Origin of the sequence: Micromonospora sp. HM5-17 (assembly GCF_003762835.1) — a bacterium.
Taxonomy (GTDB): domain Bacteria; phylum Actinomycetota; class Actinomycetes; order Mycobacteriales; family Micromonosporaceae; genus Plantactinospora.
Genome location: NZ_RJWA01000001.1, coordinates 806,114 through 862,117, shown reverse-complemented (window position 1 = coordinate 862,117; position 56,004 = coordinate 806,114). Strand labels below are relative to the sequence as shown.

Annotated in this window: 54 protein-coding genes, 1 tRNA gene and 2 pseudogenes (1 of these 57 running past the window's edge); 30 read left to right on the top strand and 27 right to left on the bottom strand. The window is 73.3% G+C overall.

What is annotated here, in order from left to right; genetic code table 11:
* The first annotated feature begins 126 nt into the window (after positions 1-126).
* The 4 genes from sepH (at position 127) to EF879_RS03915 (ending at position 3,857) form a co-directional block, all read left to right on the top strand.
* Positions 127-1,188, top strand: a complete 1,062-nt coding sequence (gene sepH, locus EF879_RS03930; protein WP_123554668.1) for a septation protein SepH — start codon at positions 127-129, stop codon at positions 1,186-1,188.
* Positions 1,189-1,628: 440 nt separating this feature from the next.
* Positions 1,629-1,916 carry a type VII secretion target gene (locus EF879_RS28715; RefSeq protein ID WP_123554666.1) on the top strand — a complete coding sequence of 96 codons (288 nt, stop codon included), beginning with the start codon at positions 1,629-1,631 and terminating at the stop codon, positions 1,914-1,916.
* The gene (locus EF879_RS03920) at positions 1,838-3,316 is read left to right on the top strand and encodes a WXG100 family type VII secretion target (protein WP_199736159.1); all 1,479 of its coding nucleotides are present in this window, start codon (positions 1,838-1,840) and stop codon (positions 3,314-3,316) included. Before EF879_RS28715 ends, EF879_RS03920 begins: the two co-directional genes overlap by 79 nt.
* Positions 3,291-3,857, top strand: coding sequence for a hypothetical protein (locus EF879_RS03915; protein ID WP_199736114.1), 567 nt, complete (start codon positions 3,291-3,293; stop codon positions 3,855-3,857). The genes EF879_RS03920 and EF879_RS03915 overlap by 26 nt, the downstream gene beginning before the upstream one ends.
* Positions 3,858-3,954: 97 nt before the next feature.
* On the opposite strand, the gene EF879_RS03910 is transcribed toward EF879_RS03915, so the two are convergent.
* The 5 genes from EF879_RS03910 to EF879_RS03890 form a co-directional block, all read right to left on the bottom strand.
* Complete coding sequence (locus EF879_RS03910) at positions 3,955-4,623, bottom strand: 2'-5' RNA ligase family protein (protein ID WP_123554662.1); 669 nt, start codon at positions 4,621-4,623, stop codon at positions 3,955-3,957.
* Positions 4,624-4,644: 21 nt separating this feature from the next.
* Positions 4,645-5,145 carry a hypothetical protein gene (locus EF879_RS03905; protein WP_233604201.1) on the bottom strand — a complete coding sequence of 167 codons (501 nt, stop codon included), beginning with the start codon at positions 5,143-5,145 and terminating at the stop codon, positions 4,645-4,647.
* 376 nt (positions 5,146-5,521) lie between these two features.
* Positions 5,522-6,808, bottom strand: a complete 1,287-nt coding sequence (locus EF879_RS03900; protein ID WP_123554658.1) for an MFS transporter — start codon at positions 6,806-6,808, stop codon at positions 5,522-5,524.
* 95 nt (positions 6,809-6,903) lie between these two features.
* Complete coding sequence (locus EF879_RS03895; protein WP_370375450.1) at positions 6,904-7,323, bottom strand: MarR family winged helix-turn-helix transcriptional regulator; 420 nt, start codon at positions 7,321-7,323, stop codon at positions 6,904-6,906.
* Positions 7,324-7,517: 194 nt separating this feature from the next.
* Positions 7,518-7,967, bottom strand: coding sequence for a MarR family winged helix-turn-helix transcriptional regulator (locus EF879_RS03890; RefSeq protein WP_123554656.1), 450 nt, complete (start codon positions 7,965-7,967; stop codon positions 7,518-7,520).
* 64 nt (positions 7,968-8,031) lie between these two features.
* Here EF879_RS03890 and EF879_RS03885 point away from each other — a divergent pair, with 64 nt between their 5' ends.
* Positions 8,032-8,403, top strand: coding sequence for a VOC family protein (locus EF879_RS03885; RefSeq protein WP_123554654.1), 372 nt, complete (start codon positions 8,032-8,034; stop codon positions 8,401-8,403).
* A gap of 12 nt (positions 8,404-8,415) precedes the next feature.
* Entirely contained in the window at positions 8,416-9,261 is an 846-nt protein-coding gene (locus EF879_RS03880) for a DNA-3-methyladenine glycosylase (RefSeq protein WP_123554652.1), read from the top strand.
* A gap of 100 nt (positions 9,262-9,361) precedes the next feature.
* On the opposite strand, the gene EF879_RS03875 is transcribed toward EF879_RS03880, so the two are convergent.
* Entirely contained in the window at positions 9,362-10,891 is a 1,530-nt protein-coding gene (locus EF879_RS03875) for an NCS2 family permease (RefSeq protein ID WP_123554651.1), read from the bottom strand.
* Between the two features lie 257 nt (positions 10,892-11,148).
* On the opposite strand from EF879_RS03875, the gene EF879_RS03870 reads away from it, so the two are divergent.
* Positions 11,149-11,352, top strand: a complete 204-nt coding sequence (locus tag EF879_RS03870) for a DUF2530 domain-containing protein (protein ID WP_123555368.1) — start codon at positions 11,149-11,151, stop codon at positions 11,350-11,352.
* Between the two features lie 101 nt (positions 11,353-11,453).
* Here EF879_RS03870 and EF879_RS03865 read toward each other — a convergent pair whose 3' ends face one another.
* Positions 11,454-12,290 carry a DUF3027 domain-containing protein gene (locus EF879_RS03865; protein WP_123555364.1) on the bottom strand — a complete coding sequence of 279 codons (837 nt, stop codon included), beginning with the start codon at positions 12,288-12,290 and terminating at the stop codon, positions 11,454-11,456.
* Between the two features lie 99 nt (positions 12,291-12,389).
* Between EF879_RS03865 and EF879_RS03860 the strand changes: the two genes are divergently transcribed.
* Together EF879_RS03860 and EF879_RS03855 are read left to right on the top strand one after the other, a co-directional pair.
* A complete protein-coding gene (locus EF879_RS03860; protein ID WP_123555366.1) occupies positions 12,390-14,165 on the top strand; it encodes an MFS transporter in 1,776 nt (591 codons plus the stop codon).
* Entirely contained in the window at positions 14,165-14,815 is a 651-nt protein-coding gene (locus tag EF879_RS03855; protein ID WP_233604200.1) for a futalosine hydrolase, read from the top strand. The genes EF879_RS03860 and EF879_RS03855 overlap by 1 nt, the downstream gene beginning before the upstream one ends.
* A gap of 149 nt (positions 14,816-14,964) precedes the next feature.
* On the opposite strand, the gene EF879_RS03850 is transcribed toward EF879_RS03855, so the two are convergent.
* The gene (locus EF879_RS03850; protein ID WP_233604199.1) at positions 14,965-15,639 is read right to left on the bottom strand and encodes a hypothetical protein; all 675 of its coding nucleotides are present in this window, start codon (positions 15,637-15,639) and stop codon (positions 14,965-14,967) included.
* A gap of 33 nt (positions 15,640-15,672) precedes the next feature.
* Positions 15,673-15,741, bottom strand: a pseudogene (locus EF879_RS28710) (DUF2510 domain-containing protein); the annotation flags it as partial.
* Positions 15,742-16,106: 365 nt separating this feature from the next.
* Between EF879_RS28710 and EF879_RS03845 the strand changes: the two are divergent.
* From EF879_RS03845 to EF879_RS03820, 6 genes are all read left to right on the top strand, one after another.
* A complete protein-coding gene (locus tag EF879_RS03845; RefSeq protein ID WP_123554647.1) occupies positions 16,107-16,412 on the top strand; it encodes a hypothetical protein in 306 nt (101 codons plus the stop codon).
* Positions 16,413-16,455: 43 nt separating this feature from the next.
* On the top strand, positions 16,456-17,289 hold the full coding sequence (locus tag EF879_RS03840) for a hypothetical protein (protein ID WP_123554645.1): 834 nt from the start codon (positions 16,456-16,458) through the stop codon (positions 17,287-17,289).
* On the top strand, positions 17,249-17,788 hold the full coding sequence (locus EF879_RS28475; protein ID WP_123554643.1) for an alpha/beta hydrolase: 540 nt from the start codon (positions 17,249-17,251) through the stop codon (positions 17,786-17,788). The genes EF879_RS03840 and EF879_RS28475 overlap by 41 nt, the downstream gene beginning before the upstream one ends.
* Entirely contained in the window at positions 17,785-18,132 is a 348-nt protein-coding gene (locus tag EF879_RS28470) for an alpha/beta hydrolase (RefSeq protein ID WP_123554641.1), read from the top strand. Before EF879_RS28475 ends, EF879_RS28470 begins: the two co-directional genes overlap by 4 nt.
* Complete coding sequence (locus tag EF879_RS03825; RefSeq protein ID WP_123554639.1) at positions 18,132-18,641, top strand: hypothetical protein; 510 nt, start codon at positions 18,132-18,134, stop codon at positions 18,639-18,641. The genes EF879_RS28470 and EF879_RS03825 overlap by 1 nt, the downstream gene beginning before the upstream one ends.
* 398 nt (positions 18,642-19,039) lie before the next feature.
* Positions 19,040-19,864: a 1,4-dihydroxy-6-naphthoate synthase gene (locus EF879_RS03820; protein WP_123554637.1), complete on the top strand. Its 825-nt coding sequence runs from the start codon at positions 19,040-19,042 to the stop codon at positions 19,862-19,864.
* 168 nt (positions 19,865-20,032) lie between these two features.
* Here EF879_RS03820 and EF879_RS03815 read toward each other — a convergent pair whose 3' ends face one another.
* A complete protein-coding gene (locus EF879_RS03815; protein WP_123554635.1) occupies positions 20,033-20,419 on the bottom strand; it encodes a cold-shock protein in 387 nt (128 codons plus the stop codon).
* Between the two features lie 32 nt (positions 20,420-20,451).
* Entirely contained in the window at positions 20,452-21,036 is a 585-nt protein-coding gene (locus EF879_RS03810; RefSeq protein ID WP_123555360.1) for an HAD family hydrolase, read from the bottom strand.
* A gap of 197 nt (positions 21,037-21,233) precedes the next feature.
* Between EF879_RS03810 and EF879_RS03805 the strand changes: the two genes are divergently transcribed.
* The gene (locus tag EF879_RS03805; protein ID WP_123554633.1) at positions 21,234-23,720 is read left to right on the top strand and encodes a helicase-associated domain-containing protein; all 2,487 of its coding nucleotides are present in this window, start codon (positions 21,234-21,236) and stop codon (positions 23,718-23,720) included.
* A 132-nt stretch (positions 23,721-23,852) separates the two neighbouring features.
* Here EF879_RS03805 and EF879_RS03800 read toward each other — a convergent pair whose 3' ends face one another.
* Together EF879_RS03800 and EF879_RS03795 are read right to left on the bottom strand one after the other, a co-directional pair.
* Positions 23,853-24,155 (bottom strand): hypothetical protein, encoded by a 303-nt coding sequence (locus tag EF879_RS03800; protein WP_123554631.1) that lies wholly within the window; start codon positions 24,153-24,155, stop codon positions 23,853-23,855.
* A gap of 200 nt (positions 24,156-24,355) precedes the next feature.
* Positions 24,356-25,240, bottom strand: a complete 885-nt coding sequence (locus EF879_RS03795; RefSeq protein ID WP_123554629.1) for a L,D-transpeptidase family protein — start codon at positions 25,238-25,240, stop codon at positions 24,356-24,358.
* 150 nt (positions 25,241-25,390) lie between these two features.
* On the opposite strand from EF879_RS03795, the gene EF879_RS03790 reads away from it, so the two are divergent.
* A complete protein-coding gene (locus EF879_RS03790; protein WP_123554627.1) occupies positions 25,391-27,070 on the top strand; it encodes a DNA repair helicase XPB in 1,680 nt (559 codons plus the stop codon).
* Between the two features lie 49 nt (positions 27,071-27,119).
* Here EF879_RS03790 and ligD (EF879_RS03785) read toward each other — a convergent pair whose 3' ends face one another.
* Together ligD (EF879_RS03785) and ligD (EF879_RS03780) are read right to left on the bottom strand one after the other, a co-directional pair.
* On the bottom strand, positions 27,120-28,040 hold the full coding sequence (gene ligD, locus EF879_RS03785) for a non-homologous end-joining DNA ligase (RefSeq protein WP_123554625.1): 921 nt from the start codon (positions 28,038-28,040) through the stop codon (positions 27,120-27,122).
* Between the two features lie 211 nt (positions 28,041-28,251).
* Positions 28,252-29,214 carry a non-homologous end-joining DNA ligase gene (gene ligD / locus EF879_RS03780; protein WP_123554623.1) on the bottom strand — a complete coding sequence of 321 codons (963 nt, stop codon included), beginning with the start codon at positions 29,212-29,214 and terminating at the stop codon, positions 28,252-28,254.
* A 169-nt stretch (positions 29,215-29,383) separates the two neighbouring features.
* Between ligD (EF879_RS03780) and EF879_RS03775 the strand changes: the two genes are divergently transcribed.
* Positions 29,384-30,424 carry a Ku protein gene (locus tag EF879_RS03775; RefSeq protein ID WP_123555358.1) on the top strand — a complete coding sequence of 347 codons (1,041 nt, stop codon included), beginning with the start codon at positions 29,384-29,386 and terminating at the stop codon, positions 30,422-30,424.
* Between the two features lie 70 nt (positions 30,425-30,494).
* Here EF879_RS03775 and EF879_RS03770 read toward each other — a convergent pair whose 3' ends face one another.
* The 3 genes from EF879_RS03770 to EF879_RS03760 form a co-directional block, all read right to left on the bottom strand.
* Positions 30,495-31,508 (bottom strand): DUF5995 family protein, encoded by a 1,014-nt coding sequence (locus EF879_RS03770; RefSeq protein ID WP_148086347.1) that lies wholly within the window; start codon positions 31,506-31,508, stop codon positions 30,495-30,497.
* A 238-nt stretch (positions 31,509-31,746) separates the two neighbouring features.
* Positions 31,747-34,041, bottom strand: coding sequence for a hypothetical protein (locus EF879_RS03765; RefSeq protein ID WP_123554619.1), 2,295 nt, complete (start codon positions 34,039-34,041; stop codon positions 31,747-31,749).
* 356 nt (positions 34,042-34,397) lie between these two features.
* Positions 34,398-34,808, bottom strand: a complete 411-nt coding sequence (locus tag EF879_RS03760; RefSeq protein ID WP_123554617.1) for an RICIN domain-containing protein — start codon at positions 34,806-34,808, stop codon at positions 34,398-34,400.
* A 190-nt stretch (positions 34,809-34,998) separates the two neighbouring features.
* Here EF879_RS03760 and EF879_RS03755 point away from each other — a divergent pair, with 190 nt between their 5' ends.
* From EF879_RS03755 to EF879_RS27915, 4 genes and pseudogenes are all read left to right on the top strand, one after another.
* On the top strand, positions 34,999-35,421 hold the full coding sequence (locus EF879_RS03755; protein WP_123554615.1) for a hypothetical protein: 423 nt from the start codon (positions 34,999-35,001) through the stop codon (positions 35,419-35,421).
* Between the two features lie 3 nt (positions 35,422-35,424).
* Positions 35,425-35,841 carry a hypothetical protein gene (locus tag EF879_RS03750; protein WP_123554613.1) on the top strand — a complete coding sequence of 139 codons (417 nt, stop codon included), beginning with the start codon at positions 35,425-35,427 and terminating at the stop codon, positions 35,839-35,841.
* Between the two features lie 516 nt (positions 35,842-36,357).
* Positions 36,358-36,996 (top strand): annotated as a pseudogene (locus tag EF879_RS27480) (HAD family hydrolase); the annotation flags it as partial.
* Positions 36,994-37,365: an Mth938-like domain-containing protein gene (locus tag EF879_RS27915; RefSeq protein ID WP_255420900.1), complete on the top strand. Its 372-nt coding sequence runs from the start codon at positions 36,994-36,996 to the stop codon at positions 37,363-37,365. The pseudogene EF879_RS27480 and the gene EF879_RS27915, both read left to right, overlap by 3 nt.
* Positions 37,366-37,416: 51 nt before the next feature.
* Here EF879_RS27915 and EF879_RS03740 read toward each other — a convergent pair whose 3' ends face one another.
* Positions 37,417-38,388: a quinone oxidoreductase gene (locus EF879_RS03740; protein ID WP_123554610.1), complete on the bottom strand. Its 972-nt coding sequence runs from the start codon at positions 38,386-38,388 to the stop codon at positions 37,417-37,419.
* A 488-nt stretch (positions 38,389-38,876) separates the two neighbouring features.
* Here EF879_RS03740 and EF879_RS03735 point away from each other — a divergent pair, with 488 nt between their 5' ends.
* On the top strand, positions 38,877-39,704 hold the full coding sequence (locus EF879_RS03735; protein ID WP_123554608.1) for an FkbM family methyltransferase: 828 nt from the start codon (positions 38,877-38,879) through the stop codon (positions 39,702-39,704).
* A 130-nt stretch (positions 39,705-39,834) separates the two neighbouring features.
* On the opposite strand, the gene EF879_RS03730 is transcribed toward EF879_RS03735, so the two are convergent.
* Complete coding sequence (locus tag EF879_RS03730) at positions 39,835-41,613, bottom strand: acyltransferase family protein (protein ID WP_123554606.1); 1,779 nt, start codon at positions 41,611-41,613, stop codon at positions 39,835-39,837.
* Between the two features lie 237 nt (positions 41,614-41,850).
* Here EF879_RS03730 and EF879_RS03725 point away from each other — a divergent pair, with 237 nt between their 5' ends.
* Positions 41,851-42,876, top strand: coding sequence for an NADPH:quinone reductase (locus tag EF879_RS03725; protein ID WP_123554604.1), 1,026 nt, complete (start codon positions 41,851-41,853; stop codon positions 42,874-42,876).
* Positions 42,877-42,989: 113 nt separating this feature from the next.
* Here the strand turns inward: EF879_RS03725 and EF879_RS03720 are convergent, their stop codons facing one another.
* Complete coding sequence (locus tag EF879_RS03720; RefSeq protein ID WP_233604198.1) at positions 42,990-43,892, bottom strand: NADP-dependent oxidoreductase; 903 nt, start codon at positions 43,890-43,892, stop codon at positions 42,990-42,992.
* Positions 43,893-44,236: 344 nt separating this feature from the next.
* Between EF879_RS03720 and EF879_RS03715 the strand changes: the two genes are divergently transcribed.
* A complete protein-coding gene (locus tag EF879_RS03715; protein WP_123555357.1) occupies positions 44,237-44,731 on the top strand; it encodes an NUDIX domain-containing protein in 495 nt (164 codons plus the stop codon).
* Positions 44,732-44,748: 17 nt separating this feature from the next.
* Here EF879_RS03715 and EF879_RS03710 read toward each other — a convergent pair whose 3' ends face one another.
* Positions 44,749-46,377 (bottom strand): MDR family MFS transporter, encoded by a 1,629-nt coding sequence (locus tag EF879_RS03710; protein WP_123554600.1) that lies wholly within the window; start codon positions 46,375-46,377, stop codon positions 44,749-44,751.
* Between the two features lie 212 nt (positions 46,378-46,589).
* Here EF879_RS03710 and EF879_RS03705 point away from each other — a divergent pair, with 212 nt between their 5' ends.
* From EF879_RS03705 to EF879_RS03695, 3 genes are all read left to right on the top strand, one after another.
* Entirely contained in the window at positions 46,590-46,991 is a 402-nt protein-coding gene (locus tag EF879_RS03705) for a hypothetical protein (RefSeq protein WP_123554598.1), read from the top strand.
* Positions 46,992-47,108: 117 nt separating this feature from the next.
* Entirely contained in the window at positions 47,109-49,007 is a 1,899-nt protein-coding gene (gene rfaE2, locus EF879_RS03700; RefSeq protein ID WP_123554596.1) for a D-glycero-beta-D-manno-heptose 1-phosphate adenylyltransferase, read from the top strand.
* Complete coding sequence (locus tag EF879_RS03695; RefSeq protein WP_123554594.1) at positions 49,004-49,972, top strand: glycosyltransferase family 2 protein; 969 nt, start codon at positions 49,004-49,006, stop codon at positions 49,970-49,972. Before rfaE2 ends, EF879_RS03695 begins: the two co-directional genes overlap by 4 nt.
* On the opposite strand, the gene EF879_RS03690 is transcribed toward EF879_RS03695, so the two are convergent.
* From EF879_RS03690 to EF879_RS03680, 3 genes are read right to left on the bottom strand one after another with little or no spacing between them, the layout of a single operon-like run.
* Positions 49,947-51,077, bottom strand: coding sequence for a glycosyltransferase family 9 protein (locus EF879_RS03690; protein WP_123554592.1), 1,131 nt, complete (start codon positions 51,075-51,077; stop codon positions 49,947-49,949). The two genes, EF879_RS03695 and EF879_RS03690, sit on opposite strands and share 26 nt — an antisense overlap.
* A 21-nt stretch (positions 51,078-51,098) precedes the next feature.
* Positions 51,099-51,686 (bottom strand): Hsp20/alpha crystallin family protein, encoded by a 588-nt coding sequence (locus tag EF879_RS03685; RefSeq protein WP_123554590.1) that lies wholly within the window; start codon positions 51,684-51,686, stop codon positions 51,099-51,101.
* A gap of 58 nt (positions 51,687-51,744) precedes the next feature.
* Positions 51,745-52,251 carry a DUF2231 domain-containing protein gene (locus EF879_RS03680; RefSeq protein ID WP_123555355.1) on the bottom strand — a complete coding sequence of 169 codons (507 nt, stop codon included), beginning with the start codon at positions 52,249-52,251 and terminating at the stop codon, positions 51,745-51,747.
* 223 nt (positions 52,252-52,474) lie between these two features.
* On the opposite strand from EF879_RS03680, the gene EF879_RS03675 reads away from it, so the two are divergent.
* Positions 52,475-53,011 carry an alpha/beta hydrolase gene (locus EF879_RS03675; RefSeq protein ID WP_123554588.1) on the top strand — a complete coding sequence of 179 codons (537 nt, stop codon included), beginning with the start codon at positions 52,475-52,477 and terminating at the stop codon, positions 53,009-53,011.
* A gap of 203 nt (positions 53,012-53,214) precedes the next feature.
* Here the strand turns inward: EF879_RS03675 and EF879_RS03670 are convergent.
* Positions 53,215-53,288: transfer RNA gene (locus tag EF879_RS03670), tRNA-Thr, on the bottom strand.
* A 116-nt stretch (positions 53,289-53,404) separates the two neighbouring features.
* Between EF879_RS03670 and EF879_RS03665 the strand changes: the two genes are divergently transcribed.
* Entirely contained in the window at positions 53,405-55,180 is a 1,776-nt protein-coding gene (locus EF879_RS03665) for a metallophosphoesterase (protein ID WP_123554586.1), read from the top strand.
* A 141-nt stretch (positions 55,181-55,321) separates the two neighbouring features.
* Here EF879_RS03665 and EF879_RS03660 read toward each other — a convergent pair whose 3' ends face one another.
* Positions 55,322-56,004, bottom strand: partial view of a trypsin-like serine protease gene (locus EF879_RS03660; protein WP_199736111.1) — the 3' portion only. 505 nt of this gene lie beyond the right edge of the window; 683 of the gene's 1,188 nt are visible here — the last part of the coding sequence; its start codon lies off the right edge, out of view; it ends in the stop codon at positions 55,322-55,324.

Genomic DNA, 56,004 nt, shown 5'->3' with positions numbered 1-56,004 from the left:
CCAGCTCACCCGCGACATGCGGGCGTGGCTCCCCCCACCGGGTGACGGACCGGCGTACCGTGTCACAAGGACGCCCGGGTGGCTGACCTGTGGCGTGGGCCAGCGAGGCGGGACGGAGGCAACGCGATGCGGCCAGTACGCTTCGTCGCCCTCTCCGAGGACGGCCAAGCTATGGTGCTCACCGACGAGGTGGGGCGGCTTCTTGCCCTGCCGATCGACGAGCGGGTGACGACGGCGCTGCAGCGGGAACCGAACAGCCCGACCCTGACGGCGGTCGGCAGCGGCACCGAGCCGGTGCCGTCACTCTCGCCCCGGGACATCCAGGCTCGGATTCGGGCTGGCGAGTCGGCCGAGGACGTGGCGCGGATCGCCGGCGTGCCGGTCGACCGGGTGCTGCGGTACGCGGGGCCGGTGCTCCAGGAGCGGGCGATGCTCGCCCAGCACGCCCGGCGGACCCGGCTGAAGAACGCGGAGAACCCTGCCCCGCTCGCCGAGATCGTGGACGGCCGGCTCTCCCAGCACGGCATCGACACCGAGAAGATCTCCTGGGACGCCTACCGGCGGGACGACGGGACGTGGCGGATCGTCGCGACCTGGCCCTCCGGCAAGGCGACCGCCCACGCGGTCTGGGATCTCGACAAGACCCGCCAGGCGGTGACGCCGCACGACGACATGGCGCAGTACCTCTGCGCCGAGCGGCCCGCGCCGCTGCTCGGTCAGGAGCCGCCGGAGCGGGGCGGGCACGGCCTGCCCAGCCCGTCCCGGCTGGGTCCGAGCCGGGGTGGCCACGGCCTGCCGACCCCCAGCGACCTTCCCCGCCCCAGCCGGGACCCGATCCGCGCCGGTCGCGACGCGCTGCTCGCCTCGCTCGACCGGCCGCTCGGCTCCGGCACCGGTCGGGGTCTCGACGCGTCCGCCACGGCCACCTCCGAGACGCCCCGGCAGCGGCCGGTGGTGGGCGGCGCCACCGCACTGCTCGGTGGCGGCCCGGGCTCGGCGTTCGACGACGACTCGGACGCACCGAAGGAGGTCCCCGCCGTGCCGTCGCTGGCGGTGTTGCGGCCCCGGCGCACCTCCGGCCAGGGGGGCGCGGAGGGCGGCGAGACGGCGGGCAAGCCGCGCAAGCGGCTGCCGAGCTGGGACGACGTGCTCTTCGGCAGCGGGCCGGCGGCGCGGGAGAGTTCCTGAGCCATCCATGACGGGGGCGGCCTGCCCCACTCCCGCTCTGCGCGCCTGTCCCGCTCTGCGCGGTCAGGCGTGATCCTCCTCGCGTAACAGTTTTCCTCGGACGCGGCATCTCCGGTCTCGCCGACTGGTCCGGCGGCGAGCCACCAACCGCCGCGGGCCGTCCCCCACGAGGAGCCGCCGCCTCCGGTCGTGGGGCCGCATCGTCCGCCTTCCCGCCAGGCTGTGGGGCGCGCGCGTGGATCGGCGGTTCGACCAGGCCGGCTCGCCGGCAGCCACATCGCCCACGTCCCACCACGCCGCGGCTCACCCACGTCGTGCTCCGCGGCGGACGAGCCCGCCCTGCACTCCTGAGCCCGACGGAGATCAAGGTCGGCCCATGCTTGCGATCGCTGGATACCGTGTCGGTTGCTGACCGACTCAGAGGGCGGTGATCACGGACTGTGAGCGGATTCGAGGTCCAGATCAATCAGCTGAGGCAGGCGGCCAAGGCAGCGGGATCGGCTGCGGACCAGGCCAGGGCGGTGCAACCGGGCGCCGGCCTGGATGCGGTCGCCACAGCATTGCCAGGTGGAGTCGCGGCATCCCGCGCACCCACGCTGGCGTCGACGCTCAATGCGCGTGTGAAGGAATGGGCAGACGAGATCGACCGATGGAGCGAATCGGTCGCCTCGGCCGCGAAACGATACTCCGAAAGCGACGAGGCCGCCAAGAGGGCTTTTGGGTCATGACTGTCAGCTACGACGACGTCCGCAGATGGGACGCCAAGGCACTCGATGCCTCCGCCACCGACCTGCACCAGCGGAAGGACAAAATCATCGGGCTGCAGGACGAGCTCGACAACGCCAGGAAACTGCCCGCCTGGCACGGCACCGCGGGCGCGAATGCACGCAATTCGCTGGGCACCACGCGGAACAACGCCGAAATCCTGGTCGCGGAGCTGGCCGCCGTCGAGCGAGCCCTGCACAACGCCGCGGACGACGTACACGCCCTGAGGAACCGGGTCGCCAACAACGACTCTCTCGCCGAGACCTACCAGTTCCGCATCGCCGCCGACGGCTCGATCGTGGACACCAAGCCCCCGGATCCTCCGCCGAGGTCGCGGTTCGAGGCCGAAGACCGGGCCGAGACCGAACGGCACCGCGAAACCATCAGGCAGCGGCTGGTGCAGGAAACCAAGGCGATCCTCACCACGGCGAACAACATCGACGCAACCCTCGCCCGGGTGATGCAACTCGCGCAGGACCGCAAGATCAGCGACCGGGGCGCGACCACCCTGGCCGACGCCAGCAAGGGCGGGGATATCGAAGCCCGGGTGGTCGACATGGAGCAGGCGCTACGCGACGCCGGGCTGCTGACCGGGCCGCCCGTCTCCGGCTACTACCGACAGTGGCTGGAGAACGCCGTACGTCGAGGCGTCTCGATCGAGACCATCAAGAAGATCATCGCCGAGCACCACATCACCCCGGAGGACTTCAAGATCCTCGAGAGATTGGAAGAGATCCGCGAGGACGAAGACGGCGACGGGATCTACAAGTCGTACTTCCTGTTGCCGACCGACATCAGCGGGGAGGACGCGGCCAAGGCCGTGCGGATGACCTACCTCCTGAACGCGGGGACCGACTACGGCACCGAGGGCGAGAAGACCGACTTCAAACCGACTCCGTACGGGTCCGATGAACTGCGGCGAATTGCCGAACGGCAACAGGCGAATTCCTGGAGCTACGACCAGGACGTGGGATTCGTACACCGCAACGGTGGACGATTGGTGACCACCCCGAACGGCATGATGATGGGCCTGGGCGGGAACCTCATCCAGGACCAGTTCAGCCAGCGCGGCGGAACGACCTGGGGCGACACGTTCATGCTGAACATCGACGACCCGGATGATGCGGCGCAACAGCTGCGGCAGGTGGTGAGGTCGGGCCACGCGTGGTATGAAGGCGACAACGGCCCGTACCAGGGTGCTCTCGACGCCGACCGGCTGCTGCACCACGAGGAGCGCCACTCCCAGCAATGGGCGCGGGAAGGCTACACGGGCTTCATCGCCTCCTACCTGTGGGAACAGGTCACCGGCAGCAACGAGACCGAGAAGGACGCTGGGCTTGCCGATGGTGGATATGACAAGTAGACGCCTGAGCGTGGCCTGCGCTGGCCTACTGGCGGCGGCGACGATCGCCGCGTGTGACACCAGGTCGCAGTTCGAGCCGTCGCTGCCGCCAGCGGCCGGGTTCCGCGTCACCGACGGCGTACTGAAGTTGTGGACGGGCACCCCGTGCTCCGGCGTCATCCGCCTGACGTTGATCTTCGACGTCGGCACCCAGGAGAGTGCCGAGCAGGTGTGGACCGCACCGCAGCCAGGCGTGACGCTGGAACACATGGACCTGCTCACCACCTCCGGGGGATCCGCCCCGGACACCGGCGGGCCTCTGCACGTCCAGAAGCCGCTGCCCCCGGACTACGACTGGACAACGGCGCGTTGGATCAACTTTTCCGTTGACGGCCCGAAGGCGTTTGGCGCCAGGGTCGACGTCGCCCGGGTGCTGCGCGAATCGGCCGAGCACCCGTCCGGAAGCTACCTGTTCGGCGAGCGCGGCTGGATGGACGCATCGGACGTGCAACGCGAGAACCAGAAGTCCTTCCTGACGGTCTGCACTCCCGACCCGGGGTGATGCCGGCGCGATCGTGGAGCCAGACATGGACACGCCGAACGGCCCTTCCCGCAGCGGTTTCCCACGAGCAGCGCCCGTCGCGCACGGGTCGGCGCGGTTACCGGTCGGGGATCTGCTCCTCCGGCGTCTCCTCGGCGAGCGGCCAGGTCGCCAGCCGATCGTAGGTCGGCCGGGGACCGAGGTGGCTACGGACCAACACCAGCTCGGTCGCCGACCAGGACGGGCCGAGATAACCGTCGAGGGTACGCAGGTCCTCGTCGACGCTCTCCCGGTCGATCCGGTCACCGGGTCGGGCCAGGGTGAGGTGCGGCCGCAGCGGTCGGGAGTCGTACGGCAACCGAGCCCGGCGCAGTTCCCTCCGGCTGGCGTCGGCCAGTCGCCGCAGCGCCGCGACGTCCCCGAGCACACCAACCCAGAGCACGGTGAACCGGCCCCGACCGAACCGGCCACCGCCACCGAGCCGCAACCGGAGCGCGGTCGGCTCGGCAACGGTGGGCGACCCGAGATGCCGGGTCGGCCGGTCCCGACGGCGGGTGGGCCCACGGCGCCAGGTTCGTACGGCCCGGCCGAGCGCCGCTGTCACCTCCGGTGACCGGTCGTCCGGCACCTCGCCGAGGAAGGCGACCGTGACGTGCAGGTTCGCCCGGGCGGCCAGCCGTACGTTGACCCCGGCGTCGGCTGCCGCGCCGATCCGGAGCCGAGGCACCTGCGCCATCACGTCGTCCAGCGCCTCGGCGGGCGGGTAGATGGCGACAAACAGCCGCACGGGAGGCTGCTCCGGGACCGGTCAGCCGGCCGGTCGACGGGGATCGGCGTGCGGGGTCCGAAGGACCAGGCCGGCAGCCTCCAGCGCGCCCTCGACCCGTACCCGTTCGATCTCTCGGTCGAGGCCCTCCAGGTCGGCCAGATACTCCGCCACCCCGAGGCGCCGGCTGGCCAGCCGCAGCCGGTCGTCGTACGCCGCCAGTAGCGCGTCCCGCCCCGGGTGTGGCCGGCCGGCGAGCTGGCGCCGTCGTTCGCCCAGACGCCGCAGCTCGGCGGCGAGCTGCTCGATGCTCGGGCCGTCGCGGCGCCCCGGCCACGCGGCCTGGTCCACGAGTCGCGTCGGGCCGAGTCGGAGCGCCCGGTCGAGCTGCCGGAGCTGACGCCACCGCCCCTTGCCCGCGCGGCGGGTCACGATCCGGCGCCGCAGGCGGGCGGGCGGTTCGTCGGCGCAGATCAGCGCGGCCACCACGACCGGCAGGCAGACGGTGACGAGTAGTGCCAGCGGCAGCGCGAGAGCATGCACGGCGGACACATCCTTCGACGCTAGGTGGCGGCACCCCGTCCCGCCACCGGTTTGTAATCATCGACGGCTCAGCGTCGCCACGCCGAGCGCCGGCCGGGGCGCTCGACGGCCTTGCGGTCACCGCTCCACGTTACGTCGCCGTCGCCCGACCGTCGCCAGAGCCAGCACGGCAGCCGCTCCGGGTTCCCGGACCGCCGTGGCCGGCTCGGACGCGGCCAGGACCGGACGCGGCCGGACCGGGCGCGGCGTCCGGACCACCCGCGACCTCCACCCCACCGGCCCCAGCCGGACGAGCCAGTCCCGGCCGTGAGCCGAAGCGGGACCGGCGAGGTGGGCAGGACCTGGCGGTACGACAGGCACCGGCCCGTTGGTTGGTTCACAGGTCGGCGGAGTTGACCACGTAGAACCGGGGCAGGGGCAGGAGTCGCAGGCGGAGTCGGGCGCCGTCGCGGTGCAGCTGCCAGACCAGCGCGATCCCGGCGGCGGCCACCGAGATGAGCCCGCCGATCCAGATGCTCGCCCCGGCGCCGAAACGCTCGGCGATCCAGCCGACGATCGGCGCGCCGACCGGGTTGCTGCCGAGGAAGACCAGCACCCAGAGCGCCATGACCCGGCCCCGGAAGGCCGCGTCGACCCCGAGCTGCACCCGCTGGTTGGCGGCCTGGGCGAAGAAGACCATGAAGAACCCGGTCAGCGGCAGCAGCGCCACCACCAGCCAGTACGTCGGGGCCAACCCGACGAGGGTGCCGAAGATCCCGGTCCCGATCGCGGCGCCGAGCACCAGCCAGACCGACGGCCGGCTGCGCCGGCCGCTGCCGGCCAGCGCCCCGAAGAGCGCGCCGAGCGCGAGCGCGGTCGTGAAGAGGCCGAACGAGGCGGCCCCGGTGTTGAAGGTGGTCTTGGCCAGCGCGGAGAGGGTGAGCTGGAAGTTGAACAGCGCCAGCCCCATCACCGACATCAACACCATCGGCAGCAGCAGGTCGGAGCGGCGGGCGACGTACCGGAGCCCGTCGACGACCCGGGCCGCATCCCGCTCGGAGACCGGCGGCAGGTCGTCGCGGTGCAGCTCGCCGGCGCGCATCAACAGCACGCAGACCACCGGCGCGATCGAGCTGAACGCGCTGAACAGGAAGACCGGGCCGACGTCGAAGAGCGCGATCGCCACGCCGGCCACCGCCGGGCCGATGATCCGGGCCGAGTTGAACGTGGCGGCGGAGAGGGAGAGCGCGTTCGGCAGCAGCGTCGTGCCGACGAGTTCGGAGACGAATGACTGCCGTACCGGGGTCTCGACCGCGTTCGCCACCCCGAGCAGGGCGGCGAAGACGAAGACGTGCCAGAGCTGCACCAGGCCGGTGATGACCAGGACGCTCATCGCGAGCGAGAGGGCGCTCCACGCGCTGTTGGCGATGGCCAGCAGGATGCGCTTGTCGTACCGGTCGGCGAGGCGGCCGGAGAAGAGGGTGAGCAGGAGTACGGGGGTGAACTGCGCCGCGACCACGATGCCGAGCGCGGTGGCGTTGTTGTCCGAGAGGTTCAGGACGAGCCAGTCCTGGGTGGTGAACATGATCCACACCCCGATCAGCTTGATCAGCTGACCGATGGCGAAGAGCCGGTAGTTGCGAACCGTCAGGGACTGGAAGGTGGTGCTCAGCTTTGCCCGCACTCGGGGTGCGCCTCCTCGGGTCGTACGCGTCATCCGGGTACCCGGCAATCACGCCGGGTCACCTAACGGACGGAGCGGACCCGATGCCGCGCTACTCAGTCGCGAGCCACCTTCTGCAGGATCTCGGCGGCCCGTCGCAACACGTCGCGTTCCTCCGGGGTCAGCTCGGCGAGCCGACCGGCCAGCCACTCGTTGCGGGCCCGTTCGAACTGGGCGAGCATCCTGCGGCCGGGATCGGTCACGGCGAGGATGACCTGCCGACCGTCGGTCGGATGCGGGGTGCGCTGTACGAGGCCGCGCTCCTCCAGCTTCGCGACGATCTTGGTCATCGTCGGCGGCTGGACCCGTTCGGTGTCGGCCAGCTCCCGAGGGGTCAGCGCGCCGGCCAGTTCGAGGCTGGTCAGTGCGGAAAGCTGCGTCCCGGTGAGATCACCCACCGGGCGGGTCTGCCGTACCCGTCGGTTGAGTCGGGTGATCGCGTCACGCAGCACCGTGGCGAGCTGCGTCGCCGGCATCTGCCTCGCCATCACCGCCCACTCCGTCACGTTAGTTAGCCTAACTAATGAGCTTGGCTAACGACCACTCGTATGACCGATGTCACCGGCCCGCGGTGACTGGCCCCGAACTTTACCCGCGGTCCCGACATGGTGACCCACCGACGGTCTGGTGGCGGCCCACCAGGGGCTGGAGGCGGGCGAGCCCGGGCCGGTCAGCGGGGCGTCGTGTCGCCCAGTGCCGCGGCGCAGGCGGCGAGGTCCGCACGGAGCCGCTGCTGTTCCGCGACGCTCAGCGAACGGATCATGCGCCGTTCGATCTCGGCGACGACCGCGCTGGCCTCGGCGAGGACCCGGTGCCCCGCCTCGGTGAGTTCGGTTGGCAGGGCGCGCCCCCGGGTGGCGGTGGACGCCCTGGTCAGCAGCCCGCGTTCCTCGAGCCCGAGCAGCACGGCGTGCATCGACTGCCGGGTGACGAAGGCGCCGCGGGCGAGTTCGGCCGCCGACAGCCCGGGTCGCTGACGGAGCAGTTCGAGGCAGGCGTACTGCGGCACGGTCAGTCCCAGCGGCCGGAGCCCGGCGTCCATCGCCGTACGCAGCGCCGCCGCCGCCTGCTTCAGCGCGTACCCCACTGACAGGTTGAGATCTCCCACGCCTTGCGCCATGTCAACATCCTGACATACTCTCGGACATGTCAGGACTTTGACATACCCGTCGAAGGAGCCAGCCATGACCGTGACCGGGCCCGACTTCATCGCGCTACAGGTGCGGGACGTCGACGCCGCCGCCGAGTTCTACGAGACCCGCCTCGGGATGCGCCGCGCCCCGGCCAGCCCGCCCGGCGCGGTGGTGTTCGCGACGAGCCCGGTGCCGTTCGCCGTACGGACCCCGCTCCCCGGCCTCGACCTCGACACGGCCACCCCGCACCCCGGTGCCGGAGTGGCGCTGTGGTTGCGAGCCGACGACGCGCAGGCACTGCACGACGAGCTGGCGGCCGCCGGCGTGCCGATCCTCACCCCACCGGTCGACGGCCCCTTCGGCCGCACCTTCACCTTCCGCGATCCCGACGGCTACGCCGTCACCGTGCACGACCAGGGCTGAGGCGAGCCGACCATGCGCGAGCACACGACCGTGCGGACGGTGGCCGGCCCCTGGTCACTGGCCACCAGCCGCACCTTCTGGGAGGGCTTCGCCCCGGCGGCCCTCCCCACCCGACGCGACACGACCGACCTGCGGACCGTCTTCCTGGTGGACCGCGACTGGTCCCGCGCGAAGGCGACCGTGCACCAGGACGGCGCCACGGCCCGCATCACGGTGACCGGCGAGGGCGACCTCGACGCCGCCGCCACGCAGGCCGCCCGGTTTCTCGCGCTCGACGTCGACGGCCGGGGATGGCCCGCCGTCGGCGACCGCGACCCGGTCATCGGTGCGGCGCAGCGAAGCCTGCCGGGCCTCCGCCCGTGCGGCTTCCACTCGCCGTACGAGGCGGCCGCCTGGGCAGTGCTGTCGCAACGCGTCCGCATCGCACAGGCCGCCCACCTGCGTCGTGACCTCATCCGGCGGCACGGTCACGCCGGCGCGTTCCCCGAACCCGAGCGGCTACGGGCACTCGACCTCGACCTGCCCGGCCGCAAGCCCGAGTACCTGCGCGCCGTCGCCGAAGCCGCCCTCGACGGCCTGCTCGACGGCGGCCGCCTGCGGGACATGGACGCCGAGACCGCCGTCGCACAGGTGCGCCAGGTGAAGGGGCTGGGCCCGTTCGCCGCCGAACTCGTCGTCCTCCGCGGCGCCAACCACCCCGACGGCCTGCCGCGCCACGAGTCCCGCCTCGACGCCGAGATCGTGGCGCGGTACGGCGCCGGCACCACCCTGGCCCACGTCGCCGAGGCGTGGCGCCCCTACCGCACCTGGGCCGCGTTCCACCTTCGCGCCCTCCGCGAGCGACGCAGCTGTGCGTAGCCGCCCGGGTGGGTGGCCGCCCGCGGGTGCTCGCCGCGGCTGCGGGGCGGTACGTCGTGGCGTTCCCGCCGCGCCTACCGCGTCGGGGAGACCAGGATCGCTAGAACACCAGGCTCTCGATCGGGCCGCGCAGGAAGTGGAGCACGAAGAGCGCCGCCACCACATACAGCAGCGGGTGCACCTCCCGGACCTTGCCCCGGGCGGCCTTGAGCACGACGTACGAGATGACCCCGGCCCCGATTCCGTTGGAGATCGAGTAGGTGAACGGCATCAGCACGATGGTGAGGAATGCGGGGATCCCGATCTCGTAGTCACGCCAGTCGATCTCCTTGACCGCGGTCATCATCAGGAACCCGACGATCACCAGCGCGGTGGTCGCCGCCTCGAACGGCACCACGACGACCAGTGGCGTGAAGAACATCGCCAGCAGGAACAGGCCGCCGGTGACCAGGTTGGCCGCACCGGTCCGGGCGCCCTCCGCGACCCCGGCCGCGCTCTCGATGTACGACGTGTTGCTGGACGTGCTCGCCGCGCCGCCGGCCGCCGCCGCGATCGAGTCGACCAGCAGGATCTCCCGGGTACGCGGCGGCATCCGCTGCTCGTCGAGCAGGCCGGCCTCCTGGCCGACCGCCACCATCGTCCCCATGGTGTCGAAGAAGTCGGTCACCAGCAGGGTGAAGACGAACATGATCGCGACCAGCCAGCCGGCCCGCTGCCACGACCCGAGCAGGTTGAAGTGACCCAGCAGGGAGAGGTCCGGCAGGTCCACCACCTTCTCCGGCAGCCGCGGCACGTTCAGCGACCAGCCGGACGGGTTCGGCTGGCCGTTCACCACCGACGGACCGACCTTGGCGATCGCCTCGACGATGATCGCCAGCACGGTCGCGGCGAGGATGCCGAGCAGGATCGCACCCTTGACCCGGCGTACCACCAGCACCAGGGTCAGCAGCAGACCCAGCACGAAGACCAGCGCCGGCCAGGTGACCAACTTGCCGCCGATGCCGAGCCCGACCGGCACCGTGGTGTTCGCCGCGTCCGGGATCCGCCGGACGAAGCCGGCGTCGACCAGGCCGATGATGGTCAGGAAGAGCCCGATCCCCACCCCGGTCGCGGTCTTGAGCTGCGTCGGGAACGACCGGAACACCGCGGTACGCAGCCCGGTCAGCACCAGGACCGCGATGATCACACCCTCGATCACCACCAGACCCATGGCGTCGGCCCAGGTCATCTGCGGGGCGATCTCGTACGCGATCAGCGCGTTCACCCCGAGGCCGGCGGCCAGGGCCAGCGGGAAGCGGCCCACCACCCCCATCAGGATCGTCATCACCCCGGCGACCAGGGCCGTGGCGGCGGCGATCGCCGGGATCGCGAGCTTCGCCCCGTCCCCGTCCACGGCGCTGCCGAGGATCAGCGGGTTCAGCACCACGATGTAGGCCATCGTGAAGAAGGTGACGAGGCCGCCGCGGACCTCGCGGCCCAGCGTCGAACCGCGGGCGGAGATCTCAAAGAACCGGTCGAAGCGGTTGCGGGGTGCCGGACCGCCAGCGAGAGCGGTCGTACCGCCCGGGGCGGGGTTGCCGGCGGCCGTGCCACCGGACTCGGCGGCGGGGGTGGCCGCGGGGTCGTCCATCAGATCCTCGCAGGTGAGGGGTCATGTGCCGAACCGCATGGTGCCAGATCGTCGGGCGCGCCGGCAAAGACTTCCCGGTTGCTGTGCCTGCTCAGGGTGGCCGTACCCTGGTTTGCGTGCCCGACGAGCCGCGCCCTGCGCCACCCGCCTCCGGGGACGCGGCGCGGGTCGACACCGGGGGCGCGGCCCGGCCCGGCCTCGGGGATGCGGCCCGGCGCGCCCCGGGCGGGGCACCGATCGAGCCACTCGACCCGCCGATGGTGCCGTTCGCGGTCGCCGGCATCGTGGTCTGGGCCGTCGTCGGTCTGGTGCTGCTGATCTTCTTCCGCGACTGGCTCGCCGCGCACGACCACGAGAACTGGCTCTGGATCTGTCTCTCCGGCTTCCTCTCCGGCTTCGTCGGGCTTGCCGTGATGCTCCGGCACGACGCCAACCGCCGACGCCGCCGTGCCGGCCGCTGACCCGGCCCGCCCGGGTACGGCTACCCCGCGACACCCGGGTCCCCGGGCCGGGTACGCGACGCGGCCGGCGCGGCTGTGCCCGCGGCCGTACCGGAACCGGCTCAGCCGTGCCCGTACGGCTCCGGCGGCTCGCCCGACTCGACCGACCCGGGCGCCCGGCTCACCGTGATCGCCTCGACCTCGCTGTCGTCGTAGACCGTCGGGAGCTCGTCCACCGGAGCCTCGGAGGTCTCCACCAGCGTCTCCGAGTGGGCCCCGCACCCGTGGTCGGCGCTGACCACCCGCCCGTCGTCGGGCGCGTACAGGTTGCCGCAGACCCCGAACGCCTGGCGGAGCGCCCCGGACAGCGGGAGATAGAAGCCGCAGGTCCCGCACCGGGCGGTACGCGGCGCGGCGACCGAGATCGGCGCGCCGGGGCCATGGTCGCCGTCGTACCACCGCTGGGCGGTTTCGGTGCGGCCCTCCCGGGACATCACCCGGACCCGGCCGAGCCCCAGCTCCCAGGCGGTCTCCTCGACCGCGGGGTCGTCGGAGAGGAGGTAGCCGGGGGCGAGTCGCTCGTCGTCCGGCGGGGTGGGGAGCAGGTCGCCGACCCCGAGGTCGCCCGGCTGCAGCCGTTCCTGCCAGGGCAGCCAGCTCGGTGCGAGCAGGGCGTCCGGCCCCGGCAGCAGGGTCGTCTCACAGATGGTGACGTGCCGGCTGCGTGGCACGCGGGTCACGGTCACGGCCCACCGCCAGCCCCGGTATCCGGCCAGCCGGCACTCGAAGAAGTGCGTCACCAGCCGGTCGCCCTCGGCGATGGCACCCAGGTGCTCGCCGACGTCGGCAGGCTCGACCTCGGTGATGCCGGCACGCGCCACGTCGACGGCGTTGGCGCAGACCTGGTCGAGCCGAGGTGCGCGAGTGCTGGTCCTGGTCACCCGCCTATTCTTGCCTATCCTTGACGTCGGGTCGGCGGCACTCCCCGGCACCGTTCAGGCAGAGATTTCTCGGCACGAAACCGACGGTCACCGACCGAATGGGCGAGGATGGTGCTCATGCCGCTGTTCACCCGGTCCGGGGGGTTCCTCCTACGTGCCGTCGGCACGATCGTGCGCGCCGTCCGGCTGCTGCTGCGGGCCGGGTTCGGCAGCGTGCGCTGGACCGGTCGGCGGGTCGCCCGGGTCCGAGAGAAGGGCGCGGGCGGCGAGGCGGGCATGATCCGCCTCTTCGACCTGCACGCCGCCTCCTGCGCCGGCGACACCCTGATCGCGATCGGCCTGGCCGGGACGATCTTCTTCAACGCCCCCCTGGGCGAGGCGCGCAGCAAGGTGGCGCTCTACCTGCTGATCACGATGGTGCCGTTCGCGCTGCTCGCGCCGGTGGTCGGCCCACTGCTCGACCACTTCCGGCACGGCCGCCGGTACGCCCTGGCCGCGACCATGCTCGGCCGGGCCTTCCTGGCCTGGTTGATCTCCGACTACATCCACGGCTTCGGGCTCTACCCGGCGGCGTTCGGGGTGCTGGCGCTCTCCCGGGCGTACGGGGTGGCCCGGTCGGCGGCGGTGCCCCGGCTGCTGCCGGAGGGGATCGGGCTCTCCCAGGCCGGCGCCCGGGCGAGTGTGTACGGCTCGATCGCCGGCGGGGTGGTCATCCCGATCGGACTGGCGGCGTTCTGGTTCGGTCCACAGTGGCCACTCCGGGTCGCCTCGGTGATCTTCCTGGTCGGCATGGTGATCGCCCTGCGCCTGCCGCCCCGGGCCGACTCCGACCCGCCGGAGACCGTGCCCCGGGCCTTCCAGGCGTTCCAGCTCCGCCGCGGCGGGCGGGAGCGGGCGCTCAGCCGGGGCGGCCCCTCCGGGCGGCTGGTGATCGCCGCCCTGGTCGGCAGCGCCACGCTCCGCGCCCTGTACGGCTTCCTCCTGCTCTTCCTCGCCTTCGCCATCAAGGCCGGCCACCTGGACAGCACCCTCTTCGGTCGGGAACTCGGCGACGAACTCGCCCTCGGGGTGGTCGGCGCCGCGCTGGGCGTCGGCGGGTTCCTTGCCACCGCCCTCGGGACGCGGCTGCGGATCCGCCGCCCGGTCGCCCTCCAGGCCACCGGCCTGGTGTTGGCAGCCGGGAGCGGGGTGGTGGCCACGCTCTGGTTCTCGCTGGCGCTCGTCGCCCTGCTCTGCCTCCTCACATCCGCGGTGAGCGGCATCGCCAAGCTGGCCGGCGACGCCACCATCCAGGAGCGGGTCCCGGAACGGCTCCGGGCCACCGCGTTCGCCCACTCCGAGACGATCCTGATGCTGGCCTTCGTGGCCGGCGGCGCGCTCGGGCTGATCCCGATCGACGGCCGGATCGGGGTCGGGGTGTTGGCCGGTCTCGCGGTCGTCGCGGCGGGCTGGGCGATCGTCACCGCCGCGCGGCTGCGCGGCAACCGGCTCTCCGGCCGGGCGCTCGCCGACGCCGAGCAGCCCGACGAGGAGCAGCCCGAGGGCGAGAAGGGGCCCGCCGACGTGCGGACCGGCTCCGTACCGACCGGCCGGGCGGAGCGCACCGCCTCGGCGGGACGGGTCACCGACGGACACGCCGACCGGAACGGGTCCGCCGTGACCGGGCGGCCGGCGAACCGGCGTCAGCCCGGAGGTCCCCGGACCGGGGGCCCGGCCTCCCCCGTCGCGGCGGTCACCCCGTCGGTACGGGGCCGGGCCAGCGAGCCCCCGGACGACCGCGGTGCCGAGGACGAGTCGCTGGCACCGCCCGGCTACCACATCTACCGACCCTCCTCCGCCGTATCCGACCGCGGCGACGAGGACTCCCGCCGGCCGACCCGGGGAGGCCCGTAGTGCGCGGTCGGGTGCTGCTCGTCACCGCGGTCGAGGCCGAGGCGGAGGCGGTCCGGGCCGGCCTGGTCACCGACGCGGTGACGGTCGCGTCGGTCGGAGTCGGTCCGGCCGCGGCCGCCGCCGGTACGGCCCGGCTGATCGCGCTGGCCGAGGCGGGCGGGGAGCCGTACCGGGCGGTGATCAGTGCCGGGATCGGCGGTGGCTTCACCGGTCGGGTGTCGGTCGGCGGGACGGTGCTCGCCACCCGTAGCGTCGCCGCCGATCTCGGCGCCGAGTCGCCCGACGGCTTCCTCACCCTCGACGAGCTGGGTTTCGGCGCCACCACCGTCTCGGCCGACCCGGAGCTGCTGGCCCGGTTGAGGAGCGGTCTGCCGTACGCGGTCACCGGCACCGTGCTCACCCTCGGCACCGTGACCGGGACCGCCCAGACGGCCGCGGCGTTGCTCGACCGCTACCCCGACGCGGTGGCCGAGGCGATGGAGGGGTACGGCGTCGCCGTCGCCGCGACCACCGCCGGGCTTCCCTTTGCCGAGCTGAGGACCATCTCCAACCCGATCGGGCCGCGCGACCGGGCCGCCTGGCGGATCGACACCGCCTTCGCCGCCCTGACCAGCGCCGCCGCCGCACTCGGCAAGGAGCTGTCTGGCTGAGCGCCGGGGGCGGCGGGTGACACGCGGCGGGTGACACCGGCCGGGACACCCGAGGCGGGGCGTCCGGTGGGCGCCGGATGACCCGCGGTCGGCGGAGCGGAGCGCCGTCAGCGGCCGGCGAGCCCCGCGGCGGGACACGGGGCCGGGGATCAGGAACGGGTCCGACTCGTCGTCGTCTTCGACCGGGGCTCACCACTCGTCCACATCAGGGCCAGGTGACTCGCGACGATCAGCATGGGGGCGGTCCCCTGCACCACCCCCGGCGGTCCGGTCCACGGCAGATCGTCGATGCCCCAGGTCGGGGCCCCGGCGATGCTGAGTGCCAACAGCACGGCCAACAACAACGGCACGGCGCAGCCGGACGTCCGGCCCCAGACGATCGTCGCCACCGCGGACAGGGTCGCCGCCACCAGGCCGACGCCCGCCAGTACCACCGCCAATCCCTCGGCGTACGCGGCGCACCAGACGCCGACATCGACGTTGTTGGCCCGGGCCCAGTCCGCGAACTCGAAGTAGCTGACTGCCACCCGACGGTCGCCGAATCTCAGTTCGATCCACGGCTGCATCAGGAACCCGATCACCATGAGGAGCGCGGCTCCGGCGACGACCAGCAGACGCCAGATCTGGGAGATCGCGGCGATCTTCGGCGTCTCCGGCGGCCGCCCCGCCGGCCTCGGCGGCGGAGCCGGCGCCGGGACCGCCGGGGACTCCGGGGATGCCGCCTGCCCCGGCACCACCGGCACCGTCCCGGCCGGCGGCGGGGCGGGGGCGGGCGAAGGTGCTCCGGAGCCGGCGTCGTCCATGGTGGGCAGTGGGTCCACCACCGGGAGCTGCCACCCGTCCAGGGCTTGTGGTGTCCACCGAGTGCCGTCGAACCAGCGCAACGGTTGGCGGCCCGTCGGATCGGGATACCAGCCCGGGCCCATGTCCGCCTCCCGTCGCAGATCGGCCCGCCGGTGGCGTCGGGAACATCGGACCACGCACCGGGGCGTCCTCGCTGGACCGCGAGCCGCCACGCCCAGCCTAGTACCGCAACGGCACCGTCAGGGGGTGGCCGTATCGTCGGTGGTGGCACGGGCGGGCTGGTGTTGACACCGTCGGCGCCATATCGGCAGGTCGTCGCCCACCATCGACATCCGTCACGCGACACACAACGAACACGCGCACCGCTCGACACGCTCAGTGCCCACTCGCTTGCAGTGCTGTTGGTATATTCGTCGATTGACAACGCTTGGCGGGTGGCGTTGTCCGGATCGGTCTCTGCGGCCTGGGTGCGGGCGAGGGAGACGAGATGAGCCAACCGGTGCGGGTGCACGTGCCCGGGTTGCGGTCGCTGGGCGGCGAGATTGTCGGGCATGGCGCCGAGCTGATGCGGAATGTCAGGTCGGTCGAGGGGCGGTTGGCGGCATGCGGTGCGGTCGGCGGCTGGGCGGCCGCGGAAGCGGCTCAGCGGGCGGCCGATGGCTGGCAGACGTATCTGCGCGGGCTCGCCGGTCGGATCGAGGCGGCGGGGCAGGCACTGATCGACGCCGCGAACAACTACCAGGGCTCGGACGAACGGGCGGGCCAGCGACACGACCGGGTCCGGGCACGGTGAGGCGGCTGTCGGCCCGCCACGGCGTGTCGCGAGGGAGGACGGCGTGGGCGGGATCACTTTCGAGATGCTGCTGAACGCCGATCCGGAGGTGTGGCGGCGGGCGGCGGCAGCGTGGGACCAGTTGGGCCGGTCGACGGACGACCGGGCGGACGCTGTCACGCTGTCGGTGCGGAAGGTTCCGGACGTGTGGGAGTCGGGGCCGGCGGCGACGAAGGCGCAGGAGTACTGCGACGGGTTGCGCAGGGAGCTGGACGCCGTGTTTCCGCCGGTTGTGACCATCGCGCAGACCCTGGCACAGCACGCCAACGACGTGTCGGAGCTGCGCGGCCGGGCGCGGGAGCTGGTGGAGCAGGGCAGGCAGGCCCACGTCACGATCAATCCGGACGGGTCGATGACGGTGGACCCGGCGCACTCCAACGAGTGGACGGCCCGGTCGGTGTCCCAACTGGTGTGGCAGCGCGACGCCCTGCTGAGGGAGGCCGCCGAACTGGACGCGCGGGCTGCCCGGACGATCGCGGAGAACACCGCCACCGTTTCCGGGACGCCGATGGCGAGGGTGGACCGGTCACGCGTTCCGGCCGCGGGGACCGATCCGGCCGTGGTGAAGCGGTGGTGGGACTCGTTGACTCCCGCGCAGCGGCGGTATGTGATCGCGGAGTATCCGGAGCTGATCGGAGCCTTGGACGGGGTGCCGGTGGCGAGCCGGGACGTCGCCAACCGTATCGTGCTGGACCGGGAGCGGGACCGCCTCACCGCCCGACGCGACGAACTGGACGCCGCACCGCGGCCACCCCGCCGGCCCCGAGTCCACCCGCCGGGAGGCGTACCTTCGGTCGATGGTCGAGCAGGGTCGGGGCGCCGAGTTGTACCCGGGTGAGTCGAACAAGGTCGGTGCCGCGCTCGCCGAGCTGGACCGGATCCGGGAGGAACGGGAGCGGATCGACCGCACCCTGCGCGGGCTGAACGCGATCGACAGCAGGTTGGACGACCCGAACAAGCCCCGGGCGTATCTGGTCGGGCTGTCCACGGAGGACGATGGCAGGGCGATCGTCTCGGTCGGGAACCCGGACACGGCGGACAACGTGGTGACGTACGTGCCGGGGACCGGGGCGGAGTTGTCGAAGGTCGGCGGCGACATCAACCGGGCCGACCGTATGGCCGCCGACGCGTTGGAGACCGACCCGTCGGCGGAGACGGCCGCGATCATGTGGCTCGGCTACGACGCGCCGGACTCGGTCGTCTGGAACGCACCGTTCGACGGCTCGGCCGAGGGCGGTGCCGGGGAGTTGGACCGGTTCCAGGACGGGCTGCGGGTGACCCACGACGGTGAGCCGTCCCGCAACGTGGTGTTGGGCACAGCTATGGGTCGACGGTGATCGGACACACCGCGCAGCAGGGAGACGGCATCAACGCCGACGCCGTGATCTTCGTCGGCTCGCCCGGGGTGGACACCAACTCGGCGAGTGACCTCAAGGGGGTGCCGACCTCGGAGGTCTGGGCCACCCGAGCCGAGCACGACATCATCAGACGGGTGCCGGACTGGGACATCGCACACGGCAACGATCCAACCCGGGAGGACTTTGGCGGGCGGGTGTTCAGCAGCGACCCGGGCGATCCGGACGACGAGGGCAAGACCCACTCGGCGTACTGGAACGAGGGCAACCGGGCCCGCCGGAACATCGCGCTGATCGTCACCGGCCAGACGGACAAGGTGGCTTGATGGGCGGCAGGGGCTGGCGGAACGTGCTACTGGCGGTGGTCGCCGGGCTCGCCCTCACGGGGTGTCAGGAGGAACGGGGCATGCAACCGACGATCACCGCAGAGCAGGCGGCCCAGCGGGTGGAGGAGCTTCTCCAGGAGGCGTACGGGCAGCTTCCTCCCGGGGCCGAACTGGAGACTTTCGACGAGGGCCCGCTGCCGTGCGACGACCCGACAGACGGCGGCCCGGCCGGCCGGGTCTACTACGAGAAGCGGTACCAGGTGATCTTCCCCGCGGGCTGGCCTGCGGACCAGGCGCTGCCGAGGCTGGCTGAGTACTGGGGTCAGCGCGGTTACCGGACCATCGACGACCTGCGGGACCACCCTGATCCGCGGTTGGTCGTCGAGCGCCCCGACGACGGGTTCCGGGCCATCATCTCGGTGTGGAATCGGGACTCCGGTGCCATCGACATCTACCTCACGGGCAGCTCGCCCTGCGTCTGGGAGCATGGCACCCCCGACCCGCAGTGACGTGCTGAGCTGGCCACAGCCCAACCGGTGCGGTCCGGGGCGGTGTACCGGGGATGTCGAGGCCCTGGCCGCGCGGACGGAGGAGAGCCAACACGCCCCACCGCAGGAGGCACCCGCCTCCTGGCTCCGACACCACCTCGACCTCGTCACCCCACGACGCGACGTGATCGGGGTCACGACGAACACGAGCACCGCTCAACGCACTCCGTGCCGCTGTCGTACCAGTAGCGCCACCACGACGAGCCCGGCCGGTCGTATCCACCGCCGTGACCGGTTCGCCGTAGCGGTGCTGGTCCGCGCCTCCGGCGTACGGACGTGACGCGTACGGACGTGACGTGGCCCACCGGCGACGGGGCGGCCCGCGACGGCCGGCGGGAGGCGGGGACTACGGTGGCCTCGTGGCGCTCACCCTGGCGATCTCGCCCTGTCCCAACGACACCTTCGTGTTCCACGCCCTGGTGCACGGGCTGGTGCCCGGCGCGCCGCCGGTCGAGGTGACCTACGCCGACGTGGACGTCACCAACACCGCCGCCGAACGCGGGGCGTACGACCTGGTGAAGGTGAGCTACGCCGCGCTGCCCTGGCTGCTCGACGACTACCACCTGCTGCCCTGCGGCGGGGCGCTGGGGCGCGGCTGCGGGCCGCTGGTGCTGGTCCGGGACGAGCGTGCCAAAGATCCCGACCTGACCGGCGCCACCGTCGCGGTGCCGGGCGACCGGACCACGGCGTACCTGCTGTTCCGGCTCTGGTCGGCGCGGCGTCCCCCGGCGCGGATCGAGGTGGTGCCGTTCCACGAGATCATGCCGGGCGTGGCGGCCGGCCGGTACGACGCCGGGCTGGTGATCCACGAGGCGCGGTTCACGTACCCCCGGCACGGGCTGACCGCCCTGGTCGACCTCGGCGAGTGGTGGGAGGGCGACACGGGGCTGCCGATCCCGCTCGGGGCCATCCTGGCCCGCAAGGGCGTGGTCGACCCGGAGGCGGCGGCCGGATGGATCCGCGACTCGGTCCGCCGTGCCTGGGCCGAGCCGGCGGCAACCCGTGACTACGTCCTGGCGCACGCGCAGGAGATGGAGCCCGACGTGGTGGACCGGCACATCGGGCTCTACGTCAACGAGTTCACCGCCGAGTTGGGCGCCGAGGGCCGGGCAGCGGTCAACGCCCTGCTCGGCCGTGCCGCCGCGGCCGGCCTGACCCCGCCGGTGGCGAGTCCGCTCGGCTGACCCGCCACCGGTCACGAGCCGCGCGGGCCGGCGACCGCCCGCCACGAGCCCGCTCCGCTGACCGCCCGCCACGAGCCCGCCCGGCTGCCCCGCGGCCGTACCGGCGGCGCCGGCCTCGCCAGGCGGATCCGGTCGCCACCGCCGACCGGCGTCGGTGGCGAGCCTGGCTCAGATCTCCAACTCGCGGGCGACCGCGTGGACCAGTTGAGCCACGGTCTGCGCGGTCTTCTTGTCCGGGAAGCGACCCCGGGACAGCACCGGCTGCACCTTCGCCTCCAGCACCTTGATCATGTCCTCGATCAGGCCGTGCAGCTCCTCCGCCGGGCGCCGGCGAAGCTCCGCGATGGACGGTGGCGCCGCCAGCAGCTTCACACCGAGGGCCTGCGCGCCCCGGCGACTGTCCACCACACCGAACTCGACCCGCTGGCCGCTCTTGAGGTCGGTGACACCAGCAGGCAGCGCGCCCTTCGGCAGGAACACGTCGCCACCCTCGTCGCTGGTGACGAACCCGTATCCCTTGGTCGCGTCGTACCACTTCACTCGACCCGTGGGCACCTGTAGACCTCGACTCCCCTGAGATTGCTTTCTCACAAGGCTAGCCGCATCACCCGCGGTAGCGCCTGTGGGAATCCCGTAAGGTCGCCCAGCACCAGCTCCGCGCCAGCCGAACGCAGCTCCTCCGCGTCGCACGGTCCCGTGGTCACCCCGATCCCGGGTATACCCGCGGTACGCGCCGCAATCATGTCGCCGACGTGGTCGCCGACATAGAGTCGTACGCCGTGCGCGGTCAACGCGGTCGCCTTGCCCTCGGCGAAGAGGTCGCCGGCCAGATCGTCGACCTCCAGCCCGACGTGCTCCAGGTGCAGCCGGGCGAGCCGGCCAAGCTTCGACGTCACCACCACCACCCGCAGCCCGCGCTTCCGGACCTCCGCGACCGCCTCGGCAGCGCCGGGCAGCAGACGCGAGGTGGTGACGGCATACTCGGGGTAGAGCGCCCGGTACGTCCGGACCGCCTCCTCGACCCGATCCGGCGGAAACCAGCGGCGGATCTCCTCCCGCAGCGGCGGGCCGAGCCGGCTCACCACCGCCTCGGTGTCGACGTACACGCCGGTCACCTCGGTGAGCTTCCGGAACGCGGCGGCGATCCCGGGGCGGGTGTCGAGCAGTGTCATGTCGAGGTCGAACCCGACGGCGGCAGGGGTGTTCACCGGGCCATGGTGCCACGGCGCGATTCGGCCGGATCGGTGGCGGGGAACCGGGCGGGACCGCGGGCGACCGACCCGGGCCGGCGGCGCGGGCCTGGAGGACGGCGTCCCGCCCGGCGACTGGCAGGCCGCATCGACACCGGGCCGGATAGCGTGGGAAGACGATGACCACACTCGCCGACCACCTGCGGGCGCTGCCCGACGAGGCGCTCGCCGCCCTGTTCCGGCTACGTCCGGATCTCGTCGTGCCGGTACCAACCGATTTGTCCGCTCTCGCGGTCCGGGCCCAGTCCCGGGTGTCGGTCGCCCGTGCCCTGGACGGACTCGACGAGTTCACCCTGCAGATCCTCGACGCGGCCCGGCTGACCCGCCGACCCGACACGTCGTCTCCCGACCCGGGCGGGGGCGAACCCCGCGCCGCGACGGGCGAGACCTCGGTCGAGGAGATCGTGGCCTTCGCCGTCGGGAACGCCACCGGCGAGCGGCGGCGGAGCGGGGTGGCTGCCGTCCGGGCCGCGGTCGACCGGCTCCGCGCGCTCTTCCTGCTCTACGGGCCGGAGGATGCGCTGCGGGTCGCGGCCGGCGTGGACGAGGTCTGCTCGCCGTACCCGGCGGGGTTGGGGCGACCCGCGGCCGAGCTGGACCCGGAGGCGGCGGCCCTGGTCGCGGACCCGGCCCGGCTGCGCCGCACCCTGCTGGCCGCGCCGCCACCGGCCCGCGCGATCCTGGACCGGCTCGCCGCCGGACCTCCGGTCGGCACCCGCCCCGCCCCCGACGCGGAGTCCGCGGGCCCGGTCGCCTGGCTGGTCGAGCAGAAGCTGTTGGTCCCCGTCCCGGGGGCCGGTGGCTCCGGGCGGCCGGCCACCGTCGAGCTGCCTCGGGAGATCGGGCTGCTGCTGCGCCGCGACGCCGGCCCGCTCGGGCCGATGCGGCCGCAGCCCCCGGCGGTGACCGGCCCGGAACGGGAGCTGACGGTCGTCGACTCGGCCGGGGCGGGCCAGGCGATGGAGGCGGTACGGCACACCGAAGCGCTGCTGGAGCTGCTCGCCGCCGAGCCCGCCCCGCTGCTGCGCTCCGGCGGACTCGGCGTCCGGGACCTACGCCGGCTCGCCAAGACCACCGGGCTGGACGAGTCGACCGCCGCCCTGCTGCTGGAGGTGGCGTACGCCGCCGGCCTCCTCGGCGAGCTGGACCTGCCCGGCGCCACCACCCGTGCCGGCGCCGACCAACAGATCCTCCCCACTGTCGGGTACGAGGGCTGGCGGGACGCCGCGCTGGCCCACCGCTGGGAGCAGCTGGCCCGGGCCTGGCTGACCATGACCCGCCAGGTGGGCTTGATCGGGCAGCGGGACGACCGAGACCGAGTGATCACGCTCTTCTCTCCCGAGGCGGAGCGGGCCGGGGCTCCGGCGCTTCGGCGGGCCGTTCTCGGCGTCCTCAACGACCTGGCTCCGGGGACCGCGCCGGCCCCGGACGACGTGGTGGCGCTGCTCGCCTGGGCCACCCCGCGCCGCAGCCTCGGCCGGGAGGCGGGGCAGCGCGAGGTGCTGGCCGAGGCGGCGCTGCTCGGGGTGACCGGGCTCGGTGCCCTCACCTCGTACGGCAGGCTGCTGTTCGCGCAGTGGGTGGCCGGGGACACCCGGCTCGCCGAGTCCAGCGACGACCCCCTCGGGGTACGCGCCGACGCCGACGGGGCGGCTGGCGGCGGATCACCGGCGGTCCGGGCCCTGGACACGCTGCTCCCGGCCCCCGTCGACCACTTCCTGCTCCAGGCCGACCTGACCGTGGTCGTCCCCGGGCCGCCCGAGCCGGCCCTCGCCGCCGAGCTGGCCCTGGTCGCCGAACCGGAGTCGGCCGGCGGGGCCAGCGTGCACCGGGTCACCGCGGCGAGCGTGCGACGCGCCCTGGACGCCGGGTACGCCGGCGAGGACCTGCACGCCCTCTTCAAGCGGCGGTCCCGGACGCCGGTACCGCAGGGGCTGACGTACCTGATCGACGACATCGCCCGGCGGCACGGCGGGCTGCGAATCGGCCCGGCCGGGGCGTACCTGCGCAGCGACGACGAGGCGCTGCTGACCGAGGTGCTGGCCGACCGCCGGCTCGCCGCGCTGGGGCTGCGTCGGCTGGCGCCGACCGTGCTCACCACCCCGCACCTGGCAGGGCGACTGCTGACCGCGCTCCGCGAGGCCGGGTACGCGCCGGTCTCCGAGGACGCCAGCGGAGCCACCGTGCTGACCCGGCCGAAGGTACGCCGGGCGCCGGCGCGCGGCTCGGTGGCGAACCGGGCGACGGACCCGCTCGCCACACCCCGGCTGACCACGCCTCGGTTGCTCGGCATCGTCGAGCAGGTCCGCCGGGGCGACGCCGCTGCCCGGGCCGCCCGGCGGGCGCCGATCCCGGTCCGAGGCGGCGGGAAGCTCGACGGCGGCCCGGCGATGCCGCACACCCAGGCGCTGACCGTGCTCCAGCAGGCCGTCCGGGACCGGGCGCGGGTCTGGGTGGGCTACGTCGACGCGCACGGCGCGACCGCGTCCCGGCTGGTCCGGCCGGTCTCGATCGGTGCCGGCTACCTCCGGGCCGAGGACGAGCGGACCGAGATGCTGCACACCTTCGCCCTGCACCGGATCACCGCCGCGGTGCGGGACGAGTAGCGACCCGGCCGGGCGACGGTGTCGGGCGAGGCGGCCCGTCGCGGTGGCCGGGCGACGTCCCGCGCGGCCCGGCCGCGGCGGCGCGAGACACCGCGGCGGCGGGGAGGCGCGGCTCCGCTGCGGCCGCCGCGCTCAGTCGCGGCGGCTGCGGCGTACGGTGCCGACGACCGAGACGATCAGCAGCAGCGTGAACGCGGCTCCGAGCCCCTCGCCGAGGGACTCGACGAAGCCCTGCCGCTGCACCAGCCAGCCGAAGAGCACCCAGATCACCAGAAGCACCGCGACGGTGGCGTACGCCAGCACGGTGGCCCGGGAGACCGGCTCGGCGGGCGCCGGCGCGGGCCCGCCCCGGGAGGCGGCCGACCGGGCCGCTGCGGCGTCGGCCGGAAGAGCGGCCGGGGGATCTGTCTCGGGTCGCATCTCGCCGACCGCCATCTGCCAACCTCCCGCCACGCTACCCCGCCTCTAGACTCGCATCTGCTCGCCGCTTACGACAGGTCGCAGCGCCCATTTGTCCGCGGCGAGGTGCCGCAGATGCCGACGGCGCCGGGCGCCGGCGATGGGGACGCCGGAGCGGACGACGTCCCGAGCCCGCCGACGCGCTGGTCATGGCGACGACGCCGGCGGAGGCGCGGTCAGGTGCCGGGGCGGCGGCCGAAGACGTGCACCCGGGTGCCGACCGTGCCGAGGCTCCAGAGCCGGCGGGCGTCGGCCGGCAGCAGGTTGACGCAGCCGTGCGAGCCGATCGACCCGTCGTGCAGGTAGGTCGTGGTCTGGTGGAACCCGATCCCGCCGACGAAGCGCTGCCAGTACGGCAGCCACACCTCGTACGGGTCGGACCACTCCTTCACGTTCCGGAAGTTGATTGTGTACGTCCCCGCCGGCGTCGCGTACCCCCGCATGCCGGTGCGGGTGACGGTCGGCGGCATGACCACTCGCCCGTTTCGGACCGCCCAGACGGTCTGCCGGGTCAGGTCGACGCAGAACGTCGTACCGGAGCCGGCCCGGCACCGGTCGGTGTCGGTCTCGGCCAGGCGGCGGGCGACGGCGGCGGTGAGCGGGCCAGCCCGGCCGTGGGCGGGCCGGATGTCGTACCGGCGCTGGAACCTCTTGATCGCCTCGCAGTCGGCGGCCGACTGCCGGCCGTCGACGGTGATCGTGCCGAAGCCACCGAGCCGGGCGAGGTACCCCTCGACCTCGCGCTGCCGCTCGCCCTGCGGGCAGCCGGCCGGCTTCCGGGTGGGGGTCGGCTTCGGCGAGGTGCGTCGGGCGGGCTCACCGGCCGGACTGGCGGTCGGCGTCGACGTCGGTCGGGTCTTCGTCGGCGACGGACGGGCGCGGTTGTCCCGTTGCGGCGTGGGCGACGCACTCGCCCCCGTTGTCTCCTCCGTGTCGCCGACCGGCCGGAGTCCCCCCGCGTCCGACGAGCCGGTCGACGATTCGAGCGCGCACGCACCGACGCCGAACAGGGTGACCGCCACCAGAGCGACGAGACGGGTGCCGAAACGTGCGGATACCATCTGGTCCTCCCCAGGAGCCGTCGCCTGCTATAGACGCCCAAGAGTGCCGGTCGGGTTGCGTCTGGTGAAGAAATTTTCCGCCTCGTTATCCGGGTGCGACACTTGGGGGTCGGCGCGCAACCGGCTGACCAGGAACGGAAGGGCGTGGGTGTGAGCGGCGGACCACTGATTGTGCAATCGGACAAAACCCTGCTGTTGGAGGTCGACCACCCCGACGCGCAGGCGTGCCGGATGGCGATCGCGCCGTTCGCCGAGCTGGAACGCTCGCCAGAGCACGTGCACACGTACCGGCTCACCCCGCTCGGCCTGTGGAACGCCCGGGCGGCCGGGCACGACGCCGAGAGCGTGGTCGACGCGCTGCTGCGGTTCTCCCGCTACCCGGTGCCGCACGCGCTGCTGGTCGACGTCGCCGAGACCATGGACCGGTACGGCCGACTCCAGCTCGTCGCCCACCCCACCCACGGCCTGGTGCTGCGGGCTCTGGACCGGATGGTCCTGATCGAGGTCGCCAAGAGCAAGAAGCTCGCCGGGATGCTGGGCGCCCGGATCGACGACGACACCGTCGTCGTGCACCCGTCCGAGCGGGGCCGGCTCAAGCAGGCGCTGCTCAGGCTCGGCTGGCCGGCCGAGGACCTGGCCGGGTACGTCGACGGCGAGGCGCACCCGATCGAGCTCCGCACCGACGGGTCCGACGGCCGGCCCGCGTGGGAGCTGCGGTCGTACCAGCGGGAGGCGGTGGAGCAGTTCTGGGCTGGCGGGTCGGGCGTGGTGGTCCTACCCTGCGGCGCCGGCAAGACCCTGGTCGGGGCGGCGGCGATGGCGCGGGCGAAGGCGACCACGCTGATCCTGGTGACCAACACCGTCGCCGGGCGGCAGTGGAAGCGGGAGCTGGTCGCCCGCACCTCGCTGACCGAGGACGAGATCGGCGAGTACTCCGGGGAGCGTAAGGAGATCCGGCCGGTCACCATCGCGACGTACCAGGTGCTGACGGCGCGGCGCGGCGGTGCCTTCACCCACCTGGACCTCTTCAACGCCCGTGACTGGGGCCTGATCATCTACGACGAGGTGCACCTGCTGCCGGCGCCGATCTTCCGGTTCACCGCCGACCTCCAGGCCCGACGCCGGCTCGGCCTCACCGCGACGCTGGTGCGGGAGGACGGCCGGGAGGGCGACGTCTTCTCGCTGATCGGCCCGAAGCGGTACGACGCGCCGTGGAAGGACATCGAGGCCCAGGGCTGGATCGCCCCGGCCGAGTGCGTCGAGGTCCGGGTCACCCTGACCGACGCCGAACGGATGACGTACGCGGTCGCGGAGCCGGAGGAGCGCTATCGGGTGGCGGCGACCGCCCGGACCAAGTTGCCGGTGGTCCGGGCGCTGGTGCAGCGGCACGCGGGCGAGCAGGTGCTGGTGATCGGCGGCTACATCGACCAACTGCACGAGCTGGGCGAGACCCTCGACGCGCCGATCGTGCAGGGCTCGACGACGAACCGGGAGCGGGAACGGCTCTTCGACGCGTTCCGCGCCGGTGAGCTGCGGACGCTGGTCATCTCGAAGGTGGGCAACTTCTCCATCGACCTGCCGGAGGCGGCGGTGGCGATCCAGGTCTCCGGCACCTTCGGCTCCCGTCAGGAGGAGGCGCAGCGGCTCGGCCGGGTGCTCCGGCCGAAGGCCGACCGCCGGCAGGCGCACTTCTACACCGTGGTCTCCCGGGACACCATCGACACCGAGTACGCCGCACACCGGCAGCGCTTCCTCGCCGAGCAGGGGTACGCGTACACGATCGTCGACGCCGACGACGTCCTCGGCCCGCCGGTTCCCCGGGTGGAGTGACGCGGGTGGCTTGAGGGCCGCCGGGCACCTCGGGACCGGCCGGGGCGTCTCAGGACCGGGTGGGCAGCTCCGGGCCGGGCTGGAGCAGCGGGGCGAGGAGGTCGCCGTACTCCTCGACCCGGTCCAGCACCTCGGTGGCGGGGAACTGACGGACGGCGCCGGCCTCACCATCGGCCGCCGCCTCCACCTCGGCCCAGGTCAGCGGCGTGGAGACCGAGGGGATCGGCTGGGCCCGCAGCGAGTACGGCGCGACCGTGGTCTTGGCCGCGTTGTTCTGACTCCAGTCGATGAAGACCTTGCCGGGGCGGAGCCGCTTCGCCATCTGCGCGGTGATCGACTTCGGCACCTCGCGGGCCAGTTCCGCGGCGACCCGGCGGGCGTAGCCGGAGACGACGTCGGCGGACTGCCGGCCGGAGACCGGGCAGCAGAGCTGCATCCCCTTCTTGCCGGAGGTCTTCGGATAGCTGGCCACGCCGTCCCCGGCCAGCCGTTCCCGCAGCAGCAGCGCGACCCCGCAGCACTCGGCCAGGCCGGCCGGGGCGCCCGGGTCGAGGTCCATCACCATCAGGTCGGGGTGGGCCCCGATCTTCCACTGCGGAGTGTGCAGTTCCAGGGCGGCAAGGTTGGCCAGCCAGACCAGGGTCGGCAGGTCGTCACAGACGACGTAGTCGAGCATCTCCCGGCCCTTCGACGAACCGGGCGCGGGCAGGGTCTCCAGGCGTACCCACTCCGGAGTGCCGGCCGGGGCGTTCTTCTCGAAGAATGAGTTCGCCTCGACCCCGTTGGGATAGCGGATCCGGGTCACCGGCCGGTCGCGCAGGTGCGGCAGCAGGACGCCGGAGATCCGGGTGTAGTAGTCGATCACCTCACCCTTGGTGAACCCGGCGGCCGGGTAGAGCACCTTGTCCAGGTTGGACAGCTCCAGGTCGCGGCCCTCGACCTCGACCCGTACCCGCTGCTCGGCCGGCATGCTCCACTCCCTCCTCGCTCCCGGCGGGCGATCCCGCCGACGGGCGCCGCCCACGCCGTCGCCGTGGGCCGCGACCGGCGCGCCTCGATCGGCCCGTCCACCGGGCCGCCGCGACCCGGCCCCTCGCTCGGCCCGCCGCGCCGACGCCTCCGGCGGCCCGGCCCACCGGTCAGCCCGCCTCGCCGACGTTCGCGGCGGCCCGGCTTACCAGTCAGCCCGCCTCGCCGACCTCCGCGGCGGTCCGGTCCGGCCGCAGCCGGCGGATCCGGGGAAAGCGCAGCCGGCCATCCGGCGTGCGCTGGCCGTACTTCACCTCCACCACGATCTCGGGACGTACCCAGATCGCGCCCCGGGCATCCTCCCGGGGCACCGGGTCGACGAACGGCGACGCCGCGACCCGACGCGGCTCCAGGACCGCGAGCAGCTCCCGCTCGATCGCCGCGCCGATGCCGCCACCCACCCGGCCGCGGTAGACCAGGCCGGGCCCGCCGCCCGGTGCCGGCACCCCGACCAGGAGGCCACCGATCCGGCGTACGCCGGGGCGCCACCCGCCGACCACGAAGTCATCGGTCACCTCCCGCTTCACCTTGACCCAGTCCGGCGACCGGACCCCCGGCCGGTAGACCGAGTCGAGCCGCTTGGCGACCACCCCCTCCAACCCGTGCTCGCCGGCGGCCTCGTACGTGGCGACCCCGTCGGCGAAGACCGGCGGCACCGCCCAGCGTGGTCCGGCCAGCCCGAGCGCCTCCAGCGCCTCCCGCCGCCGCCGGTACGGCCAGCCGGTCAGATCCGCACCGTCCCGGCGCAGCAGGTCGAAGATCATGTACGTCACCGGCAGGCTGGCCGCCAGCCGGGCCGCCCGATGGGGCTGACGGACGTGCATCCGCTCGGCCAGCGCGGTGAACGACGGCTGCCCGCTCTCGGTCAGCACCACCACCTCGCCGTCGAGCACCGCGTGGGCCAGTCCGCGCGCGACGAGCTGCGCGCCGAGCGGGGCGAGCTCGGGATAGGCGACCGTGATCTCCACCCCGGAACGGGCGTAGAGCCGCAGCGCGCCCCCCGCGACATCGGCGATCGCGCGTACCCCGTCCCACTTGAACTCATGCCCCCAGCCGGGGCCTGTGGGCAGTTCCCCGGTGCTGGCGAGCATCGGCTTGACCGGCGGGCCGGGCACGACCTCACTCTAGGACCGCGCGAAACGCTCGCGGAGGGATTCGATCCGATGCGATCCTGGTCCACACCGGTGGTGTTCGGTACGGCGTCGGAGGGTAGTACCGGCTGGTCAAGGGGGTTCTTTCACTCGGCGGGGTGAATTCGACGCCCGGATGGGGAAGGTGCGGGTCATGCGGGCTATCTGGCGCGGCGCCGTCTCGTTCGGCCTGGTCTCGATCGGGGTCCGGGTCTACTCAGCAACCGAGGAGAAGGACATCCGCTTCCACCAGGTGCACCGCACCGACGGCGGTCGGATCCGGTACAAGCGGGTCTGCTCGCTCGACGGCGAGGAGGTGCCCTACGAGGACATTGCCAAGGGATACGACCTCGGCGGTGGCGAGATGGTGATCCTCACCGACGAGGACTTCGCCGAGCTGCCGCTGAGTACGTCGCACGCGATCGACGTGCTGGAGTTCGTACCCGCGGAGCAGATCGACCCGATCCTCTACAACAAGGCGTACTACCTGGAGCCGGACAACGCGGCGACCAAGCCGTACGTGCTGCTGCGGGACGCGCTGACCGACTCGGAGCGGGTGGCGGTCGTCAAGGTGGCGCTGCGGCAGCGGGAGCAGCTCGCCACGCTGCGGGTCCGGGAGGGGGTGCTGGTGCTCAACACCATGCTCTGGCCGGACGAGATCCGCCGGCCGGACTTCGCCTTCCTGGACGAGAAGATCACCGTACGCCCGCCGGAGCTGGCGATGGCGAGTTCCCTGATCGACTCGATGGCCGGGGACTTCGAGCCCGACGTCTTCACCGACGACTACCGGGCCGCGTTGCAGGAGGTCATCGATGCCAAGGTGGAGGGGCGGCAGGTGGTGCAGCCGGAGGAGGTCGAGGAGGCCCCGGCCGCGGCGATCGACCTGATGGCCGCGCTGCGCGCCTCGGTGGAGCGGGCCCGGGCCGCTCGGGGCGAGGCCCCGAGCGGTGCCGGGGTTGGCCAGCCCACGCCGATCTCGGCGGCGAAGTCGGCCAAGCAGGCCGCCGCGAAGAAGGCCGGGGAGAAGAAGGCCGCGGCGAAGAAGGCGGTCGGCGAGGCCGGTGGCGGGCAGGCGAAGAAGACCACGGTGAAGAAGGCCGGAGAGAAGAAGGGCGCGGCGAAGGCGGGTGGTACGAAGAAGGCCACCCCGGCCAAGAAGACCCCGGCGAAGAAGACCACCCGCAGGTCCGCCTGAGGTGTCCCGAGGTACGCCGCGCCGCATCCGGTGGAACCACGCGTACCACCGACTCGCCCCGGTCGGGGCCTCAGTACGCCGGAGGAACGCCGAACGGGTACGCCGCCGGGGGCGGATCGGCGTGGTGGGCCGCGCAGTGCGCCGCGCGCGCCTCCGGCCCGGTGAACGGCGGTACGTAGCTGGTCAGCGCCGCCAGACCGGCAGCGGTCGCCGCTGCACTCGACTCGATGTCGGCTTCCACCAGCGCCCGGGCGAACGGGGTGGGCGCGGTGGCCAGCCGTACCGCGTTCCGCCAGGCCTGCTCGCGCCAGGCGACGATCAGCTCCAGGACCATCGCCGGTGCGATCCCGACGTCGAAGCCGGCCGGGTCGTATCGGGCGACCAGCTCGGCGAACAGCGGATCCACGAGCCCGGCCAGGATCTCGTTGACCCGGTCGTGGTCGGGCTTGCGGCTGCTGCCGTCCGGCGCGGTCAGCCCAACCCGTTCCAGGACGTACGGCAGGTCCCGGTTGATGTGGGCGTTCATGCCGAGCATCAGGTCGCCGGCGCCGGTGAGCCGGCGGTCGCGGGCCGCGTCGAGGGCGGCGAGCCAGGCCAGCGGCACCGCGGAGCGACGACCGGCGGCCCAGTCGTCGTACGCCCGGTAGTAGTACTCGGCGAAGAGCGCGCCCTCCCGGTTGACCCACCGGGGGTCGGCGAAGAAGCCGTCTTGGTCCCGGCTCCACCTGTAGCCCTGAGTCGTCCGCAGGTAGGCGAGGGCGAAGGTGGCGTGGTGCCCGCAGGCCCGGCCGAGCGCGCCGAAGCGCGCGGTCAGCTCGGCGATGGTGCCGTCCACGCACTCGTTCCCGCCCTCCGGGCAGGTTTCCGGCACCTCGGCCGCCCGGGTCGCGTCCGTGGTCTCTGGTGCCCCGCCGGCCGCACCCCGCGCGGCACCGGAGACCACGGTGGAGCCCGGGTCCGCCGCGCCGCCGGGCACTCCGGCCGGGGCCGGCGGGGCCGCGGCGGCCGGTGAAGCGCACACCAGCACGCAGGCCGCCCCCAGCAGGATCGCGAGCGCTGATCGAATTCTGAGCTGTCCGCGCATCTCAGCCCCCCCCTACGAGCAATGATCGACGTCGATGTCGAGCATCATTCCGAAGCTGAGTGACGAATCATTAACGCCGGTCCGGTACCCGACTCGCCGGATCCGGCACGGGCGGCCCGCGCCACGGTGGCCGACCGCGCGGCGCCGGGTACGCGCGTCGTCGGGGTCGGCGCCGAGACCGGTGGCACGACGGGGCCCCGGCGCCACGCCGGGCGGCGCCGGGGCCCGTCCAGCCCGGTCAGCGGTTGCCGAGCACCTTCACCTCGGCCAGACCGGCCCGGGCGTACGGCAGGTCGGGCAGGTCGGTGACGGTGACCCGGACGTACCGGCCGAGCCCGGTGAAGAGGGCGCGCTGGGTGGCGTCGGTCCGGTCGTTGGTCGACCGGTCCAGCACCCGGACCCAGTGCTCGCCGTCGGTGGAGGTCTCCACGACGTAGCCGTACCGGAACTCGCCGCCGTGGACGTCGCCGACCGGCACGTCGGCGCACTGCCCGGTGGCCGGTCCGGCGACCCGGTTCGTCGCGCCGTCCCGGACCGGGGCGGGCGCGTTCTCCCGACAGGTCAGCGGGCCGGCGACGGTGTTGGCCGAGACCACGACCGGGACGTCCCCGGTCCGGTTGCCGATCAGGCTGACCGGGCCGCCCACCTGGTTGCCCGAGAAGACCAGCCGGCCGGTGGTGCCGGCGACCGAGACCGGGCCGGCGATCCGGGTGCCGGTCACCTGCACCGCCCGGGCACCGAGCGCGGCGAGCGGTCCGGTGATGGTGGCGTCGGTGGCGGCCAGCGCGGACCCCGGCAGCACGGTGACCGGGCCGGTGACGGTGCTCCCGGCGGCCAGGCAGGTCACCCCGGCCGAGACCGTCAGCGGACCGGTGTGCCGGCCGGCCACGGTACGGGTGCAGGCGGCCCGGAGGTCGGTCGCCGGGAGGGTGAGCTCGATCCCGGTCAGCGTGTACCAGCGGCCCAGGTCCACCTGCCAGCTCTGGCCGGTGCCGGCCGAGGCGGCCCACCAGGCGGTGGTCGGGTCGCCGTCGTTGCCGTGCTCGGCCGGGTGGCCGGGCAGTGCTCCGCTGGCCCGCGCCGGGCGGGCCGCGGAGAGGGTGACCGGGCTGTCCCCGGCCGTGTAGCGGGTGTAGTTGTAGAGGCGCTTGGCCTGGGGCAGCGGGCGTCCGGTCACCTTGGCGGCCAGGTCGCAGGGGCCGTTGCTCTTGATCGTCACGGAGCTGCCCTGGACGTACTCGATGACCTCCTCCTTGTCGTCACCGCAGAAGTCCGCGTGCCACAGCCGGGCGGCGGAGTCCAGGACGCTGATCACGTCCCCGGCGCCGTTCATGATCGTGGTCGGCTCGCCGCAGCCCCGGTTCCACACCATGATCAGGTCGCTGTAGTCGCCGGTCCAGTTGTGGATCGGCTCCGGGATCGAGCCCCAGCAGCCCCGCGTCTCACGGGCCTCCTTCCAGACCATGTTCCCGGCGACGTCCAGGAGGAAGAGGCCGTCGTAGCCGTTGGCCGTACGGTCGATCCGGTCCAGGCCCAGGGACTCCAGGCCCGGCAGGTCGGGCAGGTAGTCGCCGGTCATGATGTTCTGGGTCTCGACGATGTCGCTGTTGCGCCAGATCTCCTCGCCGGTACGCCCGTTGAACGCGATCGCGGCGTCGCCGCCGAGCATCAGTTCGAGTTCCTCGTTGCCGGTGATGTCGGCCATCCACATCGTGTCGGCGTGCCCGGTGCCGTCATGCCGCCAGAGCAGCTCGCCGTCCGGGCTGAGCATGTCGTAGCCGACCATGATCTCCTGGCGTCCGTCTCCGGTGAAGTCGTACGGCCAGGGGTAGTGTCCGGTGTTCCCCCTGTGGGTCCAGAGCAGCTCGCCCTGGTTGTTCAGCGCCCAGACGGTGTCGTACCGGTCCTTGAGGATGATCTCGCGGGCCGTGTTCCCGCCGCTGAGGTTGGCGAAGATGATCGCGTCGTGCGCCTGCGGGTGCGGCAGGGCGAAGTCCCGGACGAGTTGGCCGGTGCGCCCGTCGAAGATCATGAAACGTCCCTCGGCGGAGGTGTCGCCGTCGGGGTGCATGATCGCCACGACCTCGTTGTCCCCGTCGCCGTCGACGTCGTGCACCTGGGCGGGGATGTCGCTGCCGTTGTTGCGGCCCCGCGGGTCCACCCGGCCGGCCTGCCAGAGCAGGGTGCCGTCGAGGTCGTACGCGGTGAGGGCGGCGACGAGCGCGCCCTCGTACCGGTCGTCGGCGATGTAGTGCGGCTGCATCATCACCACGTCGAGCCGGCCGTCACCGGTGACGTCCCCGAGCAGCGGTCGGGCCCCACCTCCGGCGGCACTGGTGTCGAAGCGGGTCACCACGGTCGGTTCGACCTGGGCCGCCCGGCTCGCCGTCCCGGCGGCGGAGCCGTCCCCGTCGGGGATGGTCCCGGTCGTGGCGGCGGCCGGATCGGGCGGGCCGGCCAGGGTCAGCAGCAGGGCGAACGCGGCGCCGGCACCGAGCCGGCGGGCACGTCTCGTCGATGAGCTCCGGGACATCGGGGACCTCCGGATTCGACCAGGCGGTATGAACCGTTTCAAAAACGTGAACGCAAGATATCGGCGCCGCTACATCTCCGTCAATAGCTCGAGCATTCGCCCCTGGTGACAGCCGGCGTCCACGATGGACGGTTCACCCCGAGACCCGCGCCGATCCCGGAGATCGTTTCAATCGTCGGGTGGCACGCGGATGTCGGGTGGGACGTGGATGACGCCCGCCGCCTGAGCCGGCCGGCCGGATTGTGGACCGGGGCAGGCCGGGGCCGAGCCAGCGTGACACGGAAGCCGGACCAGCGTGACGCGGGGCCGAGCCAACGTGACGCGGGGCCACGGTCGGGTCGGGGCCGGGGGCCGGGTCAGGCGCGGCGAAGCGTGAAGACCTCGTGTCGGCCGTTGCCGCAGACGTCCTGCATGATCTGTACGCCGTCCCGGGTCATCCCCTGGTAGACCCCGATGCAGAGGTTGCTCCCACCGGCGACGGAACGCATCCGGTAGCCGCTCGCCGGCGAACCGACCGGCTCCAGCCGGAACTGCTGGTCGCTCCGGCTGCTTCCGCAGCTCACGCCGGCCACCAGCAGCCCGGCCCCCCGACCGCCGTAGTCGACGGTGGCGCACCGGGCGCCACTGGAGTACTGGAGCTTGATGCGGTACACGTTCCCGCTGACGTGCTCCAGCACCGTCGCCGGCCGCGCCGAGGCGCAGGAGTGCTGACCGAGGACGATCCGCCGGGTGTTCTTGAAGAGTTCGGGTCCCTCGCCGAGACACATCCCGGTGTGTGCGGGACGGATCTGGTAGCGGCCGGAGAAGACCGTCGTCCCGGAACCGTCGCCGGAGCTCCGGTCACTGTCACCACTGTCACCACCACTGTCACCGCTGTCACCGCCGCCTCCGGAGGAGGACCGGGTCAGAGTACGGCCCGGGGAGGTCGGATCCGGCGCGGACCGGCCGGGCGACCTGGTGCTGGCCGTGGCGGTGGGGGTGCCGGACGTCGCCGTGGTGGGGGTGCCGGACGTCGCCGTGGTGGGGGTCGGACCGGCGCTCGACGGTGCGGCGGAGGGCGTGGCGACGGAGACCGGCGCGGGGAGTCCTCCGGCCCGCACGTCGGCCTCGTCCTCGGGCCGCTGCGTCAACCACACGATCGCGCCGACCGCGAGCAGTGCGGTGACCACGCCGCCAACCAGCGCGAGGTTCCGGGCTCGGGGGCCCGTCCCTCCGGTCGGCTCGGCCGGGTCGGTCGCCGCCGTCGCCGTGGCGGACGTACCCGCCGGGGCCGCCGACGATCTGGTCGGGGCCGCCGAAGCGGCCGTCCTCGTCGACCCGGCCGCGGTCCGGGCCGGTGCCCTGGTCGCCGAGTCCGCGCCGCGGTCCGGGCTGGTCTGAGCGATGGTGCGGGGAGCCGCGCTCGGGGCTCCCGGCGCGGCGGGGGCCGGCGCGGTCGCCCCGACCGGCCCGGTCGGCTCGGTGGTCCCGGCCGCCGGCGCGGTGGTTGCCGGCGTCCGCCCGGACGTGCCGGCCGCCATCGGCGCTCCCGACGCCGCCGCGGGTTCGGCCACCGGCGCGGCCGCCTCGACCGACCGCTCGGGCGCGGCATGCTTGGCCGGCGGGGCGGACGCGGCCGGCTCGGCCGGCTGGGCCGCCGCGGCGCGGTCCGCCCCCTGTCCGGATCCGGCGGTCGCCGGCGACGCGACGGCGGAGGTGGTCGGGATGCCGCGTGCCGCCGCGGTGGAGGGTCTGCCCGGCTTCACCGCGTGCCGCCCACCCTGCTGGCGGCGCGCGCCCCGACGCCGGCCGGCCCGATGAGCCGGACCGGACGGTGCCGGAGGAGGCGACGACTCCGCCGGGGCGGGGCCGGACGATGCGGTCACGGCGGGATCGGGCGACTCCGGACCGGGCAGGCGCTGTCCACAGCCTGGACCGAGGCAGTACGCGGCGGCCTCGTCGTTCTCCTGCCCACAGTGCACGCAGACGACCATCGCACCCTTCCGTTCATCGACAAATGACCCCGGTTTCAACCGGGGCGGACCGGTGGTCCAGCAGACGTGGCGACCCTCCGTGTCGGATCCCGCCGTGGTGACCTGCGTCGCGGACCGAAGCGACCGTCCGCAGTGGAGACAATGGCTGACGCCCGCCGGGGTGGCCGGGAACGGCCGTCGGCTCACCGGACTCTATCGAACCGTGGCGCCAACGGGAATGGACGATGTGCCGTCACATCGTCCGCCGATCCGGTCGCTCGGTGGCCCCGCGACCGGCGTCTCCCATCGGTCCGGATACCGCGTCAGGGCCACGAGCCGGGCCGAAAAACGGCAGGATGGAGGCGTGGTGGATGCGGTGATCTTCGACCTGGACGGCGTGCTGGTGGACTCCGAACCGGTGTGGGAGCGGGTCCGGCGGCGGTACGTCGATGCCCGGGGCGGCCGGTGGCAGGCCGACACCCAGCACCGACTGATGGGAATGAGCACCGGCGAATGGTCGCGCTACCTGCACGACGAGCTCGGCGTGCCGGAGCCGCCGGAACGGATCGCCGCCGACGTGATCGGGGAGATGGCCGACGAGTACGCGCGCCAGCTCCCGCTCATCGACACCGCCGCCGAGGTGGTACGACGGCTCGCCCGGCGCTGGCCGCTCGGGCTCGCCAGCTCGTCGCCGCGCCGGCTGATCGAGGTGGCGCTGGAGGCCACCGCACTCACCGACGTGTTCCGGGCGACGCTCTCGACCGAGGAGGTGGCCCGGGGCAAGCCGGCGCCGGACGCCTACCTCGCGGTCGCGGAGCGGATGGGGGTGCCGGCCGGCCGTTGCGTCGCCGTCGAGGACTCGACCAACGGCGTACGCGCGGCAGCCGCGGCCGGGATGCGGGTGGTGGCGGTGCCGCGCCGGTCGTACCCGCTGACGCCGGACGCCGAGCAGCTCGCCGCAGTGATCCTGACCGACATCACCGAGCTGACCGAGGAGACCGTGCCCCCGGCCCGGTCACCGCGGATCGTGGAGATCTCCCGGGGCCGGATGGTCGTCGACGGGATCGGCGAGGGCAAGGACTTCAAGCTCTACCCGGGCGGCGGTCGGCCCTGGGACTGGACCGAGACCGGGACCCGGCACGACCCGGGGATCCAGCCGGCCGACGTGACCGAACTGCTCGGCAACGGCGCGACCCGGGTGGTGCTCGCCGAGGGCTTCGACGGGCAGTTACGGGTCGACCCGGCCACCGTACGCTTCCTCGAGGAGCGGGGGGTCGAGGTGCACGTCGCCCGGACCGACCGGGCCGTCGAGCTCTACAACAGCCTCGCGGTACGGGAGGCGGTCGGGGCACTCATCCACTCCACCTGTTGACGTCACTCCACCTGGTGAACGGCGGGGCGGGCCGACGGCGTGGCCCGGCGCTCAGGCCGGCAGCAGCAGGATCTTCCCGGTGGTCCGCCGCCCCTCCAGGTCGGCATGCGCCCGGGGCGCGTCGGTCAGCGGGTACGTCCCGCCGACCCGAACCGTCAGCTGCCCCTCGGAGATCCAGCCGAACAGGTCGGCGGCGCGCTTCAGCAGCTCGTCCCGGGTGGCGATGTGGGCCGGGAGGCTGGGCCGGGTCAGGTAGAGCGACCCGCCCGCGGCGAGCCGGCCGGTGTCGAAGGGCGGGATGTCCCCGCTGGAGGCGCCGTAGAGGACCAGCAGCCCGCGGCGGCGCAGCGCGGCCAGACTGTCGTCGAAGGTGGCTCGGCCGACGCCGTCGTACACCACCGCCGCTCCGGCACCGCCGGTCACCTCGCGGACCACGTCAAGGAAGGTGTCGTACCGGGCGACGTGGTCGGCGCCGGCCTGCCGGGCCAGCTCCGCCTTCACCTCCGACGAGGTGGTCCCGATGACGGTGCCGCCGCGGAGCTTGACCAACTGGGTCAGCATCAGCCCGACCCCACCGGCCGCGGCATGCACCACGACGGGTTCACCGGAGGCGACCGGGTGCGTGGTGTGCGACAGGTAGTGCGCGGTCATCCCCTGGAGCAGCACCGCCGCCGCGATCCGCAGGTCAACCCGCTCCGGTACGGGCACGGCCCGGGCGGCCGGCACCGCGACCCGGGCGGCGTAGCTGCCGGGTACGCCGGTCCAGGCGACCCGATCTCCCTCGACGAACCCCTCCACGTCCGGGCCGACCGCCGCCACCGTGCCGGCGCCCTCCTGACCCGGCACCGCCGGCAGCTCGGGGGCGTACGGCGGAATGCCCCGGCGCTGGTAGACGTCCGCGTAGTTCACCCCGGCGGCGACCACGTCGACGAGGAGCTGGCCCGCCGCGGGCCGCGGATCGGGGGCGTCCACCACCTCCAGGACCTCCGGTCCGCCGTGTCGCCGCATCAGCACCGCCCGCATGGGTCCATCGTCGCCCCGCCGACTCCTCGCTTTCCCGGTTTCCGGAGAGCGGCACCGAATCAGGGGCCGCGCGCAGCCGGAGCCCCGGCGGAGGAGGGAAGCCCCGGTCGCGGGTGTCGGCTTTCCGTCAGCGCCGACCCGGCCCGCCCGCCGGACCGCGGCGCGTCGCCCCGGGGCGGGACCGACCCCGGCCCGCCGACCCCCCGGTCGGGCTGCCCCGCCGCCCGGTGGCCGGGCCCGCGACCGGGCCCGCAGCGGCCCGGTGGCCGGGCCCGGCACCTCCCGACACGTCGGCTACTGACGACGTACGGCTAATCCGAGACATATCCGCATATCGCGTCCGTCGACCACAAATCTGTTGCTCTAGGTATCTATCTGCTTACCATGCGGTCGGAACAGACTGCCCGCCCAAGGAGGTGGCCAACGACCGCGACCGGTCGACGATCCACCCACCACTGCCCGGATGAACAGCGAGAACGGTCCACGGTATGTCAACTCTCCGATCGACACTCCGCCGCGCTTTCCACCAGTCGGGCGCGCACCACGTCCGGCGAGCCGCCCACAGGCTCGCGCTCCGCACCCGAGCCGGCGCGTTCCGCAACGAGATCGGCGTCATCCTGCACGCCGACCACACCGACATCCGCGGCACCGAACTGGCCGTCTACAAGGGGAATCTCGACCGCAACGCGGTGGCCGCCTGGCGTCGGCTGGTGACCGAGGTCCGGCCCACGGTCGCCATCGACGTCGGCGCCAACTACGGCGAGGTCGCCTTCTGCACGTCCTACTACGGCCTCCGGGAGCTGCACCTCGTCGAGCCGAACCCCGCCGTACTCCCCTGGCTGCGCAAGACCGTCGCGCTGGCCGCCGCCGACTACCCCGGCACCGTGCTGCACGCCGGCGCGGCCAGCGATCGGTCCGGGACCGCCCGGCTCTACCTGCACGAGCACACCGGCGTCGCGTCGCTGCGGGTGCCGAACAGCCGGTGCGTGGAGGTGGAGTGCTTCCGTCTGGACGAGCGGATCCGGCTCCGGGCCGACGACGTCGTGCTCTTCAAGATCGATGTGGAGGGGCACGAGCAGGCCGCCCTGGAGGGGATGCGCGGACTGCTGTGCAATCGCCAGGCCGTCGGGATCTGCGAGATCCTGCACGCCGACGACGACCTGCTGACGTACCTCTGCGCCAACTTCGTCGTGGCCCTCCAGTACGCCGGCACCGAGCGGCCGGTGGACGAGAGGGGCCTCCGCGACGCCGTGACCCGGGCCCGCGAGACCGGCTGGGGTGACCTCGGCAAGGACGTGATCCTTCGGTCGCGGTGACGGTCCACGCCGCAGCGTCGTCCGGCGCTGCCGGGCCGACGACTCGGCACCGCCGGCCGACGGGCGCGGCGCTTGCTCAGGCCGACGGGCGCGGCGCCGTCACCCAGGCCAACGGGCCCGGCGCCACCGCTCAGTTCGCGCAGACGAAGCGGGGATCCGCCCAGACCCCGACAGCGCCCCCGGAGGGGCTGCTGGTTACCAGGTCGACGTAGCTGGCCTGGGCCACGTTGACCTCGATCCGCTGGGCGTGGTCCGCTCGGCTGCGAATCCCGGAGTCGAAGACGGTCACGTCGTCGACCCGGACCGCGAAGGCGACCTGGGCGTCGTCGGCGCCGACGTCGATGACCGCCTGGAGGCGCTCACAACCCGCCGGCGGCTGCACCCGTAGCCGGCTGGGGGCGGCGGTCAGCACGGCCCGGGGGTACACCTCACCGTGCAGGGTCACGACGCCCGGAGTCGCGCCGGCCGGCCCCACCGTGGTGGGCGCCAGTGGCTCCGCAGCGTCCCCGTCCACCAGGATCGGCAGGTCCGACAGGGCGTAGGTGACCTCCTGGCGGACCGGCTGTCGGATGCGGGTCGTCACTCCGGGCCAGAGGTTGACCGCCATCAGGCCGAGGCCGGCGGCGAGCACACCCACGGTCGTGACCATGGCCCGGTGCCAGCGGACGGCCGGGACGACGGGCCGCCGGACAGGAGCCGATTCGGGACCATCCGGAGCCGGACCGACCGGAGCGGGCGTGGCGGCCCGGATCGGGGCCGGGCCGGTCGGCCGAGGCCGGGCCGGGCTCACCCGGGCCGGGACCACGGACGGCCGACGCCGGGCCGCCAGGTCCTCGATCCAGCCGAACAACGCCACCGCCACGCCGACCAGTACCCAGACCACGGCCAGCCGGAGGACGATGTTCGTCATCCATCCGCCGGAGGCGGCTACCGGCGCGATCAGCGATCCGGCGAGCACCCCGGCAGGCAGGTGCCACAGGTAGATCGTCACCGCCCGGGCGTTCAGCAGCTCCACGGCCCGGTCGAGCGGGCGGATCCGACCCAGCCAGTCGAGCCGGGGCCGGAACCGGAAGACCGTGGCGACGAACACCAGCGACCAGAGCGTGTTGGCGCCCTGCATCCGGTTCAGGTCGTAGTTACCGGTCGACCAGCCGAGATAGAGCACCCAGGCCGCGCCGGCCAGGGCGAGCCCGATCACCACGAGTGCGAACCGCCGGGCGGAGATCCGGCGGAGCAGCCCGTCGTGGTGCGCGAAGCCCAGCAGCCAGCAGGCGAGGTACGAGGCGACGTTGGTCACCTGCTCGGTGAAGTAGCCGCCGGCGTTCACGACCTCGTACCGGAAGGCGATCGGCAGTGCGGCCGCCACCGCGAGGCTCTGCCACGGCCAACGCCGGAACGCGGGCCGCAGCAGCGGGGAGAGCAGCACCAGCCACAGGTACGTGACGATGTACCAGAGCACGGTGTTGCAGGCCCAGGCCCAGGACTGGCTACCGACAGGTGGCGTCCGGGCGGGGAAGACCCACCAGATCAGTTCCCCCCAGCCGAGCCGGGCGGCCGGGGCGGCACCCCACCCCGTCAGCAGCAGCGCCGTCACCACCACCGCGCCGAAGCCCCAGAGCGGCGGCAGCAGCCGACGCAGCCGGCGGCGCACCGCGCTGGACCCGGTCCGGTCCAGCGATCTGGCCATCAGCGATCCGGCCAGGGCGAACATCAGGCCCATCGCCGGGAACAGCACGGTCAGCCAGATCCAGCCGAGAACGTGGTACGTCACCACCCGGACGAGCGCGGTGGCCCGCCACAGGTCGAGATAGCGATCGCGGCCGGCCCCGGCGGGGGGCGACGGCGGCGTGTCGCCCGCGGCCACGGAGCCGGCCAAAGCCGCGACCGTGGAGTCAGGTGACGCTGCCATCGTCCTCTCTCCCCGCCTACGGGCGCTTCGCCCGGAACAGACCCTTGCCCCTCAGTCCTACCCGACAAACCTGAACATTCCCTGACCGGGTCCGGGCCGGGTTTTTCGGGTCGCTCTCGGGCCCCGCCAGGAGCAAGATGGGGACCGCACCCTCCGGCGACGGGGCCCGACGGCCGGCCCGGAGGACGAGCAGCGAGGAGGTGACCGGGGTTGGCAGCACCGGACGGGACATCGCGCATGACAGCGGCCGTCTACCGGCGCACCGGCGACCCGTCGGTGCTTGAGGTGGTCGACCGGCCCGTACCCGAGCCCGGGCCGGGCGAGGTCCTGGTCCGGGTCGCCGTCTCCGGGGTGAACCCCACGGACTGGAAGTCCCGACAGGGGGACGGGTCCGGAGCGCCCCCGAAGGAGGGCTGGCAGATTCCGCACCAGGACGGCGCGGGAGTCATCGAGGCGGTCGGCACCGGCGTCGACGCGAAGCTGCTCGGCGAGCGGGTGTGGATCTGGGAGGCCGCCTGGCAGCGGCCCTGGGGGACCGCGGCGGAGTACACCGTGGTCCCGGTCCGGCAGGTCGTCCGGCTCGGCTCGGCCTCCTTCGACCTGGGCGCCAGCCTCGGCATTCCATTCCTGACCGCGCACCGCTGCCTCACCGTCGGGGAGACCATGCCCGACCGCCTCGACGTCGGCGCGCTCAGCGGGCGGACGGTGCTGGTCCAGGGTGGCGCGGGCGCGGTCGGCAACGCGGCCATCCAACTCGCCCGCTGGGCCGACGCCACCGTCGTCGCCACGGTCAGCAGCGCCGAGAAGGCCCAGCTCGCGGCGGCGGCCGGCGCCACCCACGTCATCAACTACCGGGACGAGGACGTGGTGGCCGAGGTTCGCAAGATCGTGCCGGCCGGGGTGGACGCGATCGTCGAGGTCGCCGCCGCACGCAACGCCGAGATCGACCGCCAGGTGATCGGCCCCGCCGGGACGGTCGCGGTCTACGCCGACGACGGCGGCGAGTCGCTCGCGATCCCCATCCGACCGATGATGATCTCGAACGTACGCTGGCAGTTCGTCCTGGTCTACACGCTACCGCCGGTGGCGAAGGCACACGCGGTCGAGGACGTGGCGGCCGCCGCCGCGTCCGGCGTGCTCCGGGTCGGTGTCGAGGCGGGCCTCCCGCTGCACTACTACCCACTGACCGAGATCGCCGAGGCGCACCGGGCGGTGCAGAACCGCGCGGTCGGGAAGGTGCTGGTGGTCACCAGCGCCCAGTAGTCACGGCAGGGCTCCGCCGCCGGAACATCCGGCTGTCCCGCGAGCGGTCCGGCGAGGAACACCAGCAGGAGGCGAGGAACACCAGCAGGAAGTGCGGGCCACCGGGAACCGCGTCACGGCACGAGAACGACCTTGCCGCGCAGCCCACCCGCCTCCACCAGCCGGTGGGCGTCCGCCGCCTCCGCCAGCGGCAGCGTGACCGCCACCCGGGTCCGGAGCCGCCCCTCGGCCACCGCCGCCATCAGCCCGGCCAGCATCGACGGGTCGAGCCGGACCATGACGACGTGCTGACGTACCCGGCGGGCCGGATCCACCGACGGCGTGGGACGGGTCGTCACCAGCGTGCCGCCGTCGGCGACCGCGGCGGCCGGCGTACCGACCGGCACCGCGTCCAGGACGGCCGGCACCGGCCCGACGGTGGCCAGGTCGGCGGTCCGGGGCAGCACCTCGGCGGCACCGAGCCCCCGGACCCACTCCTCGTCGTCCCGGCCGGCACCCGCGATCACCCGGAGCCCGGCCTGCGCGGCGAGCTGGACCGCGAAGCCACCCACCCCGCCGCTCGCGCCGGTGACCAGCAGCGGGGTACCAGGCTCCGCGGCGATCAGCTCCAGGGCCTGCCGCGCGGTCGACGCGTTCAGCGCCACGGTGGCGGCGGCGGCCAGGTCGAGGTCGTCGGGGATCGGGACGACCCAGTCCCGCTCGGCCGAGACGAGTTCGGCGTACGCGCCGGAGTCGCCCCGGGTCAGATACCACGGCACCATCCCGGCGACCCGGGTTCCGGGCCGGAGATCGGTGACCCCGTCTCCGACGGTCACCACCTCCCCGGCGAAGTCCCAGCCGAGCACGAACGGCGGCGGCACCGGGCCACCGGGGACGAGTCCCCGCCGGGCGCCCAGGTCGGCCGGGTTGACGCTGACGGCCCGAACCCGGACCAGGACCTTGCCCGGCCCCGCGACCGGGTCGGGGCGTTCCACCACTCGCAGCACCTCGGGCCCGCCCACCGCTGTCGCCGCCACCGCACGCACGTGATCGCCCCCTCGTCGGATGGTCCCCATCCTCACGCCCGCTTCGGGCGGTCCCCATCCTCACGCTCGGCACGCGGGCTGGCAACGCCCCGTCAGTCCGGCCGGCCGCCGGGGCCGGCGGGCTCGCACGGAGCGGGAGCGCCGAGCGGCCGAGGAACGGCGAGGCGTCGCCGGCAGCCGGCGGCCCGACCGGGTCGCGCGGGCGGCCGGGCCGGACCACACAGCGGCCGGGCCGGGGCACGCCGTTTCCCGGTTACGGGAAGAATCGACGGCGGAGAGCCGTTCGCGCGAACGTGGTCTCGGACCGCGCCAACCACCAGAGCGGGGAGTCGCCGATGAGCAGCATTTCCTGGGCGGAGTCGTACCTCGGGCAACTTCGGGCACTCGCCGGGGACCGGACGCTGCTCTTCGTCGGCGCCCGGGCCGTGGTCCGGAACACCGCCGGTCAGGTGCTGCTGATCGAACGCGCGGACAACGGCTACTGGGCTCTGCCGGCCGGGGCGATGGAGCTGGGCGAGTCGATCGCGCAGTGCGCGATCCGGGAGGTCTGGGAGGAGACCGGCCTGACCGTCACCGCGGTCACCCCGTTCGCCATGTACACCGGCCCGGACCACACCTTCACCAACATGTACGGCGACACGTACCAGCTCTTCGTCGTCGCCTTCCGCGTCGACACCTGGGAGGGCGACCTGCTGCCCAGCACCGACGAGACCACCGACGCCGGCTTCTTCCCGGCCGAGGCGCCGCCGGCACCGCTGTCGTCCACGGTGCCCGAGACACTCGACGACCTCGCCACCTTCGAACGCACCGGCCAGATCGTCCTCAAGTAGCCCGCGGGGGTCCACCGTCAGATCATCGTCTGGGCGTTGGCCTCCATCGAGGTGGCCGCGTCGCCCCGGCCCTCCCTGGTCAGGGCCTCGTTCGAGGTGGTCGGCGGGGCACCCCGCAGCTCCCGGTTCGGCACCGCCAGGGTCACCGCCACCGCCAGGATCGCGATCAGCCCGGCGACCAGGAAGACGGTGTGCAGCGCACCGACGAACGACTCCTGGATGGCGGTACGGACCGGGTCGGGCAGGGCCAGGATCCGCGCCGGCTCGTTGATCGAGATCTCGTGCCCGGCACCCGCGAACTGGGGCTGCTGTGCCGGCGGCAGTTGGGCGATCGCCCCCGGCAGCCGTTCACCGAGCTCGGTGGAGAGCCGGGCCGACAGCACCGCACCGAGGATCGCCACGCCGAAGGAACCGCCCAGCGAGCGGAAGAAGGTGGCTGCCGACGTACCGGCACCGAGGTCGCGGACCTCGACCGCGTTCTGGACGGCGAGGATCAGGGGCTGCATGCAGAGACCCAGCCCGATGCCGATGACCACCATGTAGACGAACGCGACAAAGAGCGGCGAGTCAACCTGCAACTGGGTGAAGAGCAGCATGCCGAGCACCAGGACGGCCGTCCCGGCGAACGGGAACCACTTGTAGCGGCCGATCCGGCTGATCGCCCGCCCCGAGAGGACCGAGGTGACGATGACCCCGGCCATCATCGGCAGCATCAGCAGACCGCTGTCGGTCGGCGAGGCGCCCTTGACGATCTGCAGGTAGAGCGGGATGAAGATGATCGACCCGAACATCACCAGGCCGAGGACGAATCCCGCGGCGTTGGCGAGCGCGAAGGTGGGCCGACGGAACAGTGTGAGCGGCAGGATCGGCTCGGCGACCCGCGCCTCCTGCACGAGGAAGAGTACGGCGAGCACGGCGCCGGCCACGAAGAGCCCGACGATGACACCGGAGCCCCAGGCGTACTCGGTGCCACCCCAGCTCAACGCCAGCAGCACCGCGCTGACCCCGGCCACCAGCAACCCCGCCCCGAGCCAGTCGATCGCGTGCCGCCGACGCCGGAACGGAACCAGCCGCATGACGCGGTAGCAGACGATGATGGCCACGATCGCCAGGGGCACGTTCAGATAGAAGATCCACCGCCAGTTGTGCTCGGCGAAGTAGCCGCCCACGAGCGGCCCGGCCACCGAGGAGAGGCCGAAGACCGCCCCGAAGAGTCCCTGGTAACGCCCCCGCTCTCGCGGGGTCACGACGTCGGAGATGATCGTGAAGGCCAGGGTCATCAGGCCGCCGGCGCCGAGGCCCTGAATGCCCCGGGTCACGATCAGCTGGGTCATGTTCTGGGAGAGCCCGGCCAGCAGCGAGCCGACCAGGAACGTACCGATCGAGAAGAGGAAGACCGGACGGCGGCCGAGCAGGTCGGCCATCTTGCCGTAGAGCGGGGTCGAGGCGGTCGAGGCCAGCAGGTACGCGGTGACCACCCACGAGTAGTGGTTGATCCCGCCCAGCTCCCCGACGATGGTCGGGAGCGCCGTTCCGACGATGGTCTGATCCAGGGCGGCCAGCAGCATGCCGGTCATCAGCCCGGTCATCAGCAGCAGGATCTGCCGGTGGCTCAACCTCGGGCGGGCGTCCGCAGCGGTGGTCATAGTGCCTTCTCCCCCGGTCAGCCCGAAAGATGCCTCGGCCCCCCGCACTCGCCGCCGCCCGTGCCACCACCGACGCCGACACGGCCGGGGGTGGACCTTGCCCCGCCCCTCTACCGTCGACGCTCCCGGACCGGTACGCCGCGCCGTCAGCGACGGCCTGGCAGGGAGCGCATCAGCGGTCCGAGGTACGGACCGGTGCCGAAGGAGGCCACGTGGACAGCGGGAGAGTCGCGTTCCTCACGGTCGCGGCGGTCGCCCTCACCCTCACGGCGGGCGGATGCGGAAGACAAGATCCCGCCGACGCCTACCGGGACAAGCTCACCAAGGCGGGCTTCACCTCGGTGACGGTGCACGCCGACGAGGAGACGACGGGTAGCCGGAAGAAGCGGAAGAAGCGGATCGTCGCATACGACTTCGACTGGGTCGTCAACAGCGACGGCGACCCGGCCACCTGCACGGTCGAGCTGGAACACCCCGGAGACTCCGGGAAACTGCGTGGCCGGCACTGGCACATCGACGAGGTGAACGGCCAGGAGGTGACCGGCTGGGGCACCAACAGCCCAGATCCGGACACGGTGCGCCGTCTGCTCCAGGAACACCACTTCGACTGCTGAGCGGTGGATCTCGGTCGTTACCGGGACGTCGGGGGTGAAACGCCCCGCCGCCCGGATCGGTGGGGTCCGACCCGGGCGGCGAGGTTTGGCCCGGGCGGCATCGGGGACGTGCCGCACATGGCAAGAGACGCAGCGGAGCAGCGGCGCCTGGCCGCGGTCGTGGAGAGCTGGCTCGGGCGCGGCGTGTTGGTGGTCGGCGACGCGATGCTCGACGAGTGGCGGTTCGCCGAGTCCGACCGGCTCTGTCGGGAGGCGCCGGCGCCGGTCCTCACCCTGCGCCGCCGGCTCTGCGCCGCCGGTGGCGCCGCGAACGCCGCGGTCAACCTGACCGCGCTCGGCGGTCGGGCCGCCCTGGTCGCCCCGGTCGGCGCGGACGTCGCCGGCGACGAGCTGCACGACTGCCTCGACCGGGCGGGGGTCTGGGACCGGACGATCAGCCAGCCGGGCCGGCCGACCCCGGTGAAGCGGCGGCTGCTCGCCGCCGACCAGATCCTGCTCCGGGAGGACGAGGGCGAGGCCGACGAGACGCTGCCGGAGGACGGCGTGCGGCGGATGCTGCAGGCGCTGGCCCACGCCACCGAGGAACTGCGCGCCGACCGGGACGGCCAGGCGCCGACGCTGGTGGTCTGCGACTACGGCCTCGGCGCGCTCCCCGAGCCGGTCCGGAGCTGGCTGGTCGAGAACCGCCACCGCTACGCGACGGTGGCGCTGGACGCCCACGACCTGGCGTACTGGCGGGGTCTGGCGCCGACCGTGGTGACCCCGAGCTTCGCCGAGGCGACCCGGCTGCTCAGCAACCCGGCCCCGGCGGGCTCCGAGTCGGCGCCGACGGCGGTCGCCGGTACCCGGGTCAGCGTCGCCGAGGACGGGAGCACCACCGCCACCCGGGGCCGGGCCGGGACACCGGCGACGCGATCCGGCCCGGCGATCGTCGCCAGCGGCGCCGCCGACTCCGACGGGGACGGGGCGGCCCCGACCGACGGGGGAAGCGCCAGCCCGGCCGACGAGGGCGGCGGCCCGGCCGGCGGTGACGGCATCACGGTGACCAGCGACGAGATCGGGGTCTCCGGGGACGACATCGTGGTGGCCGGCGACGAGACGGCCAGCGCCGCCGGACGTCCGGTCGCCCCCGGTGGGACCAGCCGGGCGCTCGTCGCCCAGGCCCGCCTCGCCGAGCTGCGGGAACGTACCGGCGCCGACGTCGTCGCCGTCACCCTCGACGCCGAGGGTGCGGTGGTCGGCGGCGCCGACGGGCGGCCCCGACGCAGCCACGCCACGCCGGTGCCGGCCAGCTACGCGGTCGGCGCCGGGGACGCGTACCTGGCGGCGATGACGCTGGCGCTGGCCGCCGGCGCGCCGCTGCCGACGGCGGCCCAGCTCGCCCAGCTCGCCGCCGCCACCACCGTCTCGGACACCGGCACCTGCGTCTGCCGCCGGGAGGACCTGCTCGCCGCGCTCAGCGGCACCGACGACGAACCGGCCCGGATCGTGCTCGACCGGGACGCGCTGCTGGAGGTCGTCGGCCGGCACCGCGCGCAGGGGCACAGCATCGTCTTCACCAACGGGTGCTTCGACGTCCTGCACCACGGGCACGTCCGCTATCTGGACGAGGCCCGGCGCCTCGGCGACCTGCTGGTGGTGGCGGTCAACTCGGACGACAGCGTACGGCGGCTCAAGGGCCCCGACCGCCCGGTGAACCCGGTCGAGGACCGGGTGGCCGTGCTCGCCGCCCTCTCCTGCGTCGACCACGTGGTGGTCTTCGAGGAGGACTCGCCGGCCGCGCTCATCGAGGCGGTCCGCCCGGACGTGTACGTCAAGGGCGGCGACTATCCGCCGGAGATGGTGCCCGAGGCGCCCCTGGTCCGGCGCCTCGGCGGGCAGGTGCGGACCCTGGGCTTCGTACCGGACCGGTCCACCTCGGCGGTGATCGAGCGGATCCGGTCGTACGGCCACCACCGGTCCGAGACGACCGAGGAGGTCACCGGGACCGTCTCCGCCCCGAGCCACCCGGCGTGAGCCCGTCAGCCCGTTTCCCCCGCCCGCTCGACGAGGGCGACCCGGCCGGGTTCCGTCGGCCCCGGCTGCTCGACGTACTGATCCCGACCCGCAACCGCCCCGCCGCGCTCGCGGTCACCCTCGCCGGGCTCGCCGCCCAGCAGCCCGACCGGGCACCGGACCGACAGCCGGTCGGGCCGGACCGGACCCGGCGGCCGACCCGGGGCGCGGCGGAGCCGGAGGCGGCGGAGCGATTCGGGGTGGTGGTCAGCGACCAGTCGGACGGCGGGCCCGGCTGGGCCGATCCGGCGGCGGCGGCGATGGTCCGGGTCCTCCGGCACCGGGGTCACCCGGTGCTGCTCACCCGGCGGCTGCCCCGGCGTGGGCTGGCCGAGCACCGGGCGTACCTGCTCGACGCGTCGGCCGCCCGGTACGTCCTCTTCCTCGACGACGACGTCTGGCTCGAACCGGGCACCGTGGACCGGCTGCTCACCGCGATCCAGGAGCTGGACTGCGGCTTCGTCGGCAACGCCGTCCACGGACTGTCCTATTTGGACGACGTACGGCCGGAGACCCACCGGCACTACGTCGAGTGGGCGGGACGGCCGGTGCCGGAACGGCTCCGCCCCGGCACCCCCGAGTGGGACCGTGCCCAGATCCACTCGGCCGCCAACCTCCTGCACGTCACCGCGGCCCGCCGGTTGCCGCCCGGGCAGTGGCGGGCGTACAAGGTCTCCTGGATCGGCGGCTGCGTCCTCTACCACCGCGAGCGGCTCCGCGCGGCCGGCGGTTTCGACTTCTGGCGGGAGCTGGACCCGGGGCACCAGGGCGAGGACGTCGCCGCGCAACTCGCGGTGATGAGCCGGTACGCGGGTGCCGGGGTGCTGCCCAGCGGGGCGTACCACCTGGAGGCGCCGACGACGGTGACCGAACGGACCATGGAGGCCTGGGAGGTCGTGCTCACCGATCCGGCGGCGCCGTCGTGACCCGCTCGGCCGTCTCGGTGCCGAGCAGGTCGGTCACCGCCTCCAGCACCTCCACCACCGGTACGTCGGTCACGAACGAACTGCGGTGCGGGCAGGTCCCGGCACCCTCGCGGGCCGGGTAGATGTCCCGGGAACAGTCGATCCCGCACTCCGGGCAGTGGATGGTCCAGGAGGCGATCGGGCGGTGCCGGGCCCGCAGCGGCACGGCGCAGTTGATCAGGTTGCCGACCCAGAAGATGCCGACGGTCGGGGTGTCGACGGCGGCGGCGACGTGCACCGGACCGGTGTCGTTGGCGACCACCACCCGACAGTCGTGGTAGCAGCCGATCAGGCCGCCCAGCGACAGCTCGCCGACCAGCGACCGAACCGGGGCGCGGGCCGCCCGGACCACCCGCTCGGCGAGATCGCGCTCGTCGGGTGTGCCGGTGACCAGCACCTCGTACCCCTGGCCGGCGAGGTGGTCGGCGACCTGCGCGAACCGCTCCGGCGGCCAGCGCCGCCGGGGGTCGCTCGCCCCCGGGTGCAGGGCGATCCGGGGCCGGTCGGGCGGGCCGACCACCGACCGCGCCTCGGCCAGGTCCGCCTCGGTGACCGCCAGCCGGGGCACCAGGCTGGTCGGGTTGGCCCCGACCAGGCCGGCGACCTCCAGGTAGCGAACGATCTCCGGCTGGTAGTAGACGTACCGGAGCCACCGGTCCAGCGGCGGAGCGTTCTCGGCCCGCAGCCCGGCGGTGACCCGGGCACCGAGCGCGGCGACCAGCGGGTTCGAGTTCGCCCCACCGCCGTGCATCTGGAGTGCCAGGTCGAACCGCTCCCGCCGGGCGTCGGTCAGGAACCGCGCCATGGAGTCCGGGCGCTCGTCGGGGCCGGCGGTCCGAATCCCGGGGGCCGGCGGCACCACGAGCACCCGGTCGACCGGACCGGGCCGGTCTCGGAGCAGCCGGTCGTGCCAGGGGGCGCCGAGCAGCACCAGCTCGGCGTGGGGATAGCAGGCCCGCAGCGCCTCCAGGGCCGGCAGGGCGAAGATGAAGTCGCCGAGCGCGTTGGCCCGGAGTACGGCGATCCGTTCGACGTCGTCGACCAGATCCCGGACTGTGCCGATCATCGCCCGGCCACCCGTGGCCGGTCAGGCGGTGAACCGCGGTGTCGGGGTGCCGAGCGCGGTGTCCGGTTGGTGCAGCTCCCGGTCGGCGGCCGGATCGACGACCGCGGCGGGGGTGCCGGGGCGGGTCGTGCCTCGCCCGGCTCGCCGGCCCGGGTCGTACCGGCGGCTGCCGATGGTGATGGTCCGGCGGGTCGGCCGGGGCGCCCGGGGCAGGGTGACGGTGAGCAGCCCGTGGTCCATCACCGCGTCGATCTGGTCCGCGTCGACCGGTGCCGGCAGCCGGACCCGATGCGCGAGCGCGCGGGTCCGGGACGCCTCCCCGGGTACGTCGAGATCGCGGTTGACCTCGGCCTCGGAGCGGGCCCGGATGCAGAGGTCGCGGTCGTCGAGTTCGAGCGCCACCTCCTCGGGCGCGACGCCGGGAAGCCGGGCGATCACCGTCCAGCCGCCGTCGGTCTGGCGCAGCTCCACGTCGGGGCTGCCGCCCCGGCCGGCCAGCGCCGAGTCGATCAGCCGGCTCAGCTCCGTCCGGAGCGTCTGCAACCGCTCCACCGGGTCCCAGCCTCGGTCGGGGCCGGCCCGTCCCGCGTCACGTCCTGACTCACCCATGTGCCGTGTCACCTCCTCCTGCGGGCTCCCGGCGTACCTCCGGATTCCCGGCGGGGGTTCAGCGGACGTCGCCGAGGTGGCCGTCCGCCGGATGGGGGCGGAGCGAGCTGGGGGCGTTCAGGTCCGCGTCCGGGTCCACCCCGACGCCGAGCCGGTCCACCAGCTCGCCGCCGAACCACGCGCCGAGCGCGGCCCCGGCGATCGCGACGATCTCGATCGCGACCAGCGCGCCGCCGGCGCCCCGCCCGTCGGCGGCCATCCGCACCGCCCAGATCGCCGCGAAGAGCAGCAGGACCGCCAGGTTCGTGCTGGCGTGCGCGACGCCGACGCGCTTTGCCCGGGTGCCGGCCGGGACGGCCAGCAGGTCGATCAGGCCCGCGACCGCCGCCAGGACGCCGCCGATCAGGCCGACCAGGATGTTCCAGTACGCCAACTCCCCGAGAAAGCCGGGGCCACCGGCGACGTCGACGACGTCGAAGATCACCGCGGCCACGAAGAGCGCGATCGGGAACATCACCAGCATCGGGTGTACCGGGTGTCCCAGCACCTTGGCCCGACTCTCCATCATGGTCGTCTCCCAGCTCGGCCCATCATGGTCGCCTCCCAGCTCGGCGGAGACCGGTACGAGCCGCGCCCCACCGCGTCGACGCTGTGGAGGGCGGTACCCGAACGGTGCGGCGGCAAACCTCGGCGGCCCCGGCGTACGGCCGCGCCCCGGAGCGCTCACGATCACAATGATCAGGCAGCCACCGTCAGTCACGTCGGTGCACCGGGGCTACCGTCGTCGCATGGCTGACGTTGTCGTGATCCCTGGCGGGATGTTCGGGCCGGCTGCTCCACTCCCGATGTACGCCGGCGACGTGGCGGAACGGCGAGGGGCGACGGTGCATCGGCACTCGTGGTCCACGGAGTGCCCACACCCCAACGAGCCAGAGGTCGAAAGCTGGGTTCGCGGCGAAATCACGCCGGTGCTCGACGCCATTGGCGGCCGCCCGCTGCTGATCGGCAAGTCTCGCGGTACGAATGCGGCGGCGATCGCCGCCGAGAGGTCCCTGCCCGCCGTGTGGCTCACGCCCTTGCTCCGCATGCCCTGGGTGGCCGAGGCGTTGCGTCGGGCGACCGCACCGTTCCTGCTCGTGGGTGGTACGGCCGACGTCGTGTGGGGCGGTGACCTCGCCCGCCGGTTGACACCCCACGTGCTGGAGGTGGAGGGCGCGGATCACGGCATGTACGTGCCGGGCCCGCTCACCGAGTCGATCGCGGTCCTCAGCCGGGTCGTGGTCGCCGTGGAGGAGTTCCTCGACGCGATCGACTGGCCGGGTTAGACGCCGGACCACCGCCGGACCGCTTGGGGCACTCCGCGCCACCCCGGCGGGCCGGGGCGTCACCCGGCGCGGGTGACCTGGACGCGGTTGCCCACCTGCGGAACGGGCGATCGCGGCGCGGAGTCTGGACCGGCGCTCCCGGCGGCGCGGTGGATCTCGGAAAGCGGCAGAGGCCCAGATCTCTGACCTGGGCCTCTGGGCTGAGCCGCCTCGGGGAATCGAACCCCGGACCTACGCATTACGAGTGCGTCGCTCTGACCGACTGAGCTAAGGCGGCAACGTCGGCAAGTGTACGACACGCCTCGCCCGGCCGCTGCGGGGGTTTCCCGACCGGCGGTCGGCGGTCTGTTCGTGGACAGCTGCCCCGTGCCCGGTCCGGCTAGGCTTCCATCGATGAGCGAGCACGCCCCCCGGCCGACCGCTCCGTCCGGCCGGCCCGCCGACATCCCGATCCGATCACCCCGGCCGGATCCGGTCGAGCCCGTGACCGCACGCCGCCCGCGCACCCTGGATCCCCGGGAACTCGGCTTCACCCCGCAGCGTCCGGTCCCCTGGCTGGCGCCACTGCTGCTGGTCAGCACCGGGCTACGGACGCTGTTCGCCCTACTCTTCGGGGCATACCTGGACAAACGAGAGCTACAGAGCGCGCTTCCCAGCCGGATCCACCGACAGGTCGGCCCGGACGGGGACCTCTGGCTCGACTTCGTCGCCGACCTCGGCGACGGCTTCCACGCCACGTACTCGGTCGCCTGGCTGCTCTCCCGCGCGGAACTGGAGGTCGACGGGGAACGGCTGCCCCGGGGACAGGTACTCCTGATGGGCGGCGACCAGGTCTACCCGACCGCCAGCGGCGAGGCGTACGAGAACCGGTGCAAGGGGCCGTACCAGGCGGCGCTGCCGCAGCCGCCGGCCGAGGGGCCCGCCCCGGTGCTCTACGCCGTACCCGGCAACCACGACTGGTACGACGGCCTCACCGCCTTCCTCCGGGTCTTCGCCGCCTCCCGGGACGCCGCGATCGGCGGCTGGCAGACCCAGCAGCGCCGGTCGTACTTCGCGGTCGAGCTGCCGGCGGGCTGGTGGCTCTACGGCCTGGACGGCCAGTCCGGGGCGTACCTCGACGATCCGCAGTTGCGCTACTTCGAGGAGGCCGCCACCCGGCTCACCCCCGAGTCGCGGGTGATCATCGCGGTGCCGGAGCCGTCCTGGGTCAAGGCCGTCGACCGACCCGGCGCGTACGACAGCGTCGACTACTTCATCCGTACCGTGGTCGCGCCGACCGGTGCCCAGGTGAAGCTGCTGCTCTCCGGCGACCTGCACCACTACGCCCGCTACTCCGGCCCCGGCCGCGAGTTGGTCACCTGTGGCGGCGGGGGTGCCTACCTCTATCCCACGCACAAGCTGCCCAGGCGGATCGAGGTGCCGCCCCGGGACACGCTGATGCGCCGGGCCAGCCACAGCCAGCCGTACGACCTGGTCGCCCGCTATCCGGACCCGGCCCGGTCCCGCCGGTACGCCTGGGGCATCTTCGGCCGGCTGCCGCTGCGCAACCCCGGCTTCGCCACCCTGCTCGGCATCCTGCACACGATGTTGATGCTGACCATGGCCGGGGTGGCGCTGCCCAGCATCGAGCCGACCGCGCAGCGGCTGTTCAGCATCCCACTGGTGGCGATGCTGACCGTGACGATGCTCGGGGCGGCGGTCTTCGCCAAGCCGCCGAGCGCCGGCGGCAAACGGCACGTCCGGCACTGGCTGCTCGGCATCAGCCACGGCCTCGCCCACCTCGGGCTGGCCGCCGCCGGCGCCTGGACCTGGTTGCAGCTCCCGTTCTGGGACGCGCAGTGGCCACAGCCGGCGGTCGCCGCCGCCGTGGGGTACGGGCCGGTCGCCGGCCTCGCCGCGAGCCTGCTGGTCGCGCTCTACCTGCTGGTCGCCGGAGAGTTCGGGGTCAACCTCAACGAGCTGTACGCGGCCCAGGGCATCGAGGACGCGAAGAGCTTCCTCCGACTGCACATCGCCAGCGACGGCACCCTGACCTGCTACCCACTGGCGGTGGACCGAATCTGCCGGCGCTGGCGACCCGAACCGGACGCCCCGCCAGACGCCGCCTGGCTGGGCCCCGAGCAGCCGCTACGGGTACGCCTCGCCGAGCCGCCGTTCACCCTCCGCTGAGCCGTGCGGTGCACCGCGGGCCGGAGGGCGGGTCGGCGCCGCTCCACGGTGCGCGGACACGCGATTCCGCGGGACGCCGCGGAGCCCGCCACCCGGCACAGCCGGTTGGCGGGCTCCGATGCCGTCACCTCCTCGTCGGGTTCAGCGTGCGTACGACTCGGCCGCGATCTCACTCGCCACGGTGACCGGCGGTGCCTGTGCCTGGCTGGCGCCGGCGCGGTTGGCGGCGGTCACCTGGCAGGTCAGCGCACTGGTGGCGTGCGCGGCGGTCGGGACGAAGGTCGGCTCGTCGGCCCCCTCGATCGGGGTGGGGATGGCGAACGGACCAACGCGGGTGACCGTGGCCCAGCCGTACGAGATGTGGTCGGGCATGCCTCCCCGCCAGATGTCCCACGTCGGCGCGACGCACCGCAGCCGTTTCCCCACCTGCGCAATTCCCGCGATTCTCGGCTGCCGCGCCGGATACGGCTCCAACGCCGGCGTCGGCTGATGAGCCCACGCGCGAAATCTGGGCACCGTGGCGAATGCCACCGGCTGCGGCGTGTCCGCACAGGGCTTCCCGGCCGTCTCGCCGCCGAAGCTCATCACACCGACGAGCACCGGCCCGTCGTCGTGGTATTGCACGATCGGGCTACCGCTGTCCTGGTAGCAGACGTTCACGCCGGTCTGATAGTCCTCCGCGCAGGTCACCGATTCGGCGTCGACGGTCGCCGGGGTCTGCGCCTGACAGGTCGCGTGATCGATGACGGTCAGGTCGCCGCGGTGCAAGACGTCGTTGCGGAAATCCGGCCCGGATGAGCCGGTGCTGCCGTGGGAGAACAGCG

Bases quoted from the DNA above. Each gene is read 5' to 3' on its own strand.
- EF879_RS03760 (WP_123554617.1), bottom strand. From the start codon at position 34,808: ATGTGTCTCGGCGAGGGACCCGAACTCTTCAAGAACACCCGGCGGATC.
- EF879_RS03685 (WP_123554590.1), bottom strand. From the start codon at position 51,686: ATGGGTGAGTCAGGACGTGACGCGGGACGGGCCGGCCCCGACCGAGGC.
- EF879_RS03810 (WP_123555360.1), bottom strand. From the start codon at position 21,036: ATGACACTGCTCGACACCCGCCCCGGGATCGCCGCCGCGTTCCGGAAG.
- EF879_RS03795 (WP_123554629.1), bottom strand. From the start codon at position 25,240: ATGGTATCCGCACGTTTCGGCACCCGTCTCGTCGCTCTGGTGGCGGTC.
- EF879_RS03890 (WP_123554656.1), bottom strand. From the start codon at position 7,967: ATGGCGCAAGGCGTGGGAGATCTCAACCTGTCAGTGGGGTACGCGCTG.
- EF879_RS03805 (WP_123554633.1), top strand. From the start codon at position 21,234: ATGACCACACTCGCCGACCACCTGCGGGCGCTGCCCGACGAGGCGCTC.
- EF879_RS03845 (WP_123554647.1), top strand. From the start codon at position 16,107: ATGAGCCAACCGGTGCGGGTGCACGTGCCCGGGTTGCGGTCGCTGGGC.
- EF879_RS03920 (WP_199736159.1), top strand. From the start codon at position 1,838: ATGGAGCGAATCGGTCGCCTCGGCCGCGAAACGATACTCCGAAAGCGA.
- EF879_RS03825 (WP_123554639.1), top strand. From the start codon at position 18,132: ATGGGCGGCAGGGGCTGGCGGAACGTGCTACTGGCGGTGGTCGCCGGG.
- EF879_RS03800 (WP_123554631.1), bottom strand. From the start codon at position 24,155: ATGGCGGTCGGCGAGATGCGACCCGAGACAGATCCCCCGGCCGCTCTT.
- EF879_RS03690 (WP_123554592.1), bottom strand. From the start codon at position 51,077: ATGATCGGCACAGTCCGGGATCTGGTCGACGACGTCGAACGGATCGCC.
- EF879_RS03875 (WP_123554651.1), bottom strand. From the start codon at position 10,891: ATGGACGACCCCGCGGCCACCCCCGCCGCCGAGTCCGGTGGCACGGCC.
- EF879_RS03770 (WP_148086347.1), bottom strand. From the start codon at position 31,508: ATGCGCGGACAGCTCAGAATTCGATCAGCGCTCGCGATCCTGCTGGGG.
- EF879_RS03715 (WP_123555357.1), top strand. From the start codon at position 44,237: ATGAGCAGCATTTCCTGGGCGGAGTCGTACCTCGGGCAACTTCGGGCA.
- EF879_RS03665 (WP_123554586.1), top strand. From the start codon at position 53,405: ATGAGCGAGCACGCCCCCCGGCCGACCGCTCCGTCCGGCCGGCCCGCC.
- EF879_RS03895 (WP_370375450.1), bottom strand. From the start codon at position 7,323: ATGCCGGCGACGCAGCTCGCCACGGTGCTGCGTGACGCGATCACCCGA.
- EF879_RS03750 (WP_123554613.1), top strand. From the start codon at position 35,425: ATGGTGCGGGGAGCCGCGCTCGGGGCTCCCGGCGCGGCGGGGGCCGGC.
- EF879_RS03860 (WP_123555366.1), top strand. From the start codon at position 12,390: ATGCCGCTGTTCACCCGGTCCGGGGGGTTCCTCCTACGTGCCGTCGGC.
- rfaE2 (WP_123554596.1), top strand. From the start codon at position 47,109: ATGGCAAGAGACGCAGCGGAGCAGCGGCGCCTGGCCGCGGTCGTGGAG.
- sepH (WP_123554668.1), top strand. From the start codon at position 127: ATGCGGCCAGTACGCTTCGTCGCCCTCTCCGAGGACGGCCAAGCTATG.
- EF879_RS03740 (WP_123554610.1), bottom strand. From the start codon at position 38,388: ATGCGGGCGGTGCTGATGCGGCGACACGGCGGACCGGAGGTCCTGGAG.
- EF879_RS03730 (WP_123554606.1), bottom strand. From the start codon at position 41,613: ATGGCAGCGTCACCTGACTCCACGGTCGCGGCTTTGGCCGGCTCCGTG.
- EF879_RS03735 (WP_123554608.1), top strand. From the start codon at position 38,877: ATGTCAACTCTCCGATCGACACTCCGCCGCGCTTTCCACCAGTCGGGC.
- EF879_RS03870 (WP_123555368.1), top strand. From the start codon at position 11,149: ATGGTGCCGTTCGCGGTCGCCGGCATCGTGGTCTGGGCCGTCGTCGGT.
- EF879_RS28475 (WP_123554643.1), top strand. From the start codon at position 17,249: ATGGTCGAGCAGGGTCGGGGCGCCGAGTTGTACCCGGGTGAGTCGAAC.
- EF879_RS03710 (WP_123554600.1), bottom strand. From the start codon at position 46,377: ATGACCACCGCTGCGGACGCCCGCCCGAGGTTGAGCCACCGGCAGATC.
- ligD (WP_123554625.1), bottom strand. From the start codon at position 28,040: ATGCCGGCCGAGCAGCGGGTACGGGTCGAGGTCGAGGGCCGCGACCTG.
- EF879_RS03680 (WP_123555355.1), bottom strand. From the start codon at position 52,251: ATGGAGAGTCGGGCCAAGGTGCTGGGACACCCGGTACACCCGATGCTG.
- EF879_RS03725 (WP_123554604.1), top strand. From the start codon at position 41,851: ATGACAGCGGCCGTCTACCGGCGCACCGGCGACCCGTCGGTGCTTGAG.
- EF879_RS03765 (WP_123554619.1), bottom strand. From the start codon at position 34,041: ATGTCCCGGAGCTCATCGACGAGACGTGCCCGCCGGCTCGGTGCCGGC.
- EF879_RS03675 (WP_123554588.1), top strand. From the start codon at position 52,475: ATGGCTGACGTTGTCGTGATCCCTGGCGGGATGTTCGGGCCGGCTGCT.
- EF879_RS03775 (WP_123555358.1), top strand. From the start codon at position 29,384: ATGCGGGCTATCTGGCGCGGCGCCGTCTCGTTCGGCCTGGTCTCGATC.
- EF879_RS03885 (WP_123554654.1), top strand. From the start codon at position 8,032: ATGACCGTGACCGGGCCCGACTTCATCGCGCTACAGGTGCGGGACGTC.
- EF879_RS03880 (WP_123554652.1), top strand. From the start codon at position 8,416: ATGCGCGAGCACACGACCGTGCGGACGGTGGCCGGCCCCTGGTCACTG.